The sequence below is a fragment of the Acinetobacter baylyi DSM 14961 = CIP 107474 genome (assembly GCF_000368685.1).
GTDB lineage: Bacteria > Pseudomonadota > Gammaproteobacteria > Pseudomonadales > Moraxellaceae > Acinetobacter > Acinetobacter baylyi.
Genome location: NZ_KB849626.1, coordinates 232476 through 290146, shown reverse-complemented (window position 1 = coordinate 290146; position 57671 = coordinate 232476). Strand labels below are relative to the sequence as shown.

Genomic DNA, 57671 nt, shown 5'->3' with positions numbered 1-57671 from the left:
TGCCAGATCATGCCCCAGTTGGGTGTGTTCCAGCATACTGGCATCTCCGAGCTCACCAATGTCCCCCGTCACCATCACTTTAATTCCAGTTTGCTGAGCAAGCACCCCCGCAGCAGCACGCATGGAGCCAGGATTGGCATTATAGGTATCATCAATAAATAGATGATGACCGTGCTGAATAAAGTTCAAACGCCCTTTTGCACCTTGTGCCGCTGAAAGCCCTTGCACGATATTATTCAAATCGATTCCAATCGCGAGCGCAAAAGCAGTCGCCGCGAGTGCATTTTGTACATTATGCTCACCTGCAAATGGCAAGCTGAGATGTGCCTGACCTTGAGGTGTATGTAAGTCAAATTCACTCGATTGAGCATGCAGCACGACAGAAGTCGCGTAAATCTCACCATCCTGACCAAAACTGAGCATTTTTTGAGTCTGAATCGCCTGTTTGATTTGGTCGGTAAAATCATCATCTGCAGGTAAAATTGCGGTTCCATCTACTGCAATATGTTGATAAATCTCGGATTTAGCCCGACAGATTCCATCACGCCCTCCAAACTCCCCCAAATGTGCTGTTCCGATATTTAAAATACCCGCCACATGAGGCTGAACCAGTTTTGAGGTATAGTCAATTTCTCCCTGATGACTGGCACCCAGCTCCATAACTGCATACTGATGTTCTGGCCTTAACTCAAGTAGCATCATGGGAACACCCAGATCATTATTCAGATTTCCACGTGTGACCAAAGTTGGAGCCAAACGGGACAGAATACTTCCCAGCATTTCTTTGGTTGTGGTTTTACCACTACTTCCAGTTAAGGCAATTACTTGAAGCTTTGGATATTGCTGACGACGATACGCGCCCAAAGCACCAAGTGCCAGACGTGTATCTGATACGATCAGTTGAAAAATATCTACATCTAATGGTTGTTCCACAATCGCAACCTGACAACCTTGCTGAACCACCTGAGCGACAAAATCATGCGCATCAAAACGTTCACCTTTGAGCGCCAAGAATGCATCTCCCGCCTCTGCATGACGCGAATCTGTCAAAATTCGTTTGATCGTGCCTTCAGGCTGGCGATTATTATGCCAGTAGCCTTGCGTTGCCTGTTGTAACTGAGAAGCATCCCACGGTGCTAAAGGAACCGTGCTGGTTGTAGAAGTATGCATAAAAAATCCTAATGTGCAGGATACGCAGAATGAACTGAATGAGTTTGTGTATTTATAGCGGACTGGACTTCTGTTACATCATCAAACCAGTGACGAACACCTTGGATTTCCTGATAATTTTCATGTCCTTTACCCGCAATGACCACAATGTCGCCTGCCTGTGCATGCTGAACCACATATTTGATTGCTTCTCGGCGATCGTGAATTTCATAGATTTGATGGTGTGAAAAATCGATTCCAGTCTTCATATCCGCAAAAATCTGCTTTGGGTTTTCAGTACGAGGATTATCTGAGGTCAAAATGACAGGATTTGCGCCATTCAAAGCGGCCTGCGTCATAAGCGGACGCTTGCCGCGATCGCGATCTCCACCACACCCAAACACTGCCCACAATTGCTGCTGTACATGACGACGTAATGTTTTAAGTACCTGATTCAAAGCATCGGGTGTATGCGCATAGTCCACAACAAAAAGTCGATCCTGATCCCGAATGACTTGCATACGACCTGGTGCCCCAATTAATTGCGGTACAGTTTTTACAAGCTCTTCAAGCGCAAAACCAGCTTGCTCGGCTGCAATCAGCGCGGCAATTAGATTTTCAACATTGAAATGACCCAGCAATGGACTTTCAACCAAATACTCACCTTTTGGGCCCACCAGAATAAATCGAGCACCAGACAAGCTGTATTGTAATTCTTTTACGCTATAGTCCGCAGACTGTGTAAGCGAATAAGTCAGAATCTGAGGCTGGGCTGGGTTTTGAGCTGCTACTGCTTTCATTAGTTCAGCATATGCATCATCCTGATTGATCACGGCGACCTTTAAAGATTTAAAAGCAAATAAGCGTGATTTGGCTTCTGCATAGGCCGCTAAAGTGCCATGATAATCCAGATGATCACGACTCAAATTACTGTAAACCGCAATTTCAATGTCACAGCCATTCAGTCGCCCTTGCTCTAAGCCATGAGAACTGGCTTCCAAAGATGCAAAACGTGCACCTTCTTTTACATATTGATGCAAGGCGCTTTGCAATTGCAAAGCATCCAGCGTGGTGTGTGTTGATGGATTAAGATGCGGTAAAATACCATTGCCTGTGGTTCCCATGACCGCACAACGCTGCTGCTGTAAGGTCAGTAATTCTGCAACCAAACGCGAAATGGTGGTTTTTCCATTGGTGCCCGTAACTGCGATAATTCGTGCAGCATTGACAGGCTCTGTTTTTTGCAAATAGTTTTTCTGCCATTGCCCCATTCGATGACGCACATCAGCGCAAACCCACTCACGCTCAAGCCCTAAAGGCTGCTCACTGATGATACCCAGCGCACCTTGAGCCAGTGCTGTCTCTGCAAAAATTCGGGTTTTTTCGGGTTGTGAATAACTGGTTAGCGCAATAAAAAGCTGATCTTTCTGAATATATCGACTGTCGAGGCAAAATCCCTGAAAAGGCTGATCTCGCCATTCAATCGCTGCATCAATCGCAGAGATCATTTCAAATGAGACGCTCATCACTTACCTCTTACTGGCGTTTTAAAATTGGGTTGCTTGGTGTATCTAGGGGCTTATCCAGCGGCACATTCATCAGTCTGAGAGATTCCTGCATGATACGTGTAAAGACAGGCGCAGCGACCAAACCACCGTAATAACGACCTTGCGGATTTTCCACCACAATAATCATTGCCAGACGCGGATCACTCACAGGTGCAACCCCCGCAAATAAGGCACGGTATTGATTCTGTGCATAACCCTTACCATCTGGACGTAATTTATGCGCAGTTCCTGTTTTACCACCCACACGATAACCAGGTATATTCGCTTGTGTGGCGGTTCCACCTGGCATCGTCACTTGCTCAAGCATACTAAGTACCTGATCGGCAATTTTCGGGTTTAATACTTGCTCACCTTTAGGGGGTTCATCCAGCTTACGTAAGCTGAGCGGCATTTTTACACCATGATTGGCCAACATGGCATAACCCTGCGCCAACTGAAGAATTGTGGCGTTTAAACCATAGCCATATGCCATCGTACCAATCTGAGAAGGTGTAAGCTTACTATTTGGCAGAATCAGACCACCACTCTCACCAGGAAAGTGAACCGCAGAGCGCTGTCCAAATCCAACCCGTCTATAGAAAGTCGGTAATGCGTCTTTGGGTAAAGACAGCGCAATTTTTGCCGAACCGACGTTTGAGGATTTTACAATAACGCCTGTTAAAGTAAGAGCGCCGTAGTTATGCGTATCACGAATGGTATGCCAACCAAGACGCATCGAACCTGGTGACGTGTTTACAATGGTATTGGGCGTGTACTGTCCACTTTCTAAGGCTGCGGACACTGTAAACGGCTTCATGGTTGAACCTGGCTCAAACATGTCAATGGCACCGCGGTTACGCATGGCATCCTTATTGGACAAACCATTTTTGTCATTCGGGTTATACGACGGCCAACTGGCCATGGCCAGAATTTCGCCTGTTTTAACATCCACCGCAATGGCTGAAGCAGAACGAGCATTATTGGCAACCCCTGCTGCCGTCAACTCGCGGTACATGATGTATTGCAAGCGTGAATCAATACTCAGGGTAATATTTTCGCCAGGCTCACCTTCTCGAATCACTTCCGAGATTTTCAGACGGTTTCCGCGCTTGTCACGGATAACTTTCTGCTCGCCATCCACACCCGAAAGCTGCTTATTCAACTGCATTTCCAAACCTTCGACACCAACGCCTTCACTGTTAGTCAGGCCAATAATTTGTGCATTGGGTTGTGGTTGCGGATAATATCTCTTGTAATTTTTCTCGGTATAAACACCCTGAAAATTACGTTTTAGAATCAAATCTGCCTGCTGCGGTGGGATTTCCTTTTGTAGTACAAGATAACGTGAACGCGGACGAGCATACATCTGTTTTTTCAATTCCGCACGGTCCATACCTACAGCATCTGCAAGTTCATCCAGGTTCAGATTTTTATCAGGTAATTGACGCTTAAGCTTACGATTATTTGGATCTTTGCGCAGTTCTGCCGATATATCATCATATTCTTTTTTGGTTTCAAAATAATCGCGCGGATCAATCACCACTTTCATCACAGGCGTACTAATTGCTAAAGGAACCCCGTGACGATCACTGATGACACCACGCATTGCCTTAATCTTTTCTGTTCTTAAGATATTGGCATTGGCTTTATTTTGCAGGAAATCTTTATTGATCACTTGCACATAAAAAGCACGCGCAATCAACACCACAAAACATAGAAGTACAACGCCCCACAGCAGATAGAAACGCCACATATCAAAAGCCAATGAGGGCTTTTCAGAAATAGATTGCTGTTTTTTTCTTGTTTGCTTGATTCGCTTGTCTATCATACAGCAGGCCTTAGTGTTTTTGCTCAGGGGTCATTGGCAACGAAATAACGGCAGTTTGTGCCGCAGGAGGTGAAAACATGCGTAACTGGGTGACTGCCCGTGAACCAATTTGCGCTGTTGCACCAAAGGTTTGTTGCTCAATCAGCAAACGCCCCCATTCGGCATTCAGATCATCTTTTTCACGCATGTATGTACTCAACTCACGATAATCATGTCGGTATTCGAATACCTGAAACACCACCATGATTGCACTACAAAATACCAGTAAAACCATCACTGTATACACCACAACTCTTTTTACAGGTGACGGTTCAGATATTCCAAGTTTTTCGTTCTTGTCCATGATTTGCCTTTATACTAAACGTTCAGCCACACGAAGCCATGCACTACGTGAACGAGGATTAGCTTTTACTTCTTCTTCACTGGCCCGTATACGGGAAATTTTCTTTAAACGTCTTGAGTCAACTTGTTTTTGAGGTAGTCCCCAGCCAGAATCTTCAGGTAAAGTCGATTCTTTTTGAATAAACTGCTTAATTAAACGATCTTCAAGCGAGTGGAAAGTAATTACTGCGAGACGACCTTCTGGCTTTAATAATGTGACCGCCTGAGGCAAGAAAATTTCAATATCTTCAAGCTCTTTATTAATCGCAATGCGTATCGCCTGAAATGTACGTGTTGCAGGATGTTTGTGCTTTTCCCATTTTGGATGAGCAGTTTTTACCAACTCAGCAAGTTGTGCTGTGGTTTCAAGTGCACCTGCCTGTTTGATTGCTCGGGCAATACGTCGGCTATAACGCTCTTCACCATACTGATAAATAATATTTGCTAATGCTTCTTCTTCAATACTTAATAACCATTCTGCGGCAGTTTTTCCCTGTGAATTATCCATACGCATATCGAGTGGACCATCTTGCATAAAACTAAAACCACGCTCTGCCTGATCCAACTGCGGAGAAGAGACCCCCAAATCAGCCATGACACCTTCGACCTGTGTAATACCGCGCTGTTCAAGTTCTGTTTGTATATCGGCAAAACTGGCATGAATAATTTTAAACCGTAGATCTTCTTGTTCTAATTGATGAGCAACAGCCAATGCTTGAGGGTCTTTATCAAAACCGTATACTTGCGCGTCTGATCCAAGTTTTGAAAGTAATAAGCGAGTATGTCCACCACGGCCAAAAGTGCCGTCAATATAAATTCCTGTGTCGCGGTTGGCCAATAAGGCATCTACAGTTTCGTGAAGTAAGACAGAAATATGCGACATAGGTAAGGCGTCAAAAAATGTTAAAAATTTAACTGCACATTATTACCTTGTTTTAATAAAGCTCCAAACGTCTTTTTGTAGGGAAATATTACTTTTCATCGATAAATCCATTTTATTTTTCTTTTTTGTCTAGCTTTAAATCAACCTTACTTCTAAATCTAGTTATGGTTGAGTCTGAGTTTCACTTTCTTAGTTTGAAGTTAAATCGTTTAATGCTGTAAAAGGTGATTAAAACATCTCCAGATATAAATCCTCCCCCTTAAGCTCTCTGATTTTTCAAAGTCAGCTTTAAACATATAAAGCTCATTTAGATTTCATCATGAAAGAAAAACACGAATCGCAAAGTTGTAATTCGTGTTTAATGGATTCAATTTAAATTATGGTTTTTCCGCATAAATTTGATCAAAAATCGCACCATTCACAAAATGCGTTTTTTGTGCTTTGGCCCAGCCACCAAAGACATCTCCAATGGTGAACAGTTTAAGCTTTGGAAACTTATACGCGTATTTGGCAGCCGCCTTTGCATTACGAGGTCTAAAATTGTATTTGGCAGCCAATTCTTGTCCAAGTGGCGAATACAAATAGTTTAAATAAGCTTTGGCTAGATTTCTATTTCCATCGCGGTCAACGGTTTTATCCACAATTGCAACGGAAGGTTCTGCCAAAATTGAAATCGAAGGATAAATAATTTCATATTTATCTTTGCCCGGACCTTGTGTTGCCAACAATGCTTCGTTTTCCCACGATAACAGCACATCGCCTATACCACGTTCTGCAAAGGTGGTCAGCGATCCTCTTGCACCAGAATCAAGAACTTTCACGTTATGATAAAGCTTTTTAACCAGCTCTCTGGCTTTGCTGTCGTTGCCACCTGGCTGCTTCAATGCATATCCCCATGCCGCCAAATAAATCCATCTTGGTGCTCCGCCAGTTTTCGGGTTTGGTGTAATAATTTCGACACCCGGCTTGGTCAGATCATTCCAATCTTTAATATTTTTGGGATTACCTTTTCGTACCAGAAATACAATAGTTGAAGTGTAGGGAGCCGAATTATTGGGAAAATCCTTTTGCCAGTTCTTTTTGATTAAACCTGCGTTGGCAATTTCGTCAATATCATTGGCAAGTGCTAATGTCACAACGTCCGCTTGTAAACCATCAATAACCGCACGAGCTTGCTTACCCGAGCCGCCATGAGATTGCTTAAAATCGACTTCCTGACCTGTCCGGCCTTTCCAGTAAGTGTAAAAACTCTGATTATATTCTTGATAAAATTCACGTGTCGGATCATAGGACACATTTAAAAAATCTTTCGCTGCGTTGGCAGTCCCCGCTCCAAAGCCTAGCAAGATCGCAAACGTTACACCCCATATTTTTTTCACTGATATATGCTCAAATTATGTACCCTATTTTAAATATATAAAAAATAAATAAATTTACAATCATATAGTTATATCAATAACAACATTGCAAATCTGTTTTTGTGATATCAAACTCAATCATAGAATACCGCTTAATAAAACCAGCAAATAAGAATGATTCTTCTTTTCTTCATTTTTTATTCATCTTTTTTTGTTAAATAGGATATGCTTTGTAGCAGGATGCATACATTTGGCCTACAGAATTTAGCATTTTTTATCTTTTTGTAAAAAATGTGACTTATTTCACATTTTATATTGCTAAAATACAGTGAAATTGTACAATTACTGCAATTGAACATTTTAGTAAGAAAAAATGTACTGCAATCATTTGGGGAATGGATATGCAATTCATTAAAGTTTTGGGTTTAAGTTTGGGTTTGAGTATTTTGTCGCATAGTAGTTATGCTGCTCTAGAAAACAATACAGCTTTGAAGAATGCAGCAAATACCAGTGTGCCTAATTTATTGGTTGAAAAAGCGTTGAATCAACAAAAGCGTAACGTGTCTGCTTTGGGTGAAGACAACGATCTCATTATGCTGAATAGCATTCGTGTAACACCATCACAAAACTTTTTTGCGGCTCAGCATCAGCGTTTTTCTCGGTTTGTACAATCACTATTTCAACCGCACAGCTCATAAAATAAGCTCAGACTCCCCTACCTTAGCTTCTTAAAAGCCTGATCTCTTGCCAAAATAAAAGGTCTAGATATCAGGCTTTTTCCGTTATACTAGATCTCAATTTTTATCTTCACTTTTAGGCCCTATGAAAGTCCGTACGCGTATTGCACCTTCTCCGACTGGTTTTCCTCATGTAGGTACTGCTTATATCGCTCTGTTTAATCTGTGCTTTGCCAAACAGCATGGCGGTGAGTTTATTTTACGTATTGAAGATACCGATCAGCTTCGTTCGACCCCTGAATCAGAACAAATGATTCTGGATTCATTGCGCTGGTTAGGTCTGAACTGGTCGGAAGGTCCTGATGTGGGTGGTCCACATGCACCTTACCGTCAGTCAGAGCGCATGGGTATTTATAAACAGTATGCACTTGATCTGATTGAGAAAGGCCATGCCTTTTATTGCTTTGCCACAGCCGAAGAGCTGGATCAAATGCGTGCAGAACAGCAGGCGCGTGGTGAAACACCAAAGTACGATGGCCGAGGTTTAAAACTTTCACAAGAAGAAGTTGAACGTCGTCTGGCTGCGGGTGAACCGCATGTGATTCGTATGAAAGTTCCTGAAGAAGGGATTTGTAAATTCAACGATTTACTCCGCGGTGAAGTCGAAATTCCATGGGCACAAGTCGATATGCAAGTCTTGCTTAAAACAGACGGCTTACCCACCTATCATTTGGCCAATGTGGTCGATGACCACTTAATGGAAATCACGCATGTTTTGCGTGGTGAAGAATGGTTACCCTCTGCACCAAAGCATCAATTACTGTATCAATATTTCGGCTGGGACATGCCAACGCTATGTCATATGCCATTATTGCGTAATCCAGACAAATCAAAACTGTCAAAGCGTAAAAATCCGACTTCCATCAATTATTACCGCGACATTGGTGTACTTCCAGAAGCCCTGCTGAATTACTTGGGCCGTATGGGTTGGTCAATGCCAGATGAACGTGAAGTGTTTACCTTGACTGATATGATTGAGCATTTTGATATTCAACGTGTATCGTTGGGCGGTCCAATCTTTGATGTCGACAAATTGAACTGGCTCAATGGTCAATGGATCAAATCGTTGACACCAGGTCAGTTACTTGATCGCCTACTCAGCTGGAAAAGTGACCGTCAAACACTGGAAGATATTGCCACTGCGATTCAACCTCGCATCAATCTGCTTTCAGAAGCAGTCAATTGGGCGGGATTTTATTTCAACCATATGCCAAATATTACGGCAGAAATGTTTGAAAGCAAAAAACTCAGCCCTGAACAGGTTCGTCAAAGCTTACAGTTTGCAATCTGGCGTCTGGAAAGCCAATTTACTTGGAATAACGAGACGGTGAGCCAGATTCTTATGGATCTTGCCAATCAGATGGACATCAAACTCCGTGATTTCATGCCAGCGTTCTTTATTGCGATTGCAGGTTCAACCAGCTCAACGCCTGTCATGCAATCAATGGTCACTATCGGCCCAGACTTAACCTTTGCCCGTTTGCGTCGTGCGCTTGAAATTGTGGGTGCACCAAGCAAAAAAGAGCTTAAAGTGTGGGAAAAACTCAACGAATCGTTGAAATTGCCGAAAAATGAAACAGTTGACAACACATAATTCATTTTAGTGTTGACGTGTGAGTACAATGCCCCTAATATTGCGCTCACACAGACTGGGGTCATAGCTCAGTTGGTAGAGCGCTACAATGGCATTGTAGAGGTCAGCGGTTCGATCCCGCTTGGCTCCACCAAATCTCAGATTGTGTTGCCTCATAAGTCCCTATCGTCTAGAGGCCTAGGACATCGCCCTTTCACGGCGGTAACCGGGGTTCGAATCCCCGTAGGGACGCCAAATTCTGAAAAAGCCGCTGACATACAGCGGCTTTTTTTATTTCTGATTTTGGTCACTCTTCGCTAAAATAGAAAAAAAGCTATTGGAGATCACATGCAATATCGTTGCCCCAAATGTCAAAGTGTAAAAATCATGCCAGTCAATCAAGGTACAACCACGAGCACCCGCCCTGTCGTTCCTAAAAGCCTAGTGATTTTACTGCCATCTATCTTTATCCTATTGTTATTAGTATTGATTAGCTTAAGCATGTGGATTTTTGGTCATGGTGCAGGTACCAATTTGCAGATTGCAACGGTTGTTGTGTTTGTTGTCGTTGCAGGGTCAGGATTAATGTTCTGGCGTGATTTACCTGATTTTAAATTGTCCATGCAAGCGTTCATGCAATCGCAAAAGTACTGGAAGTGCCGCGAATGTCATCATGAATGGCAAATTTAAACTTAAGGTCTCAAGAATATTTTTAAAAACCATCAGTCAGTGCTGATGGTTTTTTTCTATATGCGTATGTGAATGTGCCAAACATTCATCTTCTTCAATCTGCAAAGTAATTTCTGCAATGCCATGCTCATGTGAAAGCATTTCATAGGCCGTGCGATACAGACGATTACGATCTGCCTGTGGTGCAAACAGATGCACCGTCAGATGTACATTTTTGGATGTAATGGCCCAGACTTTAAGCTGATGAATACTTTCAACGCCTTCAAGAGCCAACAAATCATCTCTAAGCTTCTCAATGTCAACTTCTTCAGGAACACCTTCCAGTAAAATATTAATACTTTGTTTCAGCAGAATCCATGTTCGTGGAAGCACCCAAAATCCAATCAAGACCGCAACCAGTGTATCGACCCAGTACCACTGGGTAAAATAGATAACCAATGCACCCAGAATCACACCAACCGAGCCCAGCGCATCACTTAAAACTTCAAGGTAAGCCCCTTTTACATTCAGACTATCCTGAGCACTGGAGACCAGAATTTTCATTGAGATTAGATTGATGATCAGTCCAATGACTGCAACCAGTAACATGCCCAAACTCTGAATTTCAGGCGGATGAGTAAAACGCTGATACGCCTCATACAAAATATAGATTGCAACCATAAAGAGCATAGATGCATTAAATAAGGCAGCTAGAATTTCAAAGCGCTGATAGCCAAAAGTCCGTTTGTCATCTGCTGGACGTTTGGCCACTTGAATTGCGGCTAATGCGATTGCCAGAGCAGCGGCATCAGTGAACATATGTGCGGCATCCGACAACAATGCCAGACTTTGCGTGATAAACCCTGCGACCACTTCAACAATCAGAAAAGTCACGGTGAGTGACAATGCGATCGTAAGCTTTTTGGCATTTCCTTGTGTAACAACCGCATGGCTATGATCATGCCCGTGCTGTCCACTCATAGTAGACTCCTTACAACAGAAATTTAAATCGAAAGTTGCGCTGGATAACGCTTTTTATTTTAAAGCCTTCATGACACACGATATATCATGAAGACTCATACTCAAACTGTATTAATTGCTTGAACCAGTCACTGACTGTTGTTTTTCATTCATCCAGCGATAGATCACTGGAAGTAAAATCAGTGTAAGCAGCGTTGATGAAATGATGCCTCCAATCACCACAGTCGCTAAAGGTCGCTGCACTTCCGCTCCTGTGCCTGTGGCTAGAGCCATTGGAATAAAACCAAATGATGCGACACATGCGGTCATCAGCACTGGACGCAAACGCATTACAGCACCACGCCATGTGGCCGTATAAATATCATATTGCAAACGAAGCTCTTTGATAAACGTCAGCATGACCAGACCATTCAACACCGCAACACCCGACAGAGCAATAAATCCGACACCTGCCGACATCGACAAGGGAATATCTCGAAACCAAAGCGCCACAATACCGCCGGACAATGCAAATGGCACACCACTAAAAACCAGCAAGCTTTCGCGTAGGTCATGAAACACCGCGACGAGCAAAATAAAAATCATCAGCAAGGCCAGCGGAATCACGATTTGCATGCGTGCGGCGGCTGAAGCCAGATTTTCAAATTGCCCACCATAACCCAGCCAGTAACCACTCGGCAATTTTTGCTGGGCCAAGCTTTGCTGCATCTCGGCCACAAAAGAGCCTAAATCTCGATCACGTACGTTGGCGGTCACAATGACACGGCGTTTGCCATTTTCACGGCTCACCTGTGAAAAGCCCAAAATCGTTTCTACTATGGCCACATCTTGTAATTGAATCAGGCCACCATTGGGCAATTGCAACGGCAGCATCGCCAGTTGCTGCGGGGTACGCAATTGATCATCTAGTCGAATTACAAAGTCGAAGCGTCGGTCTCCTTGTAAAATTTGCCCCACACTCGCGCCCCCGATACTGGTTGCCACCAGATCCTGAATGGCTTTGATCGAGAGGCCATATTGCGCGGCCAAAGCATGATCAATCTTCACATTGAGCAACGGCAAGCCATCGGTTTGCTCGACTTTGACCTCACTGGCGCCTGAAATGGTTTTAAGCTGCTGAGCGATTTTTTCTGCTTCACGATTCAGAACTTCTAGATCATCTCCAAACACCTTGACTCCGATATCACTACGTACGCCCGAGATTAGTTCGTTGAAACGTAATTCGATGGGCTGGGAAAACTCGCTGTTATTGCCCGGTAGCTGTGCCACGGCATCCAACATACGAGCACGCAGTTCATCTATGGTTTCGGTTGAGTCTGGCCATTCTTTACGTGGTTTAAGCAAAATGACGGCATCTGAAATATTTGGCGGCATCACATCGGTGGCGACCTCTGCCGTGCCTGTTCGTGCAAAAATCGCTTTGATTTCTGGAAATTGCTTTAAAAGCTGTTGTTCAACCTGCGCCTGAATTTTTAGTGATTCCTCAATTCCTGTGCTGGGTGCGCGCATCAGTTGCAAGGCAAAATCCCCTTCACTGAGCTGTGGTGCAAATTCACTCCCCACTCGGGTCGATATCGTGGCTGTAATGAGTAAAATACCAACGACACTGGTAAGCACCACACGGCGCCATGCATACGCCCAATCTAGCAACGCTGCATAAGCTCTTTTCAGTGCCAGCATCCAACGGCTTTCGGTTTCCTTCACTTCTCCAGTCACCCAAAGGGCAACAGCCGCGGGTACAAAGGTAATCGATAAAATCATGGCGCCTAAAAGTGCCAAGACGACCGCAATCGCCATGGGATGAAACATTTTTGCCTCAACACCAGACAATGCAAAAATGGGCAAGTACACCACCATAATAATGAATTGACCAAAAAGCAGCGGCCGACGAGCCTGTTTTGCTGCCAAAAAGACTTCTTTAAAACGCTCCTGACGGGTGAGTAAACGGCCTTGAAGCTGCTGTGCTTCGGCCAGTCGACGGATACAGTTTTCCACAATGACCACTGCACCATCGACAATGATGCCGAAATCAAGTGCGCCCAGACTCATCAGGTTGGCACTGATGTGCTGCTGTGCCATACCCGTTAGCGTAAATAGCATCGACAGCGGGATCACACACGCGGTAATCAATGCCGCCCGAAAATTACCCAGAAAAATAAACAGCACCACAATCACCAAAATGGCGCCTTCAATCAGGTTTTTGGCCACGGTCTGAATGGCCCGATCCACCAAGGTACTGCGGTTATAGACGGTTTCCAGCACCACACCCGCGGGTAGAGAGGTCTGGATTTGTGCCACTTTGGCATCGAGTGCCTGCGCCACGGTTTTGCTGTTTTCGCCCATCATCATCATGGCGATGCCGAGCACGGTTTCTTCGCCATTGTAGGTGGCGCCACCCGTACGCAGATCATGTCCGATCGAGACCTTTGCAACATCCGAGACACGTATTGGCAAGCCACTTTTGGTCTCTAGCGTAACATTTTCGATGTCTTGAATACTGCTTAACATGCCCGGCACACGGACGGTGAGTTGCTGACCATTGTCCTCGATAAATCCTGCACCACGGTTCTCGTTATTGTCGGTCAGGGCTTGTTGCAGTGTCGTAAGGGAAAGATTAAGCTGCTGCAACCGATTTAAATCTGGCGATACAATGTAGGTTTTATTGTATCCACCAATGCTATTAATTTCGGCGACTCCCGGCACACGCTGCAATTGCGGACGTACAATCCAGTCTTGAATTTCCCTAAGATCCATTGCTGTGTAGGATGAGCCATCGGGCTTTTTGGCCTGAGGTTCAGCCTTGATCACCCACTGGTAAATTTCCCCCAACCCTGTCGAAATTGGCGACATTTGCGGATCGACGCTCGCTGGAAGTGCACTTTTTGCTTCCTGTAAACGCTGATTAATCAGCTGACGTGCCCAATAAATATCGGTTCCATCTTTAAAAATAATCGTGACTTGCGACAAACCATAGCGGGAAATCGAACGGGTTTGCTCCATGCTGGGCAATCCAGCCATGGCATTTTCAATGGGATAGGTAATCCGCTGCTCCACTTCGGTTGCAGTAAAACCATTGGCTTGTGAATTGATTTGAACTTGTACATTGGTGATATCGGGAACAGCGTCAATCGCCAGATTTTTGTAGCTGTAAATGCCGATACCGATCCATGCGACCATAAACAGCAACACCCAGATGGCATTCTGGATGGCGAACTGGATCAAACGATCGAAAAGCCCTTGTGCAGGCGGCAAGCTATTTGTGTGCTTAGTGTCCATGCTCAGCCTCGCCTTTTTCCAGTTCAGATTTCAAAACGAAGCTTCCCTCACGCACATAATGCTGCTGTTGGGTCAGCCCAGAGACAATTTCAACCCATGCACCATCGCTCGAGTAGCGACCGGTTTGTACAGGCTTTGGCTCAAAGCGCAGCCCTTTTTTGTCTTGAGAGACCACAAACACCACCGACTGGCCTTCTCGTTGCTGAATCGCACGCTTGTCTACACGCAGAACAGGCACAGGATTAGGTGTTTCGAGCAGTACATTAACCATCAAATTCGGACGCAGTTCTTTGGCCGCAGTCAGCACCTTGCCACGTACTTGCAGACGACCAGTGTCTTGATCGGCCTGTGCGGTTAAGCTCTGAATTTGTGCCTCAAACTCATGTTGGGTTTGCAAGGAAACAAATTTTATTTTTTGACCTGGTTGCATGGCGACTGTGCTGCTATTGGGCAAAATAAACTCCAGCCATAACTGATCGAGCTGATCAATGACAAACAAAGGTTTACCTGTCGCGACTTGCTCGCCCACCACAATATCTTTGCTGCTGATGGTGCCACTCAGCGGCGCACGCACAGCATATCGGCCCTGACTTCCTGCGCTGGCCCCGTAGGCCAAAAGCCGCTGTGTCGCCGCCTGAACCTGAATTTGTGCCTGACGATAGGCATTGTATGCACGCTGATAGTCCTGACGTGCAGACACGCCTTGATTCATCAGTTGCTTCTCACGTTGATAGTCTTGCGCTGCAAGATTGAGTGCTTCACGTGCCAGACTTAAATTGGCCTGTTGATCAATCAACTCGGGAACAAATAGCGTCGCCAAGACTTGCCCTTTTTTAACCGACTGTCCAAGACTGACATTCACTTGCTCGACTTGCGCCATAAAAGATGCTCCCACATGCGCCTGCGCATCGGTATTGACCACCAGTTTCGCCGGATGCCGGGTCTGTTGCTGAATTTCGCCCAAACGCACACGATCAGTCACAATGCCAAATTGCTGAAGCTGCTGGGCTGTAAAGATCAGTTCTGGCTGCTCTTCTTGATGCGCCTCTGTGGCTTTTTCTTGATGTGCTTCATGACCGGATTCTTTAGTCTTAGCCTCTTGCGCCTCTGCATGTGCATGCTCAGCTTCACCGCCATTCATAGCACTCGATTTTTTGCCGGAGAATAGCAATATGCCTGCCACGACCAGACTGATGATCAATACCAGCACCACCCAAAACCACTGCGATTTTTTTGTTAACATTAGTTTGCTCCATTACCAGTATTGAGGCTTTGCGTGTCTTGCCAGAGGGTGTACTGGAGTTGTTCCAAGGCATCGGCCGACATAATCGTATCGGGTGAAATCCCGAGTGTGCGTGCTTCAAGTTGCAGCGTGCTTTGCCATGCCTGTTTCAAGAGTTGATTTTTTTTAAGCTGCTGCTCATGCAATTGCAAAGCAGCTTGCTGTACATCGGTTATGCTGAATTTTCCCGCTTGAAAACCAAGTAGCATTTTGTCGAGTACCTCTACTGAGAGCGGGATCTGCTGTTTTTGCATCAACTGATATTGCGTATTTAACCCTGTTAACTCGATTTGAAGTCGCTTGAGCTGATTGAGGTTTTGCTGTGCATAAAAACGCTGCTGCTGATCTAACAGTTGCTGCTTGGCGGCATAGCCCTGCAAGGCATACTGCTGCCGGTCAATCAGGTTCAGTGGAATTTCAACAGCGGCACGGATTTGATTATCACGTCCGCTCATGCCTGCCTGCTTGCTCTGTACCACTCCAAGCGTGACGGTCGGATTGGGCCGACGCTGTGCTTTTAAATAATCTATTTCTAAACGTTGCTGCTCGGCCTGCAACTGCATGGCTCGTGTATATAGGTTAGGTTTCGCATCGAAAGAAGTACTTGTAGCGGGCCAGATCGCTGCGGTGTCATCTGCCACCTGATAGTTCGTGATTGACTCCCCCCAAAGTGCCGCCATTTTTTGTTTGGCCAGATTTAAGCCAAGTTCACTTTCTTGAAAGGCACGTTGATTTTCAACATGATTCATCAGACTCCGATCAAAATCGACCTGTGCGATACTGCCCGCTTTATAGCGTAAATGCGCAGCATTCAGAATTTTTTGGCTACTGCTGAGTTGCTTGAGCAAAATGGCATGCTGCTGCTCAGCCACCACCACCTCGGCATAGGCAGCTCTAACAATCAGTTTTAGCTGCGCATCGAATAAGATTTGTCGATGATTAACCTGTTGCACCTGTATCTGTGCCAATCGCGTTGCGGCACGGCGTTCACCAAATAGATCCAGTTTTTGGCTAATTCCAAACTCAAGCTCTTGATCATCGCCAGATTGAAAACCAGTCTGTTGCACAGTCACACTTGGATTTGACCAGAGTTGGCTTTGCCGCACACTAGCATTGGCTATTTTTTGCTGGGTCTCCCAGACGGGAACATGCGCCTGATAGCGTTGAACTTTTGCTAAAATCTCGGCGTAATGAAGAGCAGACGATGTGGCTTGAACAGCTCTAGAATGATCTGGCGATGTGTATTGTGCTGCATGTAATGGAGGTGAAACCCATAATGCGCCCAGCAATATCCCGCCGAGCATTAATGAAGCACCATGCGTATCCACGCGCAATACGCGCGGTAAAGAAAGAAAAATAAGCATAAAATAACCCTATGAAATAGTTAATATTTCTGGTGGGTTGTTTTGGCTACCCCACCAATAGCGGGGTTAAAATAGGCGGCGGGTTTGGGTGAAATAAATGCGGCGACTGATACGCGTTTGCCCAACTATAATGCTGCTGAATGAGCTGACCCAAGCGTAATGGCTCTGTGGCAGATTGCTGCTCAGCAATAGACAGGACGTGTAAACAGGTCGGTAAGTGATCGTGATGATCTTGAAAAACCGCAGGATTTAACGATGTCGATACGCTCGGTGAATGTGATGCATGTGATTGATTCACCGCGACATGATGACCAAAATGATACGCCACCGTTGCAGTGGTCGATTCATGTGCACAGAACGCAGCCGCCACATTCCAAAAGGTTTGGAACATGAATAAGCTCATCAAGAAGGTTATCCAAACAACCGAGCGTTTCATACAAAGACATCATTTAAAATCATACCCAGTATAGCAACTTGGCCCTATGTAATAAAATTACTTTTACCCACACACGCTTATGGCATAAAAAACCAGCTCGAAAGCTGGTTTTGTTCATTTTTAGAAAATTAACCTGTAATTTTTTTGTATTTGCTGCGCTTTTGCACTGCATCGTCACCTAAACGCGACTGACGGTACGCTTCATATTCAGCATAGTTACCTTCGTAGAACTCAGGCTGTTCATTTTCAAATGATAAGATATGTGTCGCAATACGGTCTAAGAACCAACGGTCATGCGATACAACCATTACCGTACCTGGGAATACAAGAATTGCATCCTCAAGCGCACGTAAAGTTTCAATATCCAAGTCGTTTGATGGTTCATCCAGTAAGATCACGTTTGCACCTAACTGTAAGATCTTCGCAAGTTGTAAACGGTTACGTTCACCACCTGACAATTCGCCAACACGTTTTTGCTGATCTTGACCTTTAAAGTTAAAGCGACCGATATAAGCACGTGATGCAATTTCATAATCACCGATTCTTAAGATATCTAAACCACCAGAAACTTCTTCCCAAACGGTTTTATTGTTATCCAAGGTATCACGAATCTGACCAACATAAGCCACTTTAACCGATTCGCCTAAAGTCACCGTACCAGTATCGGGTTGCTGTTCGCCTGTCATCATACGGAATAACGTGGTTTTACCCGCACCGTTTGGACCTACGATACCGACAATCGCTGTTGGCGGTACAGTAAAGGTTAAGTCTTTATACAGCAGACGGCCATCAAATGATTTACTGATACCTTCAACTTCTACGACCTTATTACCTAAACGTGGGCCAGGTGGAATGTAGATTTCAGACGTTTCATTACGTTGCTGGAATTCTTTCGAGTTCAGCTCTTCAAAACGCTCCATACGCGCTTTGTTTTTCTTTTGCTGACCTTTGGCATTTGAACGAACCCATTCAAGTTCTTTTTTCAATGCTTTCGCGAAAGATTCTTCTTGTTTCTGTTCCTGCTCTAAACGCGCATTCTTTTGTTCCAACCAAGAAGAGTAGTTACCTTGATAAGGAATACCCATGCCACGGTCAAGTTCAAGAATCCACTCAGCCACGTTATCCAAGAAATAACGGTCATGCGTAATCGCTACGATGGTGCCAGGGAAATCTTTCAAGAAACGCTCTAACCAAGATACAGATTCTGCATCCAAATGGTTCGTCGGTTCGTCCAGAAGCAACATGTCTGGCTTAGACAACAGCAGACGGCACAATGCAACACGGCGACGTTCACCACCAGAAAGCAAAGAAACATCTGAATCCCACGCAGGCAGGTTCAAGGCATTTGCTGCAATTTCCAACTGGTTATTGAGATTGTGCGCATCCCAAGTCTGAATAATCGCTTCCAGTTTCTCTTGTTCTTTGGCTAACTTGTCAAAGTCGGCATCTGGATCTGCATATTCTGCAAAAACCTGATCTAAACGCTCTAGTGCATCCAAAGCTTCACGCACGCCATCTTCAACGTTGCCACGCACGTCTTTATTTGGATCAAGTGGTGGTTCTTGCTCAAGGTAACCAATTTTGATGCCTGGCTGCGCACGAGCTTCACCTGAGAAATCTTTGTCCACGCCCGCCATAATACGGAGCAAAGTCGATTTACCTGCACCGTTTAAGCCGAGCACACCAATTTTAGCACCCGGAAAAAATGATAAAGAGATATCCTTGAGGATTTCGCGCTTCGGCGGAACCATCTTGGATACTCGGTTCATCGTATAAATATATTGGGCCACTTAGGACTCCTCAATAGAAAAACCAATACATCGCAATGAGCGAAAAATAGCATCTATTATATGCTGAATACCGTAAAAAAATAAGGCGTGATTGAGTTTAATCGGTTTTTATGACTGATAAATGTTGTCAAAATTGTTTCCTGATATAAAAAATGCATGACGCTAGATCATGCATTTTTAACTTATAGTTGTGCCCTAAGATGACTTGTGTTCATTAAATTTATTTAATGAAATTATTGACCAACAAATTTTTAACGTCATCTACTCGACCCGACATCAAGGCCTTAATTGCATAAAGTGAAGTGGACGAGACTTGATTCAGATTCGGATCTGGCGGCATCACCAGTTCCATCGGATTGGTATGCACATTGAGTAATGCTGGACCATCATGCTTTAAGAAGTTTTCAACTGCCTGCTCCAAGCCATCGCCATGCGTCACAGTCTGCCCATGTAGCCCGATCACACTGGCAAGCTTGCCAAAATCAGGATTGAGCAAGTCGGTATAATGATCAAGCAAGCCTTCGACTTTTTGTTCAAGCTCAACAAAATTAAGCGAGCTGTTGTTAAATACCACAATTTTAATCGGTAATTTTTCCTGAATCGTAGTGAGTAAATCACCAAGTAACATGGCTAATCCACCATCGCCACACAGCGCAATAATCTGGCGATTCGGAAAAGCTTTTTGTGCGCCAAGCGCCTGGGGCATGGCATTGGCCATCGTGCCATGCAACAAACTGGTAAAGGTTCGACGTTTGCCATTCACATCGATATGTCTGAGTACCCACACCATCGGTGAGCCCCCATCACCAAAGAAAATTGCATCCTGATCGGCATAACGGTTAAGCAACGACACCAGATACTGTGGATGAATCAGCCCGTCTTTTCCGACACGTTCTTCTTTATGCCGTGTTTCATCACTGTGATGTTTCAGTTCAAGACAATGATCTAAAAATGCGCGTTCTTGACGCGTTTCAAGCAATGGTAATAAGGCATCGAGCGTCGATGAGATTTTACCTACCGCACCCAGTGTAATTGGGTGACGTCGCCCTAAATGTGTCGGATCAATATCAATCTGCAAGATTTTGGCATGACTTGGATAGTACTGTGCCCATGCAAAATCGGCACCCAGCAAAATCAGTAAATCACAATCCATGAGCGTGTGATAACCTGCTTTATTGCCAAAAATACCCGTCATGCCCATGTTGTATGGGTTATCGTACTCCACAAAATCTTTGGCACGTGAGGTATGCGCCACAGGGGCTTTTAACTTTTCAGCAAACGCAATTAACTGATCATGTGCGCCTTCACACCCCGCACCTGCATAAATTCCAATTTTTTGATGCTGGGAAATCAGCTCAACCATTTGATGCAGTTCAGCTTTGTTTGGCAAAATATCAGGTTCAACATGACGTGGCACGAAAGGTAGACCCGCTTCAGCCGATGCTTCACTGATATTGGCTGGCACGATGACCACAGCGACACCGCGTTTATTGAGTGCTGCCTGACAGGCCATGCTCATGATATGTCTAGCTTGTGAGGGTTGAGTAATTTCTTCACAGAAGACCGAATTTTTCGCATAAACCGATTTAAAATCGACGTATTGCGGAAAGTCGATAAATCCTGCCATTTCGGTCGAAATCTGGCTCGCAATCAAAATAACGGGCGCACGATTTCGGTGTGATTCATACAAGCCATTAATAAAGTGCAGACTGCCCGGCCCGCAAGAACCAGCACATGCGGTTAAGTGACCACTGAGTAATGCATCTGTACCTGCTGCAAAGCCACCAACTTCTTCATGGCGCACATGAATCCATTCAATCTTGCTTTTTGACATGGAGTCGGTGACATGGTTTAAGGTGTCACCCACAATACCGTAACAGCGCTGAACGCCTGCTTGCTCAAGCACTTCGATGATAATATCGGATACTTTTTGATTACTCATTAGGTCAATTCTCCAGCTTTTTTATCATGATTTGAATTACTTTTGTTTTTTATAGTGGTCTTGCTAGCCCCAGACTGCCAGTAAGTTTTTGTGGCGTTCTCTCAACATCATGTAAATTGAAATCAAGCATTAGAAATGAAGTAAATTTTTAATCTGTTATTCTTAAAAAAGCTGAACTCCTCATAAAAATAGATAAATTAAGCATAAAGAATATGTTAAAAAATGAGCTTGCTGATTTTTTATACATCAATGGATAAAACAATGACTCATCGCTACAAAGATGAAACCCTTGCTATTCATGCAGGTTATTCACCAGAACCAACCACGAAAGCTGTTGCTGTACCTATTTATCAAACCACTTCCTATGCTTTTGACAATACACAACATGGTGCAGATTTATTTGATCTGAAAGTACAGGGTAATATTTATACTCGAATCATGAATCCAACCACGGCCGTGCTCGAGCAGCGACTTGCCGCATTGGAAGGCGGAATTGGTGCTTTGGCGCTGGCATCAGGTATGGCCGCCATTACCTATGCGATTCAGACGATAACCGAAGCAGGCGACAATATTGCATCTGTTTCTACACTCTATGGGGGTACATATAATTTATTTGCGCATACCCTCCCCAAACAGGGCATTGAGGTACGTTTCTTCGATGATCAGCAGCCCGAGCAATTACGCAGTTTAATTGATGACAAAACCAAACTGGTTTTTGTGGAATCGATTGGCAATCCATTAGGTAATATTATCGACTTGGAAACGATTGCCAAGATTGCCCATGAATATGGCGTCCCTGTGGTAGTCGACAATACTGTAGCCACCCCTGTACTGCAAAAATCATTTGATTTTGGTGCGGATATTATTGTTCATTCACTGACCAAATATATTGGCGGTCATGGCAACAGTATTGGTGGCATCATTGTCGATAGTGGCAAGTTTCCATGGGGCAAATATCCAGAACGCTTTAAGGTATTGAATACCCCCGATCCAAGTTATCATGGTGTCAATTATGTCGAGGCCTTAGGTGAAGCTGCCTTCATAGGCCGTGCGCGTGTCGTTCCATTACGCAATACAGGCGCAGCCATCAGTCCACTCAGTGTATTCCTAATTTTACAGGGACTCGAAACGCTATCCTTACGTATAGAGCGTCATACCGAAAATGCACTTCAAGTTGCTGAATACTTAAAGCAACACCCGAAGGTGAAATGGGTCAATTATGCTGGTTTAAAAGATCATCCTCAGCATGATTTGGCGCAAAAGTATGTCAAAGGAAAACCCTCTGCAATTCTTACTTTTGGCGTGCAAGATGGTCGCGAAGGTGGCACTCGGTTTATTGATGCCTTACAACTGTTTACCCGTCTGGTCAATATTGGGGATGCCAAGAGTCTGGCCTGTCATCCTGCCACGACCACGCATCGTCAGCTCAATGCAGAAGAACTTAAAGCAGCAGGCGTTTCAGAAGATATGGTTCGGTTATCGGTTGGGATTGAACATATTGATGATTTGATTGCAGATCTGGAACAAGCATTGGCCACAGTTTGAGCGTAAATTTTATAAAAAACCTCTGCAATTTCAGAGGTTTTTTTATATTTGCTTTATTATCGTATGATGTTCATAATTGATCTAGCAAATAATAAAAATTAGAGCAATTACTCTAAAAACATTTGTAATTTCAGATACTTAACACTAGATTTTTTAACCAAATCACTTTAGATTAACTTTAGTTCTGGAAATTTTATTTCCCTTTAACCGTCTTCAATCCAAATACAATAATGACAGCCTTTACAGTTTGATATCAATCAGGGAAAAACGCGTGAACAAAAAACTTGAAGCTCTCTTCCGAGAGAATGTAAAAGGTAAAGTGGCTTTGATCACTGGTGCATCTAGTGGAATCGGTTTGACGATTGCAAAAAGAATTGCTGCGGCAGGTGCTCATGTATTATTGGTTGCCCGAACCCAAGAAACACTGGAAGAAGTGAAAGCTGCAATTGAACAGCAAGGGGGACAGGCCTCTATTTTTCCTTGTGACCTGACTGACATGAATGCGATTGACCAGTTATCACAACAAATTATGGCCAGTGTCGATCATGTCGATTTCCTGATCAATAATGCAGGGCGTTCGATTCGCCGTGCCGTACACGAGTCGTTTGATCGCTTCCATGATTTTGAACGCACCATGCAGCTGAATTACTTTGGTGCGGTACGTTTAGTGTTAAATTTACTGCCACATATGATTAAGCGTAAAAATGGCCAGATCATCAATATCAGCTCTATTGGTGTATTGGCCAATGCGACCCGTTTTTCTGCTTATGTCGCGTCTAAAGCTGCGCTGGATGCCTTCAGTCGCTGTCTTTCAGCCGAGGTACTCAAGCATAAAATCTCAATTACCTCGATTTATATGCCATTGGTGCGTACCCCAATGATCGCACCCACCAAAATTTATAAATACGTGCCCACGCTTTCCCCAGAAGAAGCCGCAGATCTCATTGTCTACGCCATTGTGAAACGTCCAAAACGTATTGCGACGCACTTGGGTCGTCTGGCGTCAATTACCTATGCCATCGCACCAGACATCAATAATATTCTGATGTCGATTGGATTTAACCTATTCCCAAGCTCAACGGCTGCACTGGGTGAACAGGAAAAATTGAATCTGCTACAACGTGCCTATGCCCGCTTGTTCCCAGGCGAACACTGGTAAAATTTATAAAAGAAGCCTCTCATACCGAGAGGCTTTTTTATGGTTACGACCATCAGCCAGATTTAGAGGAAATTGACTTTTCCTGTTTTTACATCATAAATCGCACCAACAATATCAATTTCTTTGCGATCCAGCATATCTTTAAGTACAGAACTATGCTGAATAATGTATTGAATATTATAGTGAACATTCATAGCAGTCACCTGATCAATAAATGCTTTGCTTAATTCACGCGGTTGCATAATATCAAATACACTGCCAACCGAATGCATGAGTGGCCCAAGCACGTATTGGATGTGTGGCATTTCCTGAATATCGGAAATCTGCTTATGTTGCAATCTTAACTGGCATGCGCTGGTGACCGCACCACAGTCGGTATGTCCCAAAACCAGAATCACTTTGGAACCTTTGGCTTGACAGGCAAACTCCAATGATCCAAGGACTTTCTGCCCCGCAATATTCCCCGCGATTCTCAAACTAAATAAGTCACCAATGCCCACATCAAACAGCATTTCTGTTGGTGCACGTGAATCCATACAGCCCAATACCGCCGCAATCGGATGCTGGCCTTCATCTGCCGTCACCCGAATTTGACGATAAATATCACGTTGCAGGCGTTCATTTTTTACAAAGCGCTCATTGCCCTCTTTTAACAATCTCAGCACATCTGCTGGGCTTAACTGACATTGTAAGTCTCGGGTACTGATGTCAATATCCAGTATCGCATCATCCAGTTCAGCATAATGCTGTTTAAATCCAATCAGTTTGACATCAATACCGCGTTTAATTGCAGTTTCAGTTTGATAATCCTGTATCACCTGATAAATATCAGAATCAATGCTATCTGACTGGGTGGCATCAATCACCAGCTTTTCATTGCGATGAACTCGGTCTAGCGCAGAAATAAGCGCCGCACGATTTAGAAAAGTTACTTGAGACGGCAACTCAATACGTGTAATGACACCATGCAAATGTTTTTCCTTGTACACGCGCACGCCCTTATGCAAATTTCCGTACAGAATAAAAGCGATACTGGTGGCTAGCCCAATCAAAATTCCGATGAGAAGGTCGGTGAGCAAAATTGCAACTAGCGTAATGATAAATGGAATAAACTGCTTCCAGCCTTGTTGATACAGCTTTTTAAACATCTTGGGATGAGTAAGTTTAAAACCTGTAAGAATCAGGATCGCAGCCAGTGCGGATAATGGAATCATATTCATTAATGGCACAAAAAATAAAACTGCCAGTAACAGTAATACGCCATGAATAATCGTTGAACATTTGCTACGCGCACCAGTATTGGCATTGACCGAACTACGCACAATGACCGAAGTGATTGGCATTCCACCAATGAAGCCTGACACGATATTGCCTGTACCTTGCGCCCATAATTCACGATTGGGTGGTGAAGAACGTTTTTGAGGGTCAAGCTTGTCTGCTGCTTCAAGATTTAATAACGTTTCTAAAGAAGCAACAACTGCCAGCGTAATAGCACCTGTGTAAATGAGTGGATTACTGAGCGCACTGAAATCTGGATAGATCATCACACTTTCAGGTGCGTCTAGGATTTTGGGTAACTGAATCAGATTATTAGGCTGAATCGCCCAGGGTGACTGAAAATAAACCAGTAGATAATTGAGCAGCGCAGCAGCCACGACTGCAATTAAAGCAGAAGGCAATACCCATTTTTTGAGTGGACTACTGTCCCAAGCCAGAATTAATAGCAAACTCAGGAAACCAATTAGCATGGCACCCAAGTCGATTTGACTCATGACCTGATCTAACTGTCCAGACCAGAGCTGAGACCAGGAAAAATCAGATAACCCCATTAAATAGGGGATCTGAGTCATCATGAGAATGACACCAATTGCAGCCAATAGCCCTAAAATGACGTTGTTTGGAATAAAATTGGCAAAGAAACCCAACTTAAACAAACCAAATAAAATTTGTAAAAAGCCTGCCAAAATAATACACAATAAAAAGGCGGCATAATTGCCGCCAAGTTGCTCTAACTGAACCAGAATAACAGCCGTCAGTCCAGCAGCTGGCCCAGCAACACTGATGTGTGAGCCACTGAGTATGCCAACAACAATCCCTCCCACAATACCAGCAATAATTCCTGAAAGAATCGGAGCACCCGATGCCAGTGCGATACCCAAGCACAACGGTAAAGCCACCAGAAATACCACCAGCCCTGAAAGAGCATCCTTGATATGAAACTTGTTTCTGACCTGGAAAATTGTCATAAAATAACCATTCAATAAAAAAGTTGACGCATTCCTTGAGTTTCTTATATCGAAAACCCGATGTTTTTGATCTCAAGCGTTGTTGATCTTGTCTGACATTTTTTATGGCTCATAGTTGAGTTATGCTGTGCTGTTGTGACGATACCGAATGTTTTCACTTTTTTTTGTTGATCTTCAGATTCGCCTCATCTTTATTCTCATGACAATAAATTTAATTTAAAGCAGCGTAATGCACATAAGAAAAAACCACCCGAAGGTGGTTTTTTCTTTTTAAACAGGATTAAAATTATTTAGAACCTTTAATTCCAGCTTGTAGCAATAATGCGCCCAAACCACCAATTTTTTGCTCTTGTGGTTTTTCTTGCTTGGCACGTTGTGGCTTTTTAGCCTGATCATTTGAACGTGCAGCCTGTGGACGTTTTGGCTGCGGCTTACGTTCACCGCGCTGTTCTTGTTGCTCACGACGTGGTGGTCGTTGTGTCTTCGCTGGAGCTTCTGCACCTTCTGGACGCATACTCAAATTGACACGCTTACGCTCTGCATCGACTTGAATCACACGAACCTGCACAATCTGACCTGGTTTCACCACTTTATGTGGATCTGACACAAACTCGTTAGCTAGCTCAGAAATGTGTACCAGACCGTCCTGATGCACACCAATATCCACAAACGCGCCAAAGTTAGTCACATTAGTCACAACACCTTCGAGCTGCATGCCTTCGGTCAGTTGAGCAATTTCAGTGATATCTTCACGAAATTTTGCGGTACGGAACTCAGGACGTGGGTCACGACCTGGTTTTTCAAGCTCGGCCAAAACATCCTGAATGGTCGGCAAACCAAATTTTTCATCGACAAAATCATCAGCCTTGATCTGGCGGATAATTTCAGAATTTCCAATGATATCTTTTACAGTTGTGGCTTTGGCTTCAACCATTTTTTCAACCAAACTATAACTTTCTGGATGCACAGCAGAAGCATCGAGTGGTTCTGATCCATTCTGGATACGCAAGAAACCAGCCGCCTGTTCAAAAGTACGTTCGCCTAAACGTGGCACTTTTTTCAATGATTGACGGGTATCAAAACGACCATTTTCTTTACGATATTCTACAATTTGCTGTGCAATGGCTTTGTTTAAGCCTGCGATATAACCCAAGATCGCAGAAGATGCGGTATTCACATCGACACCCACTGCATTCACACAGTCTTCAACCACTGCATCAAGGGTTTTTGCCAATCCTGTCTGGTTTACATCATGCTGGTACTGACCCACACCAATCGATTTTGGATCGATTTTGACCAGCTCTGCCAACGGATCCTGTAAACGGCGTGCAATAGATACTGCACCACGAATGGATACATCCAGCTCAGGAAGTTCAGCCGCGGCAAGTTCACTCGCCGAATAAACTGATGCGCCCGCCTCACTGACCGTTACACGCGTCAAATTAAGATCTGTATTCGCGGCCATCATGTCAGCAATAACAGCTTCCGTTTCACGGCTCGCAGTCCCATTTCCAATCGCAACCAGATCAACATTGTACTCACGGCACAAACGTGCAAGTTCGGCAATCGAACCTTCTTTATCTTCTTTCGGCGCAAATGGATAAATCGTGCTATGTGCCAACACATCACCCGCATCGCTCACTACTGCCAGCTTAACGCCTGTACGAATACCAGGATCGACACCCAACGTGGTACGTCCACCCGCAGGTGCAGACAATAATAAATGACGTAAATTTTCGGCAAATACCTGCATGGCTTCTGCTTCGGCAGCAAGGCGCTTTTCTGTCAGCAATGAATGTTCAATTTGCGGACGAATTTTGCCCAACCAGAATAATTTAGCAGTTTGCTTTAAAAAATCCTGACGTGCTTGTGGTTGTACCTGATCCAGATTATATTCAGTTTCAATTCGAGCGATGGGTGCATCATCTTCACCATCAACTTTCAAACCCAGTACATTTTCCTGACGGCCACGCAACATTGCAAGTAAACGGTGCGATGGAACTTTATTTAAGTTTTCTGAAAATTCAAAATAATCACGGAATTTTTTACCAACTTCTTTTTTCTCATCAGATGCAACAGCACTTTTTAAAGTCGCTGTTTTGGCAAACAATGCTTTTAACTCTGTGGTTAGTGCAATATTTTGTGCCCAGTCATCAATGATGATGTGCTGGATCGCATCTAACTGGCTTTCGCTATCAGAATAATCTTCATGGCTAAATCCTGCCAAAGCTTCAGTTGGCTCAATCTGCTCATTCAGGATTTGCTCTGCAATAGGGCCAAGTCCCGCTTCTCTTGCTTTGAATGATTTACTGGTACGCTTCGGGCGATACGGTGCATAAATCTCTTCAAGAGAGTTCTTAGTTTCTGCTGCATTGACGCGCGCCAATAAATCATCGGAAAGTTTATTCTGTTCTTTAAGCGACTCAATGACTTTTTCACGACGTTCATATAAATCACGCAGATAAGACAAACGTGTGTCGAGTTGGCGTAATTGCGTATCGTCTAAGCCTTGGGTTACTTCTTTACGGTAACGGGCAATAAAAGGAACACTGGCACCTTCATCAATTAAACGGATGGCAGCTTCTACTTGGTTTGGACGTACGGCAAGCTCACTTGCCAACTGCTGAACTAAGTCAGTCATCGTGTTCGATTCCACAAGGATTAGGTTTAAAAGCAATGATTATAAAGACCGAGACTATAAAATCCACACTTGTTTTACTTATTCAAAACGTTTTTTTGAATCAAAGTACCTTTTTGAGCAGAATATTGAAAATATTAACAACGTAAAATCCAATTTATAGCCCCCAATAAATCAACATATAGAAAGACTTATCTTCATATTGCTCGGATTTTAATAAAGCAGAAACAAGCATGGGGGTAATTGCAAAGAATTTGTCATACAGCTCTGCCATGATGTTTCAAGCACGCTAAAATGTTAAATTTCATTAAAATAAACTACAGATTCTGAAAATTATTTGCTTTTTAAGGTTCAACCGTACAAATTTCGCCACATAGTCACTTGTATAAACAGAGACTTAGAGGCATAAATAATAGCATGAGGTCATGCATCAGATATAGCCTGCAACAGATGTGACAAAGATGATGCCAAGTGCATTTAAGATGTTGTTTTTTGGTTTCAAATCTCGTTGAAAATTGTAATTTTGAGCAATTTGATACATAGTCTAAACAAGACTATCAGCATTATACTGCAGTGATCCAATAATCTATAAATATTGACTTAATAAAGGGAGTACATCATGAGTTTAGTTGTACCTGCTGAACATACTGAAACTGTACATAACGAAACCGATCGTGTCGAACGTATTTTGGTCGTCGATGACGATGTGCGTTTACGCACCCTTTTACAACGCTTTTTAGAAGACAAAGGTTTTGTTGTAAAAACAGCGCATGATGCAACTCAAATGGATCGTTTGCTTCAGCGTGAATTATTTTCTTTGATTGTTTTAGATTTTATGCTTCCAGTGGAAGACGGTTTAAGTATTTGTCGACGTCTACGTCAGTCGAATATCGACACGCCAATTATCATGCTGACTGCACGTGGCAGTGATTCAGACCGTATTGCAGGACTTGAAGCAGGTGCCGATGATTACCTGCCAAAACCTTTCAATCCAAACGAATTACTAGCACGTATCCGCGCGGTATTGCGTCGTCAGGTTCGTGAAGTACCAGGAGCGCCAAGCCAACAGGTCGAAGTGGTCAGCTTTGGATCGTGGGCACTTGATTTATCTACACGTACCTTGACACGTGAAGGTCAAGTTGTGACGCTTACAACAGGTGAGTTTGCTGTCTTAAAAGCACTGGTTCAGCATCCACGCGAGCCCCTGACCCGCGACAAGCTCATGAATCTGGCACGTGGTCGTGAATGGGGTGCCATGGAACGATCTATTGATGTACAGGTTTCACGTTTACGCCGCCTGATTGAAGATAATCCAGCACGTGCTCGTTATATTCAAACTGTGTGGGGAATTGGCTACGTGTTTGTTCCAGATGGTGCAGAATAATAAGTGCCCTAGGATAATCGTGTGAAGTTAGATCCCGTCGATTTACAGGCGTATACCGATTTTGTCGCTTACTCAGAACGTAAGCGAACACGTTGGGAACGTTTTCTAGATAAAATCAAGCCCCGCTCAGCAGCCATGCGTACTACGGTGCTGGTGGGTTTTGTGGTTTTATTTAGCTTATCGATGTCGTTATGGTTTTTCTGGCGCACACTTTACCTCCCTGAAATTCAACAACATGCGCGTTATTTGGCGGTCGAATTAGAGCTGGTCAATAACCCTGATATTCGGATTTTTCATCGCGATAAAGAAGTCGATGTAGACACATGGCTGAAAAATCGCGTCGGAATCGAATACGTCACCAATCCGAAAGAATATCCCAATGTTCGTGACAAAGTGATTGCGGATTTTTTTACTGATCATGTCCAAGCCAAACTGGCCAATGAGCTGAAAGTAGAAGATGTGACCGTCTATTTTCAGTTTAAGCCAAGCCCTCGAATCTGGATTCAAACCCCAGAAATGCATGGCAATTGGGTGCGTGAGCCGCTCAAAACTTATGCCAACTATAGCCCTGAACTGGTTTTCGGCTGGTTGCTTGGGGTGCCGATCATTGCATCCATTATTATTTTAACGCTGGTGCGCCAGTTGAATCGCCCACTTCGTCGTCTTCAAAATGCAGCCAATGCTTATAGTAAAACAGGCAAAGCACCATATTTGGGAACAAATCACGGCCCGCTTGAAATCCGTCAGGTCAATCAAGCGTTTAATCACATGATTTATACGCTTGAGCAAACCGAACGTGATCGTCAGATCATGCTGGCGGGTATTTCGCACGATTTGCGCACGCCGCTTACACGTATCCGTCTTACCGCAGAGATGTTACCCGACGAATTTTTACGTGAAGGACTGGTTTATGATGTGGATGATATGGATGCCATATTGAATCAGTTTATTTCGTATATGCGCGATGGCTCCGACGAAGAACTGCGCGACACCAATATTAATATTTTGCTGCAAGAATTGGTGGTTCAGTTTAAACCACTCGAGATTCACTTCGAAGCACAAGATGTTCCGATTATTCCAGCACGCAGCTTGTCGCTTAAGCGCCTGATTGCCAATCTGATTAACAATGCCAAACGCTACGGTGCAGAGCCAATTGAGCTGACCGCACAGGTTGAAGGAGATCATATTCTGATTATTGTCGCCGACCACGGCGAAGGTATTCCAGAAGATCAGATCGAAGAATTGATGCAGCCCTTTGTCCGCGGTAATTCAGCGCGAACGATTCAAGGAAGTGGACTGGGTCTTGCGATTGTCAAACGTATTGTTGATATTCACCAAGGTGAATTACTCATCCATAATCGTGAAGGTGGTGGGCTTGAGGCCAGAATTTTATTACCGTTACCTAAACATATGACGCCAGATGCGCCACATCCAAACCCAATTGAAAAAATAAAACAAAGTTTAACCGAACGTTTTTAATTACAAACGATCAAAATTTAAACATTTAATTCATGGTAAAAATCATTTCATTTAAATTTATACCTTTAATTTCAAAGCGATAATTATCATCAATAAATTTTATATCTGCATTTTTTAAAAAAATTAGACCTTAGCCTAACACCCCGTCAAAACCCCAGTAACAGGCGTACAATCGCCGATGTGAACTAAAACAGATTGAGAGTAAACCCATGTCTTTAGATCGTATTCGATTAGCCTCATTACATGACAAAGTGATCAGCGCAGATGCTGCTGCTGCATTTATCCAAGACGGTATGACAGTCGGTATGAGCGGTTTTACTCGTGCGGGAGAAGCAAAAGCTGTCCCACAAGCTTTAGTTGAACGTGCAAAACAAAACCCGTTAAAAATTACATTAATTACGGGTGCGAGCTTAGGGAATGATCTCGACAAACAGTTAACAGAAGCAGGTGTGCTCGCACGCCGCCTTCCTTTCCAAGTTGACAATACTTTACGTCGCGCTATCAACAACGGCGAAGTCATGTTTATTGACCAGCACTTGTCTGAAACAGTTGAACAAATGCGTAATTTACAGCTTAAACGCCCAGACGTTGCTGTAATCGAAGCGATTGCAATTACTGAAGATGGCGGCATTATTCCAACCACATCTGTAGGTAACTCAGCCAGTTTTGCCATCTTTGCAGAAAAAGTAATTGTTGAAATCAATACTTCTTTGAGCGAAGCATTCGAAGGCTTACACGATATTTATATTCCGTCTTACCGTCCAACGCGCCAGCCAATTCCATTAACTAAAGTGGACGAGCGCATTGGAACAACCGCTATTCAGATTGATCCTGCAAAAATTGTCGGGATTGTGTTTAACGACACCGCAGATTCACCATCGACCGTCACGCTTCCAGATGATGAAACACAAGGTATTGCCAATCACCTGATCGCGTTCTTTGAAAAAGAAGTTGCAGAAGGTCGTTTGCCTCAAAATCTTGGACCTTTACAGGCGGGCATTGGCTCTATTGCCAATGCAGTACTCACAGGTCTTAAAGATTCAAATTTTGAAGATTTAGTGATGTATTCCGAAGTACTTCAAGACTGTACTTTTGAATTGATTGATGCAGGTAAAATGAAATTTGCATCGGGCAGCTCAATTACACTTTCTGCAAAATGCGGTGAAAAAGTATTTGGCAATATTGAAGCCTACAAAGACAAGTTGGTACTTCGTCCGCAAGAAATCTCAAACCACCCTGAGCTGGTGCGTCGTTTAGGGATTATTGGTATCAACACTGCACTTGAGTTTGATATTTACGGAAACGTTAACTCAACGCATGTGTGTGGAACCAAAATGATGAACGGCATTGGTGGTTCTGGTGACTTTGCACGTAATGCACACCTCGCCATCTTTGTCACCAAGTCGATTGCAAAAGGTGGTGATATTTCATCGATCGTACCAATGGTTTCTCACGTTGACCATTCTGAGCACGATGTTGATATTCTGGTGACAGAACAAGGTCTTGCAGATCTTCGTGGTCTTGCACCTCGTGAACGTGCTCGTGCAGTCATCGATCACTGTGTACATCCATTGTATAAAGATGCTTTAAACGATTACTTCTCACGTGCGAGTGCGAAAGGTGGGCACACCCCTCACCTGCTACGTGAGGCATTGTCTTGGCATGTAAATTTTGAAGAAAATGGCCACATGCTTGCCATTGAGCCTGAAGCTAAATCTGCTTAAAAGTATTTTGCCTTTCACAATCAGCACTCTAAATTAGGGTGCTTTTTTGTACCTGAACGAAAAACACTTATCAAACCCCGTGTTTTATTTTATCTTTAAAAAAGCCAAGCTCACGACAAGAAGAATATCCATGTTTATCATCCGTCAGTTCAGTCACACCGATCTTGAAGATATCATCAGCTTATGGGAACTTTGTGGATTAACTCGTCCATGGAATAATCCAGAAATTGATATTTTTCGTAAAGCCGAGCAGCAAGATGGGCTGTTTTTAATTGCAACCCGTGATGACAAACTCGTGGCTACCCTGATGGGGGGATATGATGGACATCGCGGCTGGATCAGTTATCTGGCGGTACATCCCCAGTATCAGCGTCAAGGCATTGCCACTGCACTGGTTCAACAACTCGAAAAGCGTCTGATTGCACGTGGCTGCCCCAAAGTACAACTGTTGATCCGTAAAGACAACCTCGACATTCAAAGCTTTTACGATGAGCTTGGCTATGAAGAGGTCGATGCAATTTGCCTGGGTAAACGACTCATCTCAGATTAACCATCAGTTAAAACTTAAGACCATAAGAAAAACCTAAAATGTGCTGGTCCATTTCCAAATTTGTATTGCCACCACCAAATGCGGCTGGAATCGACTGATCTCCTTTTAGCTTATGTTTAACACCATAGGTATAGGCAAAACTAAGTTCTTGTTTTGGATCGATTTGCCATGTCGCCCCCACACTGACGTGATGCTGAATCACACCTGGCGCAAGGATATTTAAAAATGTCTGATCTTTTGAGATGGGCTGGTCATTATAACTATAACCAGCCCTGACAGTGAGCTGAGGCGCTAACTGATAACTTGCCCCTATCTTATAGATATTGATGTCATCCCAGCCAAATCCTGGACCCAGCTCCGAACCAAACAAATGCCCCGCCTGAAGGGCAGCTACGCTAAAATCATGACCTATGGCATCGACATCAGAATAATTGATCCGCTGCACATCTGCGGCAATATTTAATTTTGGTGTTGCCTGTATATTGACACCCAATCCATAGCTTTCTGGCACATCAAAATCACCCCCCTGTGCAAACAAGCCGCGATACTTGTCAAAACGGTCTGCATTAATTTTGGATGAATAATTTAAGCCTAGCGTAATCTGATCATTAAGATGCCCACTCCATCCAACACGAAAACCAACACCTTTGGATGAGTCTCCCCCTTGATCACTTAAATGCTGTGGATCAATGGAGAATGGCGCAAATCCTTGAATCCCTTTTGCTTCAAAGCGCTGATACAAAAAATTTGCCGCCACACCAATAGACTGGCTGTCCGTATACCGCCATGCGACTGCAGGTGAGATAAAGATTTGTGAAAGATTGACCCCTGCGGTACCCGTATTGCCAAAGGCAGCAAATGGATTTTGTTTATAGCTGGTATTCATTCCACCATTGCCATAAATCGCAAGCCCCAATGCAACCTGATCATTCACTTTTTTATTAATCGCCAACTCGGGAAGCACAAAATACTCGCGCCCATTGCCATCATAATCACCATTGGCACCAAACTGATTATCCTGAATAGTTGCACGACGCTCAGGCTTAAATACAGTTGCTCCCAGATCGATACGACTGTCCAGCCAAACCAATCCAGAGGGGTTATTTGCAATCGTAAGCGCATCATTGAACTGGGCAATCGCAGTACCTGCCTGACCTTGTACTTTGACCCCATAACCATGCATAAAATAGCCTGTGGTTGCATGAGCAGATGACAATACACTTAATCCACCCAACCCCAATGAAATAACAGTCCAGATATTTCTCATCACAATTAATCTACTTATAAATAATATATTTTTAAGTATATTGTTTTATCTCTGGTCTGTATTCTGATAAAAATTGCGATCGTTATTCAAATTTAAGCTAAAACGTGATCTTTTGACGCCAAGGGCCTTAGCTACAACGCCCCACTCGCAGTAATACAGGAAACTGAATACTCACCTGATCCTGAAGATCGCGCCCTTTACTCAATAGTTGCTGCACAGGATCTAAATTTTTTTCGAGAATATAATGCTGTACCGCAGACCAGGTATTTAAATACTGAAGCAATTGTTGCAAGGTCCACTGTGCTTCTATTTGAAATGCAGGCATCTCAATTTCATCAAAAGGAAATGGAATGGTTTGATAAAGCTCATCTACATAATGTCGTTCAGCATCCCAAAAACCATTGAGCGTTTGATGATATAAATGCTGAACCTTCGCATTAATCTCAAGATCATCAACATGAATCAAACCATAGCCCACGACAGCCAAAATACCTGAAGGTTTAATGGTACGTCGCACTTCTGCATAAAAGGCCTCAAAATCGAACCAGTGAATCGCTTGAGCCACCGTGATCAAGTCAAAGCAGTGATCGGGAAACGTGGTATTTTCGGCAGGCTGAAGCTGATAACTAATATTGTCATAATACTCGGCATGTGAGAGCTGGGTTTGACTGATATCGGTACCCACCACCTGATCAAAATAAGAAGCCAGCATATGCGTCAATTGACCTGAACCCGCGCCGCAATCCCATGCCAGCTCTCTTTCAGGTATATATTGCAATAAGCTTTGCAACAACGATGGTGGATAGGTTGGTCTGGCCTGTTGATAACGTTGACTGTCTGTAGAAAATAAATCTTTCATTTGTGGTTATGTCCTTTTTTATTCTTCCTTATAAAAATCAATATAAGATATAACGCATATTTTTGATGAAAAATTGTCAGACAAAAAAAAGCCCCTGACTGAGTCAGGGGCTTTTTTGAATATGGTGGCGTGAGGCAGGATCGAACTGCCGACACACGGATTTTCAATCCGTTGCTCTACCGACTGAGCTATCGCGCCGATGGCGTGTATTAAGCCGTATCTGACATGATTAGTCAATAAGAAAACTGGATATTTTATTCGAACGAACATTTTTCGCCCAAAAAAAATCCCTGATGGGATCAGGGATTAGAAACTTTCAAAATATGGTGGCGTGAGGCAGGATCGAACTGCCGACACACGGATTTTCAATCCGTTGCTCTACCGACTGAGCTATCGCGCCGATGGGGCGTATTAAACAATGTTCACTATAAAACGTCAAGCCGCTTCCGCATTTTTTTGTACAACAGTCTAATTTTAAATCAATATTGCAAAAAATGATGGAAAATTAGACTGAAAGCTTGCCAATATGTGCCAGACAGCGATGGATTGCCCCGCAACCTGGTTCAAACATGGTTACTCCTTTGGCCTCTTCCATGCGGCATACCTCGCTGACCAGTCGTTCTGCAATCCCACGCCCACGATTGGCAGGATGAACAACGATATATTCAAGAATCTTGCTTTCACCTTGTCCTGTACACCAGATTGCACCTATAATCTTGGTGTTAAATTCGGCTGTATAGACCGTGGTATACTGCGCCAGATTTTGTTCTAACTGCTCAATCGCATCTTGCCCATCGCCAAATTCAGGACTTGTATCATACAGTCGCTCAAGCTGGGTGCGTATTTCTTCGTTGTCTAATGAAGTGTAAGCATGTACGGTTATAGGCATTGATTAACCCTCCTGAGCAATCTATGATGCTGTCACTTTTTCGTCACAGCGAATTGATCTTTATATTCATCATTTTTGACGTTTTTTGAGGAACGTGTCCATGACAGAACGTATCATTGAAGTGGTAAGAAATACCAATGAGACCAAGATTCGAGTTCGTTTAAACCTCGATGGGTCTGGTCAGGGTACACTGAACACTGGAGTTCCATTTTTAGACCATATGATTGATCAAATCAAGCGACATGGCCTATTTGATATCGATATTCACTGTGATGGTGATTTGGAAATTGACGATCACCATACCGTGGAAGACTGTGGCATCACCCTCGGACAAGCTTTTGCGCAGGCACTGGGTGATAAAAAAGGGTTACGCCGTTATGGACATTTTTATGCACCATTGGATGAATCACTATCGCGCGTAGTCGTAGATCTGTCTGGTCGTCCAGGTTTATTTATGGATATTCCATTTACTCGCGCGCGTATCGGCAGCTTTGATGTGGATCTGTTCTCTGAATTTTTTCAGGGTTTTGTCAATCACGCATTGATGACGTTGCATATCGATAATCTTAAAGGCAAAAACAGCCATCACCAAATTGAAAGCGTGTTTAAAGCATTTGCACGTGCCTTACGTATGGCGTGTGAAATTGATCCTCGCGCGGCTGGCAGCATTGCTTCAACCAAAGGGAGCCTGTAATAATGACCCGCATTGCCCTTCTTGATTATGGTATGGGAAATTTACACTCTGCTGCTAAAGCACTTGAGCATGTCGGGGCAACCGTAGATGTCACCAATGATCCAAAGCTGATTGCTAAAGCTGATAAAATCGTATTTCCAGGTGTGGGTGCAATGCGCGACTGTATGCAGGGCATGCACGAAGCAGGCATTGATGAAGTGGTACGTCAGGCTGTATTTAACAAGCCTGTATTGGCCATCTGTGTTGGCATGCAGGCACTGCTTGAAAGCTCTGAAGAAAATGGCGGTGTTCCTGCATTAGGTATTTTTGAAGGTGCAGTTAAACATTTTCCTGACCTTGGTCACTTAAAAGTTCCACATATGGGTTGGAATCAGGTATATCAGAACGATCCTGCTCACCCGATGTGGAACAATATCGATCAAGACAGCCGCTTTTACTTTGTACATAGTTATTATGTAGAACCCAAACAGTCTGATCTGATTGCAGCAACCTGCGATTACGGTCTGCAATTTTGCACCGCAATTCATAAAGACAATTTGTTTGCCACCCAGTTTCATCCAGAGAAAAGTCACACTGCTGGCTTACAACTGTTAAAAAACTTTGTGGAATGGAATATTTGATCAATACATCAGATCAAGCTGTCGAATGCAGCTTGATCTTTTCAAAAAAAATCAGGCACAATCGTAAAGCTTCTTCAGATTTATTCCAAATTTAAAACTGCATTCAGCGACATAACAATAGACTTTAATTTATCTTTGAAGGCAAATAACAATGAATACTCCACATGGCCCTCTTGAATACTCCCTAAATAGCCCATTTAAAGCAAAAGGTCGCTTTGGTCGTCTCTCTTTTGCGGCATGGTCCTTTGTGAGCACCCTTGCAATTATTGGTATGCTCCTTGTGATCTCTGTTGTATTTGGTGCTCTAGCGTCAGATTCCAATGCCATACAAATATTTGGTTCCTTGCTTCTGATCGCCATATATGTGACGTTTCTAGTTTTTAGCGTGATTTTTATTATTCGTAGATTACATGACCGCAACCATAATGGCTGGTTTGCCATTCTGTTTTTCATTCCCATTATTAATTTAATTTTTATCATCTATCTGTTATGCGCCAAAGGTGATATCGAAACCAACCGATTTGGTGCACCTCGTGCTACTCCCTCTTGGGAACGGGTGATGGGCTGGATTTATATTGTGCTGATGCCGATTGTCGTTATTTTAGGGGTCAGTTCAGATGCCATGATGGCCTATCAGCGATACACCCTGCACAGTAAGCAGGTTTCAGATGTTTCACAGATGATTCAACCTGTTTCAACGCATAATAATAGACTGTCATAAGCGACTCCTCTATTTCGGTCAAATCGGCGCGTTGTTTGCTTAGTGATTTTAAAATAGTTTGTTAAGATGAGACAATTTTTTTAGTTTAAAGATGAAGCAAGGAGCGAAAGCATGCTGATCATCCCTGCAATTGACCTGAAAGATGGTAAATGTGTCCGCCTCAAGCAAGGTCGTATGGAAGACGATACCGTTTTCTCTGACGATCCAGTTGCAACCGCACAGCATTGGGTCAATGAAGGTGCACGTCGTTTACATTTGGTCGATTTGAATGGTGCCTTCGCAGGAACCCCCATTCATAAACCAGTGGTTGAAGCAATTGCCAAAGCACAACCTGAGCTTCCCATCCAGATTGGCGGTGGTATTCGCTCCCTTGAAACCATTGAGCATTATTTAGATGCAGGCGTATCCTTTGTCATTATTGGTACCAAAGCCGTACAAGATCCTGAGTTTGTCGAGCAGGCATGCAAACAGTTTGCTGGTCATATCATTGTAGGCATCGATGCCAAAGATGGCATGGTGGCAACCGATGGCTGGGCCAATGTGACAGATGTAAAAGCAACTGATTTGGCCAAACGTTTTGCCGATGCAGGTGTTTCAAGCATTGTATATACCGATATTGCACGTGATGGCATGATGCAAGGTGTAAATGTCGAGCAGACTGTCAATCTGGCGCAGTATTCTGGCTTACCCGTGATTGCTTCTGGCGGTGTTACCAATCTGGATGATGTACGCTTACTCAAAGGCAAGCCTGGTATTTTAGGAGCCATTACTGGTCGTGCCATTTATGAAGGTACGCTCAGCCTTCGTGAAGCACAGTTATTGCTTGATCAAAATACGCTTTAATACATTTAAGCTAAAAAAAAGATGCCTCACGAGGCATCTTTTTTTTATCTCTTATCGTTTATCCATTTGTCCATGGCTGGGCTGGTGAACCAATCCATGCAGACTGCGCAGGAATTTTTTCGCCTTTCATCACAAGAGTGAGTGGGCCAAGCAAAGTCTGATTTGCCACTTCTGCGTTATATAAAACGATACTACGACAATGAATAGTCACATGGCTTCCAATTTCAACCTGACCAATTTTCATAATCCGATCTTCAAACAAATGGGTTTGTGGACCACTAAAGCTGTTCAGCTCGCTATAATCACCAATAGATACACAATCAAACTCGGTCATATCAGCAGTATCTAGATAAACATTCTTACCAATTTTTACCCCGAGTAAACGTAGCAATGATGGTAAAAATGGTGTCCCACGGACATAGTTCAGACAGTTTGGAATCGCAATTGATTCATATAGACTGGTAAGCCCTTCACTCAACCAGACAAACATGGTCCACATTGGGATTGAACGGGGTTGATAACGACCAATCATCACCCATTTCAACAGGACGATAATCAAGAAGCTGGCAATACCATAGCCAATCCCTGCGACAGCTAAAGTAAGGAGTCCAGACCACCATCCCTGATTCACCACGTGCGCAATCACGGAAAGGACAATCATATAGCCCATACCAATCGAGAAAGCCAGCGGCAACACAATACGCAAGCCTTCAATCAGACCACGCATCATACGACGGCCAATGCTTGGTTTAAATGTTAGGTGCTCTGGATATTCACCCACAGATTCACGTGCAGGCAAACGTAGTGCTGGCGAACCAAACCAGGTTTCACCACTTTGTAACTGATCATGCTCTGGAATTTTAGACTGTACACCAATTAATACACCATCAGGTAATACGGTACCATCTGCAATATAAGCACTATTGCCCACGAAACTACGGCAACCTATCACTGTTGGCTGTAAAATCATCCAGCCACGTGTAGTTTCTTCATCACCAAGCATCACCGCATCTGCAATAAAGCTTTCATCGCCCAACGTCAGTAACTCTGGTACGACTCCTGTAGCCGTTGATACTTCACTGTCACGGCCTACTTTTGCACCCATCAATCTAAACCATGCAGGCGCGTACACTGTCGCAAATAAACCATGTAATGTTTGTAAACTGGTTTCAAAGATTTGGGTCGCAAACCATTTACGATAGTAAGTTCCACTGTGTAAAGAGTAAGTTCCAGGTTTTAAATTTGGCAGAATAATTTTACGCAACAACGCAGCAAACAGCGCAGTCAAAATCACCATAATGGCACTGGCTGGAATTGCAAAGAGGAAATAGCGGAATGCTGTCGATACAATATTCGATGCCTGCAACACGTTATTGAGGTAATTGACATCAAACCAATCCACCAAAATAAAGCTTGGAAAAATAGGAACAAAGAATAGGCAGCTAATGAGAATAACACTCAGCGCATAATAGACCACTTCTAGTGTTTTACGTGTTTTAGACACCTGCTCTCTTGGCAGCAAATGTGCAACATCGACCTGTTTGCTATACTGTGCTGGTGCACCATCCCACATTTCAAAGGCAGGAATGGTTTTACCATTTGGCAATGCAGACAGTGCTTTAAGATGTGCATATTCCTCTAGACAGCTATTTTCCTCAATGACGCTATACGAGCCGACATAGCTTTCTTTTTTCAGCTCGATTTTGCCCAAAACCAGTTGGCCTTGCTCAACTTTGGCATTTTCAAGATTGACATGCGAACCAATACTCACACCATCACCAACGGTCAGTAAGTTTGGCATACGTACATGAATTGAACCCATGTGTACATCGTGACCAATTTTGGCACCCAGTGCTTTTAAATAGAGATTATTCAGTGTAGAACCCGCCAACAGATAGGTTGGTGCAACACCTGTTAAGCGATCTGCCAACCACCATCTAAAATAGGTTTTACCCCATAACGGATACTGGCCAGGCTGAATACCCTTAAGCAGCAAACGATTACCAATCACTGAAATCGCAAAGCTAAGTATCACACTCACAATATACACGCCTAGTGAGATTCCCATTGCTCGAACAGTACTGTCTCCTGGACTACCTGTGAAATAGTGATAACTAAAGAATGGCGCCAACCATTGCAAAATGGTCAATCCAATTAAAATTGGAATCACCATAAACTGAGCAATACCACAACGAATACGATTTGTACTGTTGATCTCGTAAGTGGTGACTTCACGCATCTGCTGTTGCTTGGCCTGCTGCAACATAAACTGACTAATTGCACCGACCTTACGAAGCTGATAAATATTCTGAATGGTGATCTGTGCATATTGCGGATATTCACGCAATTGTGAGGTCAAAACAGCTGCCAAAAGTGAATGTCCACCCAGATCATCAAAGAAGTCTGCATTGAGTTGAATCGGTTGATTCGGAAAAATCTTGTTGAGCGTGTCAAATAAAATCTGTTCTGCTTCATTCTGAGGTTCATCGGATACCGCAGCTTCTACAGATGTCTGTAATTCAATTTTACGTAATGCATTACGGTCAATTTTGCCAGACAACAAGCGTGGCACTTGCTCCACAATCTCAAAGCGATTTGGAATCATGTAAGCTGGTAAGCGCGATTTAAGATACGCACGAATCTCCTTGACCTGAATCAGATTTTTTTGTTCTTGATCCAGTACAATAAACGCTACCAGTTGATCCATCTCATCGTCACGGCGTAAGACCACAGCCGCTGTTCCAATGCCATTTAAATCACAGAGTGCCGCTTCAATCTCACCCAATTCGACGCGAAAGCCACGTACTTTGACCTGATCATCGGCACGGCCCAAACACTGAATCTGACCATTTTCATCCAGACGCGCCAAGTCACCTGTACGGTAAAGCTTGAGCTCATTGTCATTATTGGCCCAAGTGTTATGAATGAATTTTTCAGCCGTAAGTTCAGGACGTCCAAGATATTCACGTCCGACGCTTGGCCCAAAAACGCACAACTCACCAACTTCACCCTGAGGCAATAACTCAAACTGGTCATTGAGTACCAACATGCCGTAGTTGGGGAGTGGTACACCAATAGTGACTGGTTCATCGGCATAAACACGCGCTAGACTTGAAGTAACCGTAGTTTCAGTTGGACCATAGGTATTAAAAATCTGGTGATGTGGTAAGTCCCAACGTGCCACCAGTGCTTCGGGGCACATTTCCCCTCCCAAGTTGATAATTCTCAGGTTGGGCACATCTTCTGGAAATAAGGCCAGTAGCGTTGGAACCGCATGTAGTACCGTGATATTTTGTTGTTGTAAGGCTTTACATAAACGTTCTGGGTCGGTCACCAGATCTTTAGGTGCAATCCAGATGGTCGCACCCACCAGATATGAAATCCAGACTTCCTCAAACGACATATCAAATGCCACCGAGAAACCTTGATAAACCTTGTCTTCATGACGCACGCCCAATACCGAATTTTCAGAACGTAAGAAATGGCAAATATTGCGCTGCTCAATCACGATGCCTTTGGGTTTACCTGTAGAACCTGAGGTATAGATGATATAAGCAGGATCTGCCAAATCAGCACGCTGTGCTATGCTTGGCTGCCCTGTCGGTTGATTCAGCGTATTGACTGGCCAGACAGGCTGACTTAACTGTTGCAGGCTATCAGCCCAGTCCAGACTGGTGATGATTCCCGCTGCCTGCGCGTCATCCAGACACACCTGAATACGGTCTACAGGCACATCCATATCAAATGGTAGCCATGCTGCACCTGCCTTACAGATACCCGCCTGCGCAATTAAAAGGTCTGCACCACGTGGCAGCCATAATCCGATGATATCCCCAGCCTTGATCCCACGTTGAATGAGTTGCTGAGCAATATCGTTTGCCTGTTTGCACAATTGTGCATAAGTAACATTGCGCTCCTGATCAATCAGTGCAACATGCTCAGGATACTGGGCAGCGGTTGCATCCAAAATGTCTGAAAGCACTTCGTTACGAATAAATTCTGGTCGTTGTTCACCACGAATCACTGAGGGAACATGAATAATTGCGTTCATATAGAGTCCGAATGTTCGCCATCGTTTTATTTATCTGTCATTTTTGCCAAACAAAAACTCGGGATAAAACGCCTGTATTTATATGTAATTGAGCTCGCGACATATAAAGTTAAAACAACCACCTAAAATCAGTTTTTTTATTCAGGTTTATTGTTTAGAAGTTATGCTAATTAGAATTACTTAAATCACGATTAAAAAATGGATTAATACGATTATTGGTATGAAACAAAGTAAAAAATGAAATTTTTCCAAGATCTTGTTCTGCAATATTTTTTCTAAATATATAATAAAAAATGGAGAATCACTTACAAAATCATGCGGATTATTTACGTGTATTGACGTGTTTATTTTTAAGCAGAATGAATCGCTGCATTAAGCATAATCTGATCCAGATCAATCAGCTCATCGGCCATTGCAATACAGTCTTTGGCATGTGTCACCATAATCACACTGGGTACCTGTTGCACAATCAGCAGCATGATCTGTGTGGCGGTATCGGCATCTAAAGCAGAGGTAGGCTCATCTAAAATTAAGACTTGAGGCTTCGCTAAAATAGCGCGTAACAGACTGATTCTCTGTTTTTCTCCTCCAGAGAAGTTTTTATAAACATCTCCGAGCTCATCATTAAGTTTAAGCTGATTTTTTTCTAAAATGGATTGCAGTTTAAACCGTTCCAGCCATAGCATTAATTCAGCGTCTGTATAGGAATAACCACTGTTGTAAATCAAGTTATCCCTTAAACTGCCCGAAAAAACCACAGACTGTTGTGCAACAAAGCTGACTTGTTGAAATATCTCGACTGAAAATGCTTTGGAAATCTCCAGATTTTTATAATATAAATGCCCAGACTCAATTTTAGAAATTCCCATTAAATAATGCAGCAGTGATGTTTTACCCCGTCCTGTCTGGCCCACAATGGCATAACAAGTGTTAGAACGGATATTGAGATTAAAATGAGAAATCTTGTTTTTGCCAAGGTTTAAAGTTGCATCTTTGAACTGATATAACATGGGTAAAATTTTGTTGCTTACAGATTGAGTCTGATATTGCTCATGTGGCAGATTAAAATACTGACGGTAAATTTTTAATGCCACCATATTACCATTTACACGCATCAGACTTTGCGAAATCATCAAAAATGGCATGGTTAACTGAATAATATAAGTGCTGATCAAAACAAAATCACCCGAGGTGATTTGCTGAGTTTGAGAAATATAAACGGTATATAACATAAACCCAAGCAAGAACAAGAAAATTAAAAATACCTGTACCATCATCAATATACCAATACGAATATTGGTACTTTTAATCACTGTCCGGTATTCATCCAAAGTCTGCTCAAGACGATTTTGTTCATATTGCTGAGCATGTTTAATTTTAATTTCATAACTATGCGAAACTTTTTCTAAAATGGTCTGATTAATCTTGTTTCTTTGTGCATACATCTGATCAAAAAAATGGCTACTTTTTTGACTAATCCAGAATGAAGCAATAAATGCCATCAAAATTGCGATTACGAAAAATAGACCAAACACACCACTAATAATTTTAAATAACACCACAAAAATAAAAAATAGTTGCAATACAATTGGCCCGAGCAGAATAAAAAGTGAAAATGTCATTTCACTTAATGCCGACCCACCGCGTTGTATATCTGTGATGAATGCGGCTGCTTCAATCTCATCCTGCTTTTGTTTCGGTAACGCTAAAAAATTTTGAATACCTTTCGCCATTAAGGATGTTTCAAAATTGACAGACATGACCATGCTGTACAAATTTTTACACCAGATCAGTAACTGGGACATCAGCCATGCTGTGGCATATGCAATCACCAACAAATACAGCAGTTTAATTTCAAACAGTGAACGAAGCTGCAACGTTCGGTTTTGTTCAACCTGATCAATCAGCAGTTTCATTAAATAAGGAAATAACGTCTCAAAAAAAGCCGCCAGCAACACCAGCATGAACATGCCAATAAAATTCCATTTAAGACGTGGGTGCTGTTGCATCGAAAGTTTACATGCAAAAATATAGCTCTGTAATGGTTCGATTTTATTTAGAAATTTCAGCATTGTTGTATTTTAATTTCGTCGTAATATAATCAGGCCACATTGCCCCATCCATCAACCCAGCTTTGTGGCCGTTCCACTATATCGAGTATTTATTCTTCTTTTCATCAGAATAAAGAGTGCAAACCCACACGCTTTATTCTCTTAAAAACCGCATCTATCACTGATACATGGCCTTATTATCATTCAGTGCAATCAGACCACGTATAGCGCGATAGACAATCCAGACCCATGCCAAACCAATCACAACGACACAGAAAGTACTGGCCGAAAGCGCGATTCCTGCAAACAGATTGTCATTGTCACCTGTAAAAAATAAAAAGAAGAATGGAACAAAGGCGATGACATTCCAGAACAGGTACCACCAGAATGTGCGGATTTGCCATGTAAAGTGACTGGCAAGCCATGTTCCTTGAACATCATTACGTTTCACATAATTAATAATCAGCGCCACAATCGCTAATAAGCCTGCACTAAAAATCGCAGCAATATAAAGAATATATAAGACCAGCGTTAAAGTTTTATTGGATTGAATTTGTTCTGAAGGAAGATTCATAAGGACACCTTTTTGATTTTTCTATTTCATGCTCCCTTTAATGCAATATGACATTTAAAGGAGAAATGAACCACAACAATAAAAGTATGTTTAAAACTATGGTACAGAAATAAATCTTTCTAAAGGGTTGTTTTTGTGTTTTATGTCGCAATTTCTGTTGCGCCAGCCAAGCCGCTGGCCAACCTCCCAAAAATGCAACAATGTGCAAGCTTTGCTCAGGCACGCGCCGATTTCCCAGTTGCGCCGCTTCTTTATCTTGGGCATAGAGCCAATAGCTGAGTGCATTCATCAGAGCAATAAAAATAAAGCTATAGCTAGGCAAAACATGCATCCAACTCAATACAGCAATCGCTAAAATATAAAGCACACACGCAATTTGCATCGGTGCCAATGTACTCGGCTGATTAGGTTTATTTACATTGTTTTTGGGTTGAGTCGGGCGTGCTTGCTGGGCTTTTAAATACACCACCTGAATGGCCCGATGCCGTCCTTGTTCATCCAGAATCACAAGATATTCAAGCGCACAGCCAACAATCGGACGCGGCCCCTTACGTGCAAAATCACGGATATGCAGAAATACACGGCCCTTTTGAGAATCATTGGGCTGAATAAAGCCATAGCCCTTGTCATCAAACCACTCGACCAAACGTCCCTGATCTCGCATATCCGTATATCCTTATTTCGCCATTGCCTGTAAACGGTCTACCAGCATATTGCGCATTTCGAGTGGATTTTTCTGCATAATATCATCACCTATACGGCCTTCCTGCGCGTTACGCTGTGCTACCTGTAAACGCATCAGCCAGAAACGACAGGCTGCCATCGCCAGATAAATGGGCAAACATGTGTGTTCATCCTGCGTCAAGCTACGTACAGATTGGTAAGCATCTACAAATGCCTGTAGCTTGTCATGGTCTAAATATGCTTCTGGATATTCTGTACAAAAATCATTGATGCTAATCGCAATATCAAATAAAAAATCATCCTGATTTAATTCAGAAAAATCCAAGATACCTTCCAGTTCATCCCCCACAAACAAGGTATTGTCGCGGAACATATCCGAATGAATCCAGCCACACGGCAAATCTGGATGTTGCTCACGAAGCTGATTAAACTGTACATACACCTGATTTAAAAGATTCAGATCTTCTGTAGACATCACGGGTTTTAAGCTTTCACCTACGGCTGTCCAGAACTGATGGTTACGGCTGTTTGAGCGCGCTAAAGAATAATTCTGCAAAGCCAGATGTAAACTTGCCTGTGCAGCGGCAATACTTTTGACTTGTGCAATATTCGATGGAATCGGATGTTCACCCGCAATACGTGGTGCAATTTGTGCAGGTTTTTGCGCAATACGATGGATAAACTTGCCTTCATAATTTAAAGGCACAGCAACAGGCACATGCGCCTGCCCCAAATGCTGTAATACAGGCGGCAACTCACTTGCTCCCTGCTCATCTAGCTCTTCAAAAACCGTTAAAACATACTGTTGCTGATTGTTTGCGACCAAAAAGTAATTGGTGTTTTCAATACCTCCCTGAATTGGAATCAAGTCAATCACCTCTAATCCATAAGGCAATGCAAATGCTTGAACTTCCTGTAAACTCAACGGGGTATAAACCGACATATAAAACCTGCGTGAAACAAATATAAGTTTGATAGAATACCCAAGCAGTTTACCAAGATTCTCTGCAATCTCGGAAAATTTATTTATTTAGACTCATACTGTTGGATGCCACAATGCTTGCAAAACGTATTATTCCCTGCCTTGATGTCGATAATGGCCGTGTGGTCAAGGGCGTGCAATTTTTAGATATTCGTGATGCAGGTGATCCTGTTGAAGTTGCACGTCGCTACAATGAGCAAGGTGCAGATGAAATTACTTTTCTGGATATTACTGCAACGCATCATGGTCGTGATACCACCTATCGTACAGTTGAACGTATGGCAGAAAGCGTATTTGTCCCTCTGACTGTCGGGGGTGGTGTGCGTAAGGTGGAAGACATTCGTTTATTGCTGAATGCAGGTGCAGATAAAGTGAGCATTAACTCGGCAGCCGTGTTTAATCCTGAGTTTGTACAAGAAGCATCACAACGCTTTGGGGCCCAATGTATTGTGGTTGCAATTGATGCTAAAAAAACAGGCGACAACACATGGGAAATTTTTACCCACGGTGGTCGTAAGCCTACGGGCATTGATGCACTGGAGTGGTCGGTGAAGATGGCAGAATACGGCGCAGGCGAACTGCTGGTGACCAGTATGGATGCCGATGGTACCAAAGCAGGTTATGACATTGCCTTGATGCGTGAAATTAACAACCGTGTTTCAATTCCCACCATTGCCTCTGGCGGCGTAGGGAATTTACAGCATATGGCAGATGGGATTTTAAAAGGTGGTGCAGATGCGGTACTGGCAGCCAGTATTTTCCACTTTGGTCAGCATACCATTCCTGAAGCAAAACAGTTTTTGGCTGCACAAGGCATCGAAATGCGTCTCTAAGGACTTAGTTTATACAATTTGTATGCCCTCACTGTAGACTCATTTCGATAGTGGATCGCGAGATAAATTTAAGCGATCCTTTTTATTGATGATCAACAAACAAAAATATTTTAAGCAACAGCATTAATTTTTTGAACCTGTGCTGAAGCCACGATGCAAGGCTTGTTACGCTCGACCCATTTGGCAGGAAAAAACTGTTCGATCACTGCACTTAATTGTTTCGACATCGGTGCAGGTAAAGGTAACCCTAACGGATTGGCTTCTTTTAAATCTGCCGATGACACCATTCGGGTTCCCAGAATATAATCAAACCAAGGACGCGTCACACACCAATTGGCATCCTGATTTGAGTTCATATGATGATCATAATGCCATGGAATACGGCGCTTTGCCCATTCTGGTTCGAGGTGTGAGCGACGATGCACATAATAATAATTGCCTGCGCTATAGCAAAATGCCAGCGCCATACCCTTAGACAAAGGATACGCCATAGCACTGGACAGCCCGCCTACTACAGCCAGTGACAGTAATTCATTGCGTGTGCGCCAGCTTTTTATACCTTGCACATAGCACTCGTCCTCAAATGACGTTGTACGGACTTCGCGATGGTGTGCCCAATGAGACTGCATTTGTTTAGGGGTTGGACTAAAACGCGATTTTCCTTTGCGATGTACACCATGTAGCAAATACTTGTGTGCCACCCATTCAAAGCCATTGGCCAAAATCAGTCCTGCGACAAAACCTTTTATCATGTTGATGATCCTCCCTTTGACTTGAATATAAGAATTTTTCTATGGTATGTATTGACTGATTATTTATAGTTCATTGACATAACACGACAAAGAGCATGCGAAGGATGGCCGCAGTAAAAAATTATGCAGGATCGGTGTATGGTGGACTCGGGCACCTTTTAAAATTGTATTGCGAGTCACAGCAGTTTGATGTGCCAGATGATCTATTGGCTGTACAAAATCTTGAGCGTTTCGACTATGTGATCTGGCGTGATCTACTGGAACGTCTTTACGCACGCCACCCGCAAATCGGTTTGGGCTTAAGAATTGCAGAATACGTGCAACCCAAACATTTGGGCATTCTGGCCTACATCGCGCTTTCCTGTGAAAGCCTGGGCGAAGCGCTTAGGCGCTATGAAGATTTGCATCGTCTCATCTACGATGGCAGTCCACTTAAAGTTGAGTTAGTTTCGGGCTATTTTTCAATTCACTGGGAAGAGCCTGAGTTACACCCAACCCAACTGACCGATGAAATTGCGATTGCACTGATGGTGCAGTTTTTGCAGCAGTTTCTATGTCAAGATGCCATTCAGCTACACGAAGTACATTTTATCAATTCTGCACCTAAAGATACTCAGGTGTATGAGCGTTATTTTCGCTGTCGTGTACGATTTTCTCAAGCCAAAACCCAGATCCTGATTCCACTTCATGAGCGAAATAAACTGGTTGGCAATGCCGATCACACGCTACAACAGTTACTTATGCAGCAAGCACATGCTTTATTGCAGCAGCTTCCACAGTCTTCTCAGCTTGATCAACGTTTACAACAAGCCATTTTAAAGGGGCTGCAAAAAAATGACTATCAAATTGATCAGATTGCGACACAACTGGGATTATCAGTCCGACAATTACAACGTCATCTTCAGCAGCAGAATATGACTTTTCAGCAAAGAATACAGCAGGTACGGTTTATGCTCGCTACCGAGTATTTAAAGGATCCACATCTAAGCCTACGTGACATCGCGTTATTACTGTGCTACTCCGAACAAAGTGCCTTTCAACGCGCTTTCAAACTGTGGAGCGGTACAACGCCACAACAGTGGCGTGAACAGCATGATAACCATTAAAAACCAAATATAAATTAGCTAAATGGATTATCAGTCTCACCTTCTGGAGTTCGCTGTATTTTTTCAGGCAAAGCAGGATCGGCTTCCAGTTCTGCAATAATGGCATTTAACAAGGCCTGTAATTCTTTGGCGATTTGTAGCCCATGCTGATCGCGTGTGATCTGTAAATCACCATACAGGTTGATACAGTCCGTCTGATTTTCTAAGGTTAAGTCTTCTATTGCAGTCGATTCTGTATCATTTTCATAAGGTTTAAACATATTCATCCTGTACTTATCGTTGTTTTAGTGCTTTCAGCTTGAACAGCTTTGCACGTTTATGCAACTGGTGAACGGGCTGTATTTATCTCAAAATTTGTAAGAAATAATGCATGAGCGCTTCGACCAATTGTTTAATCAGGGCTTGCTTGGTTTCCTCATCAATCCCTGTACTTGATGTCGAGCTGCCCGATTCAGTGGTTTGTTGTTTAAATGCTTTCTGTGTCGCCTCAATACCTTCAGGCTTAATATCTTCTGCACACTGGCTCTCTCCATCCCAATGCGCATAGCTCAATGGCTGTGCTGGCTTGACCTGCCCCGCAGTGAGCGGCAAGCGGTAAACATTGCGCTTCTGCTGTTCGGTCAGTTGTGGAAACAGATTAATTCCCAGTTTCTCTTCCAGATAACATACACTCACCACACGTACCTCAAGTGAGTTATTATTAGGCGCATAATAAGCACCTATCGCACCTGTTTTAGGTAAGTACACTGCTTTATAAACGGCCGTTGGGACAATCACACCACGACCAATCGTTTTAAGACGTTTACCTTCAAACACAGGTCCAGTAACCACAAACACATCTTGCTTTTGCTTAACCACAAGGGCACGCGTTGCTTCTTCCAGTTCACGCCAGATATGCTGATTATTTTTAGGCGCTTGCGGCACCATATTGGCGAGCGAAAAACTGTCCTGCTGTGCTTTGGTATCACTCATATCACCATTTGGTGACATATGCCCCCGGTCATAACCAGAACCACGATAGTCACTCAGTAGCGCACGATGCGATGCATTAGAAATTCGGGTTTCTTCATGAAAACTGTCTTCACGCTTGATCTTGGTACTCAGACGTTGCGGCGTTAAATGCTCTGCCGACCAGAGCGGTGTTTTGGAGACACCCGAATACATGACATTAAAACCATTAAAGCATAACGCATAGCTGTTGCTTTGCAGACTGCCTTTGACCAGAACAGGCGGAACCTCCCGATAAAACTGGTTCAAACAGCCCGAATTTTCTTTAAACGGACTGATCCACTGTGAAATTTTACCCTCACCAAATGCAATGGCAAAACTTCCAACGGCAACAATCGCCAGTATGAATTTACCCATATAGCGATTCCACCAAGATGAATTTGACTGTGTCTGACTTCGTTTACGTGCCACGCTGCTTCATATCAAAACCAAAAGAAAAAGCTTAACAAGCCTGGTTTGGGCTGTATATCAAGCTCCGCGTCGATCGGTTAAAGCAGCAACACAATTTGCTCAAAAAACAAACGACATGCGTAACAGTTTGTCGTTTTAGTTTTATGATTGTCTTTAAGAATCGTCTCAATTCGTATATTTGATTGAAAATTCTATAGTGGCTATGACATGGTAACTGCCATATCAAATCAAAATGATGATTAAAACAGGAAGGTCTTATGTACGCTAAATTACTTTGTGCTGCTGTACTCGCTTCAGGAACATTAAGTATGGCTGCTTTCGCAGAAGCGCCTGTACAAGCAGGTGAAACACTTGAAAGTTTGTCTCAAGTTAAAGTAACTACGACTATTAATGGTCAGCCAGGTTCACTGGCAGAACTGGTCAATAGTGGCAAAGTGCAACTGATTCCAGACCAGCAAACTGCCCCACAAACGGCAGGACAGACACCGATGGCTCCTGCGGATGCACCTTTGGCGCCACCAGCACCAGCGGCACATGATGCACCACAGCCTCCACATGATCCTGTACAGCAAGCTGCACCTGCGCAGCCTCAAGATCAAAACTTAAATGCAGTACCTACACCAGAGGCACCTATGCCACCTGCTGCCGAATAAAATCTAATATACCCATAAAAAACCAAGGCCTTTTGCCTTGGTTTTTTACTGAGCTAACTTGCGTCGTCATAGCGTCTAGATTTCGATTTGGCTGCCCATCTCAACCACGCGGTTTGGTGGAATTTGATAAAAGTCGCTTACAGGGCTGGTATTGCGCTGCATCGAAATAAACAGCTTTTCTCGCCAAGGCGACATGCCATCACCCACAGTATGAATCAAACGATCCCGTGAAATAAAGAAGCTGATCTGCATCATGTCAAACTCAAGATCAAGCGCTTGATAAGCCTGCTCCAATGCTTGTGGAATGTTTGGCTGATCCTTGAAACCGTAATACATCGAGATTCGGTAAAAATGCTCATCCATTTTTTCTAACTGAACACGCTGCTCTTTGGCCACATAAGGAATATCTTCGGTATAAACCGTCACCATAATATTACGGCTATGCAATACCTTATTGTGTTTAATGTTATGCAGCATCGCATGCGGAACAATATTTGGATTACCGGTTAAGAAAACTGCATCCCCTGGCACAAAATGTGTTTCAGCGCTTGAGCCGATACTCTTGATAAACAGGCTAATAGGCAATGCATCTGTTTCAAGGCGATTAAAGACTATCTCGCGACCACGCTTCCAAGTCATCAAAATGGTAAACACCACCACACCAATCACAAATGGTACCCAGCCACCAGATAAAATCTTAAGCGATGTTGACGCCACAAAAATTCCATCTAACGCCAGAAAAGGAACTGCAAACAAAGTCACTTTCCACCACGGCCATCCCCAGGCCCCATAGGCCAATACAGAAATTAAAATGGTGACACATAACATGGTCATGGTGACAGCCACACCATAGGCACTGGCCAGATTACTACTACTTTCAAACAGAATAATCAGGAAAAATACCGAGATATACAGTACCCAGTTAATAAACGGTACATAGATCTGCCCCTGCTCAACATCAGACGTATGAATGACGGTTAAACGTGGTAAATAACGTAACTGGATGGCCTGATTGACCATTGAGAATACACCTGTAATTACAGCTTGCGATGCAATCACGGCCGCAGCAGTTGCCAGCCCAATCATGGGAAACAGTGCCCATTCTGGTACCAGCAAATAAAATGGATTAGAAACAGCCTGTGGATCACGCAGTAGCAAAGCGCCCTGACCTGCATAATTCAGCATCAAGCTTGGACACACCACAATGAACCACGCCAGACGGATAGGCATGCGCCCAAAGTGCCCCATATCTGCATATAGTGCTTCACCGCCCGTCATGGTCAGTACTACTGAGCCCATGGCAACGAAAGCAACAAACGGCTGATGGATCGCAAACTCAATTGCCCAAATCGGATTGATAAACCATAGGATATGTGGTGTCTGGATAATACTGTACAGCCCAAGTGCACCAATCGAGATAAACCAGAGCATCGTAATTGGGCCAAAGAACTTACCCATGGTGGCCGTCCCGTGGCGCTGCACCATAAATAGCGCAGTCAAGATACCCAAGCCAATTGGAATGAGCCAACGGTCAAAGGCTGGTGTGGCAATACTCAGACCTTCAATAGCAGAAAGCACTGAAATTGCGGGTGTAATAATGCCATCACCAAAGAAAAGTGATGCTCCCACAAAACCCAGCGCAATCAGATAAATTTTCTTGTTGGAATCGAGTTGCTTGATCCGCAGTAATAATGCCAAAAGCGACATGATACCGCCTTCGCCATTATTATCTGCACGCATCACAATGCTCACATACTTAAAGCTGATGGAAAGTGTGATACACCAGAAAATTAAAGATAAAATTCCAAAAACTGTCGCTTCAGAGATATTCACATGCGCACTGGTGAATGTCTGAGCAAAGGCATATAGGGGACTTGTCCCAATATCCCCAAATACAACCCCTAACGCGGCTAAAGTCATCGCGGGTAGCGCAACTTTTTTTGCAGAACTTTGCATATATTGTCTTCAATTTGGAACAGTATTTTTCCGCAATATTAACATCAAGCAAAATCTTTTTGTTCAAATCAATTGTTTCCTGCTTGGCAGAATACAAAATATTCGCTATTATCGCTCGCCTTGGTGAGGTGTCCGAGTGGCTTAAGGAGCACGCCTGGAAAGTGTGTATACGTTTTCGCGTATCGAGGGTTCGAATCCCTCTCTCACCGCCAAATTCGATTTTTACGGTCGTGCACCGTAGTTCAAAAAGCTTGATCTTAAAAAGATTGAGCTTTTTTTATGTCTGATACATTACGGCGCAAAACGGTAGCATACCAACAACTATGTTGGTATCAAACCGAAAAATTAAAATTTCTGCTCATTTTTCTTTTTTGCTGGAAAAAGTACCAACAACTGAGGTCATTACTATGGCTAAAGAATCAAATAAATTAGATGCAAAAACAATTAAAAACCTGACTGCCGATCCAGAACAAGATAAAAAATATTCTGATGGTGGCGGTTTATATTTACTGGTCAAAAAGAACGGCTCTAAATATTGGCGAATGAACTATCGCCACCCAATCAGTAAAAAACAAAATACTTTAACTGATGTCCTTACAAGGTTACCAGCGCATAAAATGAAAGAAATCGAAGAATTACTGCCACATAGATAGAACCCTGCTTAGTGTCAAGTAGAGGGCAGCGGATGCTTAAGCATTTTGTTATTGAATCCGCCAAATAAAAAACCAATTACTTACGAATGAATAATTGGTTTAAAATCAATGAAAATAAATTTTGTCTCTTAGCCAAAATTTAAATGGCTGAGCATTCCACCGCATAGCGTTGGAATAAAGCAATTTAATTAATTATCAATAATTTCTATATTTTTTCCTTCAATTTCTATTATATCTCCAGATTGCATATGTATATAAAAACTGTAACAGGATTCATTAATTTTATTTGGTCCATTGACTTCATAAACAGAGATACTCCGCTCCCACTCATTTAACTTAGGAACGACTATTTTCGTAAATCCATTAACATATAAAATTTTATGGTTTGAACAACTATCATAAAATAAAATTTTAATACTATCTTCCTTCCACAATATATTTATGGAAACCAGTGTCCAATCATGCATAAATTTTTCCTATCTTTTTCGGAATCCTAATGGTGAATGTGCTGCTAGAAATTATGCTGGTACAGAATTTCCATTAATAGAGTTAGAACGTATTGGGTTTACTGTTAAGTATGATGGACTAAAGGATAGGATGCATGCGATTGTTGTTAATAAACATTAATATGATGGATACTTCGACCTTTTGGTAGGGCAAACTTGGTAAATTCATTGAGGATTCTACAGACCAAATCGTTTGTTTGGATATAGAAGGTGAACTCTCAATCGTTAATCAGTATTCGACGCCTTTTAAAAACTCCAATCCTAAGATTCTAAAATTTTTACAATTTTATCTTATGAGTTATCAATTTTTTTAGTGTTTTATAAACATGACTTCATGGAAAGCCAACCAACCATATAATAATTTATCTATTTTTCCACCTTCTCAAGATGTGGAGAGTAAAATCTTTTTAAAAGCTTGCATTGGGGCACGTGTTGCACTTGCTGAATTAAAGCAGGCAGGTGAGCTAATTCCCAACCCGACCATTTTAATTAACATTATTCCCTTACTTGAAGCAAAAGATAGTTCGGAAATTGAAAATATTGTCACGACAACAGATAAGCTCTTTCAGCATGCTCAAGACAATGAAGCCCATAAAATTGTATTATATAATTGCCATCAATGATTTTTAATCCAATTTATATTTAGTAAATATTTTTACTCTTCAAAACTATTAAGGTAACAGAATGCGCTTATTCTTTATTCCATTACTGACTATTCCCTTCTTACATGGATGTATTGCAATGGAAGGAGTCCATAATGTCATAGTGAACTCAAAACATAAATATATTGAACCCTCAACTGGTGAAATTGCCAATCTTAGAGCTTTTTTTGATGATAGCGGATCAATAAGCATCTACCCTAATGCCTCAACTTTCATTGAAGCTAAGAGTGATAAAAATGCTGGATCTTTATCAACGGACCGAAAAATTACTGGTTTGAACTCTGTCGATTACGAACGTAAAAGCATTGGAATGCCCTTTCCTCCCACAAATGATACTACCTATGCTGAATATAAAGTTCCTGCTGGAAAACCTTTTGTCGTGAGTCTTTCGTTCAAAACAGTTCAGTCATATGGAAGTAATAATGTGTACTTCACCTGTAAAAGAAGGTTTTTTAAAGTGAGCTTAGAGTCAAACAAAAATTACGGTGTACGTCCTACAATTATGAATAAAAGATGTTCTTACCAGTTCTTTGAGTATGAAGACAATGGACGTGAAACTCCTGTTAAAAGTTTTCAGATGTTGCGTTAACTATCCTATTTGACTGATAAAACTACTGATCCTATAGATACAGTTCCTTTAAATGAAGTTATTGCACAAGTCAATGTAGTTAAGACAACTCAACATGACTAAAAATTAATTTACAACATTTAATGAAGCCTAAACTAATTTAAAAAGCATAGTGTTTTATAATTTAGAGAGGCTTCTCATGTTTACGCTATCCACATATCATGGTGATCGTGTCAATATTTCAACATAAAGACCACACATTCTTAAGTTCATAATAACTAAAATCAATATTCCACCTAGCACATAGAATCACAAAAATCTTGACATTTTCTTTGACACTTTTTCACTAAATCACTAAATCACTAAATCACTAAATCACTAAATCACTAAATCACTAAATCACTAAA

Annotated in this window: 46 protein-coding genes, 5 tRNA genes and 1 pseudogene (1 of these 52 only partly in view); 22 read left to right on the top strand and 30 right to left on the bottom strand. The window is 42.9% G+C overall.

Translation table 11 applies throughout. From position 1 onward, the window contains the following. The 6 genes from F952_RS05555 to F952_RS05530 form a co-directional block, all read right to left on the bottom strand. Positions 1-1170 carry the 5' portion of a UDP-N-acetylmuramoyl-tripeptide--D-alanyl-D-alanine ligase gene (locus F952_RS05555; RefSeq protein ID WP_004923703.1) on the bottom strand. The gene continues 237 nt to the left of window position 1, outside the view, so only the first 1170 of its 1407 coding nucleotides appear in the window; it begins with the start codon at positions 1168-1170; the stop codon falls past the left edge of the window. 8 nt (positions 1171-1178) lie between these two features. Beyond that, on the bottom strand, positions 1179-2675 hold the full coding sequence (locus F952_RS05550) for a UDP-N-acetylmuramoyl-L-alanyl-D-glutamate--2,6-diaminopimelate ligase (RefSeq protein ID WP_004923700.1): 1497 nt from the start codon (positions 2673-2675) through the stop codon (positions 1179-1181). Positions 2676-2685: 10 nt separating this feature from the next. Further along, on the bottom strand, positions 2686-4524 hold the full coding sequence (gene ftsI, locus F952_RS05545; protein ID WP_004923697.1) for a penicillin-binding protein PBP3: 1839 nt from the start codon (positions 4522-4524) through the stop codon (positions 2686-2688). Positions 4525-4534: 10 nt separating this feature from the next. Then, positions 4535-4867 carry a cell division protein FtsL gene (gene ftsL, locus F952_RS05540; protein WP_004923691.1) on the bottom strand — a complete coding sequence of 111 codons (333 nt, stop codon included), beginning with the start codon at positions 4865-4867 and terminating at the stop codon, positions 4535-4537. 9 nt (positions 4868-4876) lie between these two features. Then, positions 4877-5788, bottom strand: coding sequence for a 16S rRNA (cytosine(1402)-N(4))-methyltransferase RsmH (rsmH, locus tag F952_RS05535; RefSeq protein ID WP_004923689.1), 912 nt, complete (start codon positions 5786-5788; stop codon positions 4877-4879). Positions 5789-6165: 377 nt separating this feature from the next. Continuing rightward, entirely contained in the window at positions 6166-7158 is a 993-nt protein-coding gene (locus F952_RS05530; protein ID WP_370458625.1) for a sulfate ABC transporter substrate-binding protein, read from the bottom strand. A gap of 383 nt (positions 7159-7541) precedes the next feature. Between F952_RS05530 and F952_RS05525 the strand changes: the two genes are divergently transcribed. The 5 genes from F952_RS05525 to F952_RS05505 all read left to right on the top strand — a co-directional run bounded on the left by F952_RS05525 (position 7542) and on the right by F952_RS05505 (position 10146). Next, the gene (locus tag F952_RS05525) at positions 7542-7844 is read left to right on the top strand and encodes a hypothetical protein (RefSeq protein WP_011182770.1); all 303 of its coding nucleotides are present in this window, start codon (positions 7542-7544) and stop codon (positions 7842-7844) included. A 124-nt stretch (positions 7845-7968) separates the two neighbouring features. Next, positions 7969-9477 carry a glutamate--tRNA ligase gene (gene gltX / locus F952_RS05520; protein ID WP_004923679.1) on the top strand — a complete coding sequence of 503 codons (1509 nt, stop codon included), beginning with the start codon at positions 7969-7971 and terminating at the stop codon, positions 9475-9477. 57 nt (positions 9478-9534) lie between these two features. After that, positions 9535-9610: transfer RNA gene (locus tag F952_RS05515), tRNA-Ala, on the top strand. A gap of 25 nt (positions 9611-9635) precedes the next feature. Continuing rightward, positions 9636-9711, top strand: a tRNA-Glu gene (locus F952_RS05510). A 93-nt stretch (positions 9712-9804) separates the two neighbouring features. Continuing rightward, complete coding sequence (locus tag F952_RS05505; protein WP_004923677.1) at positions 9805-10146, top strand: zinc-ribbon domain-containing protein; 342 nt, start codon at positions 9805-9807, stop codon at positions 10144-10146. 36 nt (positions 10147-10182) lie between these two features. Here the strand turns inward: F952_RS05505 and F952_RS05500 are convergent, their stop codons facing one another. The 7 genes from F952_RS05500 to F952_RS05470 all read right to left on the bottom strand — a co-directional run bounded on the left by F952_RS05500 (position 10183) and on the right by F952_RS05470 (position 21196). Then, positions 10183-11106, bottom strand: coding sequence for a cation diffusion facilitator family transporter (locus F952_RS05500; RefSeq protein WP_004923674.1), 924 nt, complete (start codon positions 11104-11106; stop codon positions 10183-10185). 111 nt (positions 11107-11217) lie between these two features. Further along, positions 11218-14382 (bottom strand): efflux RND transporter permease subunit, encoded by a 3165-nt coding sequence (locus F952_RS05495; RefSeq protein ID WP_004923671.1) that lies wholly within the window; start codon positions 14380-14382, stop codon positions 11218-11220. Beyond that, a complete protein-coding gene (locus F952_RS05490) occupies positions 14372-15625 on the bottom strand; it encodes an efflux RND transporter periplasmic adaptor subunit (protein WP_004923668.1) in 1254 nt (417 codons plus the stop codon). The genes F952_RS05495 and F952_RS05490 overlap by 11 nt, the downstream gene beginning before the upstream one ends. After that, positions 15625-17028, bottom strand: a complete 1404-nt coding sequence (locus F952_RS05485; RefSeq protein ID WP_004923666.1) for a TolC family protein — start codon at positions 17026-17028, stop codon at positions 15625-15627. Before F952_RS05485 ends, F952_RS05490 begins: the two co-directional genes overlap by 1 nt. 46 nt (positions 17029-17074) lie before the next feature. Next, a complete protein-coding gene (locus tag F952_RS05480; protein WP_011182772.1) occupies positions 17075-17464 on the bottom strand; it encodes a cation efflux protein, CzcI-like in 390 nt (129 codons plus the stop codon). Between the two features lie 128 nt (positions 17465-17592). Beyond that, positions 17593-19254: an energy-dependent translational throttle protein EttA gene (gene ettA, locus F952_RS05475; RefSeq protein WP_004923661.1), complete on the bottom strand. Its 1662-nt coding sequence runs from the start codon at positions 19252-19254 to the stop codon at positions 17593-17595. Positions 19255-19474: 220 nt separating this feature from the next. After that, entirely contained in the window at positions 19475-21196 is a 1722-nt protein-coding gene (locus F952_RS05470) for a ubiquinone-dependent pyruvate dehydrogenase (RefSeq protein WP_004923657.1), read from the bottom strand. Between the two features lie 261 nt (positions 21197-21457). Between F952_RS05470 and F952_RS05465 the strand changes: the two genes are divergently transcribed. Together F952_RS05465 and F952_RS05460 are read left to right on the top strand one after the other, a co-directional pair. Beyond that, a complete protein-coding gene (locus tag F952_RS05465; RefSeq protein WP_004923654.1) occupies positions 21458-22741 on the top strand; it encodes an O-acetylhomoserine aminocarboxypropyltransferase/cysteine synthase family protein in 1284 nt (427 codons plus the stop codon). Between the two features lie 271 nt (positions 22742-23012). Beyond that, positions 23013-23900 carry an SDR family NAD(P)-dependent oxidoreductase gene (locus tag F952_RS05460; RefSeq protein ID WP_004923651.1) on the top strand — a complete coding sequence of 296 codons (888 nt, stop codon included), beginning with the start codon at positions 23013-23015 and terminating at the stop codon, positions 23898-23900. A 62-nt stretch (positions 23901-23962) separates the two neighbouring features. On the opposite strand, the gene F952_RS05455 is transcribed toward F952_RS05460, so the two are convergent. Both F952_RS05455 and F952_RS05450 read right to left on the bottom strand, forming a co-directional pair. Next, entirely contained in the window at positions 23963-26146 is a 2184-nt protein-coding gene (locus F952_RS05455) for a SulP family inorganic anion transporter (protein ID WP_004923647.1), read from the bottom strand. Between the two features lie 286 nt (positions 26147-26432). Continuing rightward, the gene (locus F952_RS05450) at positions 26433-28787 is read right to left on the bottom strand and encodes a Tex family protein (protein WP_004923645.1); all 2355 of its coding nucleotides are present in this window, start codon (positions 28785-28787) and stop codon (positions 26433-26435) included. A 616-nt stretch (positions 28788-29403) separates the two neighbouring features. Between F952_RS05450 and ompR the strand changes: the two genes are divergently transcribed. The 4 genes from ompR to F952_RS05430 all read left to right on the top strand — a co-directional run bounded on the left by ompR (position 29404) and on the right by F952_RS05430 (position 33921). Then, positions 29404-30168 carry an osmolarity response regulator transcription factor OmpR gene (gene ompR / locus F952_RS05445; RefSeq protein WP_004923643.1) on the top strand — a complete coding sequence of 255 codons (765 nt, stop codon included), beginning with the start codon at positions 29404-29406 and terminating at the stop codon, positions 30166-30168. 21 nt (positions 30169-30189) lie between these two features. Continuing rightward, entirely contained in the window at positions 30190-31647 is a 1458-nt protein-coding gene (locus F952_RS05440) for an ATP-binding protein (RefSeq protein WP_004923640.1), read from the top strand. A gap of 209 nt (positions 31648-31856) precedes the next feature. Beyond that, positions 31857-33371: an acetyl-CoA hydrolase/transferase family protein gene (locus F952_RS05435; protein ID WP_004923637.1), complete on the top strand. Its 1515-nt coding sequence runs from the start codon at positions 31857-31859 to the stop codon at positions 33369-33371. A gap of 130 nt (positions 33372-33501) precedes the next feature. Next, positions 33502-33921 carry a GNAT family acetyltransferase gene (locus F952_RS05430; RefSeq protein ID WP_004923636.1) on the top strand — a complete coding sequence of 140 codons (420 nt, stop codon included), beginning with the start codon at positions 33502-33504 and terminating at the stop codon, positions 33919-33921. Between the two features lie 7 nt (positions 33922-33928). Here F952_RS05430 and F952_RS05425 read toward each other — a convergent pair whose 3' ends face one another. The 5 genes from F952_RS05425 to F952_RS05405 all read right to left on the bottom strand — a co-directional run bounded on the left by F952_RS05425 (position 33929) and on the right by F952_RS05405 (position 36936). Further along, positions 33929-35188 (bottom strand): OmpP1/FadL family transporter, encoded by a 1260-nt coding sequence (locus F952_RS05425; RefSeq protein WP_004923632.1) that lies wholly within the window; start codon positions 35186-35188, stop codon positions 33929-33931. Positions 35189-35315: 127 nt separating this feature from the next. Continuing rightward, positions 35316-36047, bottom strand: coding sequence for a class I SAM-dependent methyltransferase (locus tag F952_RS05420; RefSeq protein ID WP_004923630.1), 732 nt, complete (start codon positions 36045-36047; stop codon positions 35316-35318). 122 nt (positions 36048-36169) lie between these two features. Then, positions 36170-36245 (bottom strand) — tRNA-Phe (locus F952_RS05415). A 126-nt stretch (positions 36246-36371) separates the two neighbouring features. Next, positions 36372-36447, bottom strand: a tRNA-Phe gene (locus tag F952_RS05410). 105 nt (positions 36448-36552) lie between these two features. Next, positions 36553-36936 carry a GNAT family N-acetyltransferase gene (locus tag F952_RS05405; protein WP_004923627.1) on the bottom strand — a complete coding sequence of 128 codons (384 nt, stop codon included), beginning with the start codon at positions 36934-36936 and terminating at the stop codon, positions 36553-36555. Between the two features lie 100 nt (positions 36937-37036). On the opposite strand from F952_RS05405, the gene hisB reads away from it, so the two are divergent. From hisB to hisA, 4 genes are all read left to right on the top strand, one after another. Then, positions 37037-37630: an imidazoleglycerol-phosphate dehydratase HisB gene (gene hisB, locus F952_RS05400; RefSeq protein WP_004923625.1), complete on the top strand. Its 594-nt coding sequence runs from the start codon at positions 37037-37039 to the stop codon at positions 37628-37630. A 2-nt stretch (positions 37631-37632) separates the two neighbouring features. Beyond that, positions 37633-38250, top strand: a complete 618-nt coding sequence (hisH, locus tag F952_RS05395) for an imidazole glycerol phosphate synthase subunit HisH (RefSeq protein WP_004923622.1) — start codon at positions 37633-37635, stop codon at positions 38248-38250. 151 nt (positions 38251-38401) lie between these two features. After that, the gene (locus F952_RS05390) at positions 38402-38971 is read left to right on the top strand and encodes a DUF805 domain-containing protein (protein WP_004923618.1); all 570 of its coding nucleotides are present in this window, start codon (positions 38402-38404) and stop codon (positions 38969-38971) included. A 111-nt stretch (positions 38972-39082) separates the two neighbouring features. Continuing rightward, positions 39083-39814 (top strand): 1-(5-phosphoribosyl)-5-[(5-phosphoribosylamino)methylideneamino]imidazole-4-carboxamide isomerase, encoded by a 732-nt coding sequence (gene hisA / locus F952_RS05385; protein ID WP_004923616.1) that lies wholly within the window; start codon positions 39083-39085, stop codon positions 39812-39814. A gap of 58 nt (positions 39815-39872) precedes the next feature. Here hisA and F952_RS05380 read toward each other — a convergent pair whose 3' ends face one another. The 5 genes from F952_RS05380 to F952_RS05360 all read right to left on the bottom strand — a co-directional run bounded on the left by F952_RS05380 (position 39873) and on the right by F952_RS05360 (position 48117). Continuing rightward, on the bottom strand, positions 39873-43865 hold the full coding sequence (locus F952_RS05380) for a Pls/PosA family non-ribosomal peptide synthetase (protein WP_004923614.1): 3993 nt from the start codon (positions 43863-43865) through the stop codon (positions 39873-39875). Positions 43866-44215: 350 nt separating this feature from the next. Then, positions 44216-45874: an ATP-binding cassette domain-containing protein gene (locus tag F952_RS05375; RefSeq protein WP_370458624.1), complete on the bottom strand. Its 1659-nt coding sequence runs from the start codon at positions 45872-45874 to the stop codon at positions 44216-44218. Positions 45875-46094: 220 nt separating this feature from the next. Then, positions 46095-46490 carry a DUF4870 family protein gene (locus tag F952_RS05370; RefSeq protein ID WP_004923607.1) on the bottom strand — a complete coding sequence of 132 codons (396 nt, stop codon included), beginning with the start codon at positions 46488-46490 and terminating at the stop codon, positions 46095-46097. A 37-nt stretch (positions 46491-46527) separates the two neighbouring features. After that, positions 46528-47154 carry a DUF1294 domain-containing protein gene (locus F952_RS05365; RefSeq protein WP_004923606.1) on the bottom strand — a complete coding sequence of 209 codons (627 nt, stop codon included), beginning with the start codon at positions 47152-47154 and terminating at the stop codon, positions 46528-46530. 12 nt (positions 47155-47166) lie between these two features. Next, positions 47167-48117 (bottom strand): homoserine kinase, encoded by a 951-nt coding sequence (locus tag F952_RS05360; protein WP_004923602.1) that lies wholly within the window; start codon positions 48115-48117, stop codon positions 47167-47169. Positions 48118-48230: 113 nt separating this feature from the next. Between F952_RS05360 and hisF the strand changes: the two genes are divergently transcribed. After that, positions 48231-48989: an imidazole glycerol phosphate synthase subunit HisF gene (gene hisF, locus F952_RS05355; protein ID WP_004923599.1), complete on the top strand. Its 759-nt coding sequence runs from the start codon at positions 48231-48233 to the stop codon at positions 48987-48989. A gap of 110 nt (positions 48990-49099) precedes the next feature. Here hisF and F952_RS05350 read toward each other — a convergent pair whose 3' ends face one another. Beyond that, the gene (locus F952_RS05350; protein ID WP_004923597.1) at positions 49100-49741 is read right to left on the bottom strand and encodes a sterol desaturase family protein; all 642 of its coding nucleotides are present in this window, start codon (positions 49739-49741) and stop codon (positions 49100-49102) included. Between the two features lie 104 nt (positions 49742-49845). On the opposite strand from F952_RS05350, the gene F952_RS05345 reads away from it, so the two are divergent. Beyond that, positions 49846-50847, top strand: coding sequence for an AraC family transcriptional regulator (locus F952_RS05345; RefSeq protein WP_004923593.1), 1002 nt, complete (start codon positions 49846-49848; stop codon positions 50845-50847). Between the two features lie 14 nt (positions 50848-50861). Here the strand turns inward: F952_RS05345 and F952_RS05340 are convergent, their stop codons facing one another. Both F952_RS05340 and F952_RS05335 read right to left on the bottom strand, forming a co-directional pair. Beyond that, positions 50862-51107 (bottom strand): hypothetical protein, encoded by a 246-nt coding sequence (locus F952_RS05340; protein WP_004923589.1) that lies wholly within the window; start codon positions 51105-51107, stop codon positions 50862-50864. A gap of 82 nt (positions 51108-51189) precedes the next feature. After that, a complete protein-coding gene (locus F952_RS05335; protein WP_004923587.1) occupies positions 51190-52212 on the bottom strand; it encodes a DNA/RNA non-specific endonuclease in 1023 nt (340 codons plus the stop codon). Between the two features lie 311 nt (positions 52213-52523). Here F952_RS05335 and F952_RS05330 point away from each other — a divergent pair, with 311 nt between their 5' ends. Continuing rightward, positions 52524-52919 carry a hypothetical protein gene (locus F952_RS05330; RefSeq protein ID WP_004923585.1) on the top strand — a complete coding sequence of 132 codons (396 nt, stop codon included), beginning with the start codon at positions 52524-52526 and terminating at the stop codon, positions 52917-52919. A 75-nt stretch (positions 52920-52994) separates the two neighbouring features. On the opposite strand, the gene F952_RS05325 is transcribed toward F952_RS05330, so the two are convergent. Then, a complete protein-coding gene (locus tag F952_RS05325; RefSeq protein ID WP_004923580.1) occupies positions 52995-54875 on the bottom strand; it encodes a potassium transporter Kup in 1881 nt (626 codons plus the stop codon). A gap of 122 nt (positions 54876-54997) precedes the next feature. On the opposite strand from F952_RS05325, the gene F952_RS05320 reads away from it, so the two are divergent. Continuing rightward, positions 54998-55087: transfer RNA gene (locus tag F952_RS05320), tRNA-Ser, on the top strand. A gap of 111 nt (positions 55088-55198) precedes the next feature. Further along, a complete protein-coding gene (locus F952_RS05315) occupies positions 55199-55528 on the top strand; it encodes an integrase arm-type DNA-binding domain-containing protein (protein ID WP_011182782.1) in 330 nt (109 codons plus the stop codon). Between the two features lie 188 nt (positions 55529-55716). Here the strand turns inward: F952_RS05315 and F952_RS05310 are convergent, their stop codons facing one another. Then, positions 55717-55995, bottom strand: coding sequence for a hypothetical protein (locus F952_RS05310; RefSeq protein ID WP_004923576.1), 279 nt, complete (start codon positions 55993-55995; stop codon positions 55717-55719). 365 nt (positions 55996-56360) lie between these two features. On the opposite strand from F952_RS05310, the pseudogene F952_RS05305 reads away from it, so the two are divergent. Together F952_RS05305 and F952_RS05300 are read left to right on the top strand one after the other, a co-directional pair. Next, a pseudogene (locus F952_RS05305) lies at positions 56361-56627 on the top strand (Fic/DOC family N-terminal domain-containing protein); the annotation flags it as partial. Positions 56628-56718: 91 nt separating this feature from the next. After that, positions 56719-57285, top strand: coding sequence for a hypothetical protein (locus F952_RS05300; RefSeq protein WP_004923570.1), 567 nt, complete (start codon positions 56719-56721; stop codon positions 57283-57285). The last annotated feature ends 386 nt before the right edge of the window (positions 57286-57671 follow it).

What these genes read in the sequence shown, in the direction of transcription:
- F952_RS05435 (WP_004923637.1), top strand. Translation starts at nt 31,857, where the DNA reads ATGTCTTTAGATCGTATTCGATTAGCCTCATTACATGACAAAGTGATC.
- F952_RS05470 (WP_004923657.1), bottom strand. Translation starts at nt 21,196, where the DNA reads ATGAGTAATCAAAAAGTATCCGATATTATCATCGAAGTGCTTGAGCAA.
- F952_RS05375 (WP_370458624.1), bottom strand. Translation starts at nt 45,874, where the DNA reads ATGCAACAGCACCCACGTCTTAAATGGAATTTTATTGGCATGTTCATG.
- F952_RS05335 (WP_004923587.1), bottom strand. Translation starts at nt 52,212, where the DNA reads ATGGGTAAATTCATACTGGCGATTGTTGCCGTTGGAAGTTTTGCCATT.
- F952_RS05420 (WP_004923630.1), bottom strand. Translation starts at nt 36,047, where the DNA reads ATGAAAGATTTATTTTCTACAGACAGTCAACGTTATCAACAGGCCAGA.
- F952_RS05340 (WP_004923589.1), bottom strand. Translation starts at nt 51,107, where the DNA reads ATGTTTAAACCTTATGAAAATGATACAGAATCGACTGCAATAGAAGAC.
- F952_RS05325 (WP_004923580.1), bottom strand. Translation starts at nt 54,875, where the DNA reads ATGCAAAGTTCTGCAAAAAAAGTTGCGCTACCCGCGATGACTTTAGCC.
- F952_RS05450 (WP_004923645.1), bottom strand. Translation starts at nt 28,787, where the DNA reads ATGACTGACTTAGTTCAGCAGTTGGCAAGTGAGCTTGCCGTACGTCCA.
- F952_RS05310 (WP_004923576.1), bottom strand. Translation starts at nt 55,995, where the DNA reads ATGCATGATTGGACACTGGTTTCCATAAATATATTGTGGAAGGAAGAT.
- F952_RS05500 (WP_004923674.1), bottom strand. Translation starts at nt 11,106, where the DNA reads ATGAGTGGACAGCACGGGCATGATCATAGCCATGCGGTTGTTACACAA.
- F952_RS05360 (WP_004923602.1), bottom strand. Translation starts at nt 48,117, where the DNA reads ATGTCGGTTTATACCCCGTTGAGTTTACAGGAAGTTCAAGCATTTGCA.
- ompR (WP_004923643.1), top strand. Translation starts at nt 29,404, where the DNA reads ATGAGTTTAGTTGTACCTGCTGAACATACTGAAACTGTACATAACGAA.
- F952_RS05490 (WP_004923668.1), bottom strand. Translation starts at nt 15,625, where the DNA reads ATGTTAACAAAAAAATCGCAGTGGTTTTGGGTGGTGCTGGTATTGATC.
- hisA (WP_004923616.1), top strand. Translation starts at nt 39,083, where the DNA reads ATGCTGATCATCCCTGCAATTGACCTGAAAGATGGTAAATGTGTCCGC.
- gltX (WP_004923679.1), top strand. Translation starts at nt 7,969, where the DNA reads ATGAAAGTCCGTACGCGTATTGCACCTTCTCCGACTGGTTTTCCTCAT.
- F952_RS05365 (WP_004923606.1), bottom strand. Translation starts at nt 47,154, where the DNA reads ATGCGAGATCAGGGACGTTTGGTCGAGTGGTTTGATGACAAGGGCTAT.
- F952_RS05425 (WP_004923632.1), bottom strand. Translation starts at nt 35,188, where the DNA reads ATGAGAAATATCTGGACTGTTATTTCATTGGGGTTGGGTGGATTAAGT.
- F952_RS05525 (WP_011182770.1), top strand. Translation starts at nt 7,542, where the DNA reads ATGGATATGCAATTCATTAAAGTTTTGGGTTTAAGTTTGGGTTTGAGT.
- F952_RS05315 (WP_011182782.1), top strand. Translation starts at nt 55,199, where the DNA reads ATGTTGGTATCAAACCGAAAAATTAAAATTTCTGCTCATTTTTCTTTT.
- ftsL (WP_004923691.1), bottom strand. Translation starts at nt 4,867, where the DNA reads ATGGACAAGAACGAAAAACTTGGAATATCTGAACCGTCACCTGTAAAA.
- F952_RS05380 (WP_004923614.1), bottom strand. Translation starts at nt 43,865, where the DNA reads ATGAACGCAATTATTCATGTTCCCTCAGTGATTCGTGGTGAACAACGA.
- F952_RS05550 (WP_004923700.1), bottom strand. Translation starts at nt 2,675, where the DNA reads ATGAGCGTCTCATTTGAAATGATCTCTGCGATTGATGCAGCGATTGAA.
- F952_RS05485 (WP_004923666.1), bottom strand. Translation starts at nt 17,028, where the DNA reads ATGCTTATTTTTCTTTCTTTACCGCGCGTATTGCGCGTGGATACGCAT.
- F952_RS05350 (WP_004923597.1), bottom strand. Translation starts at nt 49,741, where the DNA reads ATGATAAAAGGTTTTGTCGCAGGACTGATTTTGGCCAATGGCTTTGAA.
- F952_RS05345 (WP_004923593.1), top strand. Translation starts at nt 49,846, where the DNA reads ATGGCCGCAGTAAAAAATTATGCAGGATCGGTGTATGGTGGACTCGGG.
- F952_RS05300 (WP_004923570.1), top strand. Translation starts at nt 56,719, where the DNA reads ATGCGCTTATTCTTTATTCCATTACTGACTATTCCCTTCTTACATGGA.
- ftsI (WP_004923697.1), bottom strand. Translation starts at nt 4,524, where the DNA reads ATGATAGACAAGCGAATCAAGCAAACAAGAAAAAAACAGCAATCTATT.
- hisF (WP_004923599.1), top strand. Translation starts at nt 48,231, where the DNA reads ATGCTTGCAAAACGTATTATTCCCTGCCTTGATGTCGATAATGGCCGT.
- hisH (WP_004923622.1), top strand. Translation starts at nt 37,633, where the DNA reads ATGACCCGCATTGCCCTTCTTGATTATGGTATGGGAAATTTACACTCT.
- rsmH (WP_004923689.1), bottom strand. Translation starts at nt 5,788, where the DNA reads ATGTCGCATATTTCTGTCTTACTTCACGAAACTGTAGATGCCTTATTG.
- F952_RS05390 (WP_004923618.1), top strand. Translation starts at nt 38,402, where the DNA reads ATGAATACTCCACATGGCCCTCTTGAATACTCCCTAAATAGCCCATTT.
- F952_RS05505 (WP_004923677.1), top strand. Translation starts at nt 9,805, where the DNA reads ATGCAATATCGTTGCCCCAAATGTCAAAGTGTAAAAATCATGCCAGTC.
- hisB (WP_004923625.1), top strand. Translation starts at nt 37,037, where the DNA reads ATGACAGAACGTATCATTGAAGTGGTAAGAAATACCAATGAGACCAAG.
- F952_RS05455 (WP_004923647.1), bottom strand. Translation starts at nt 26,146, where the DNA reads ATGACAATTTTCCAGGTCAGAAACAAGTTTCATATCAAGGATGCTCTT.
- F952_RS05480 (WP_011182772.1), bottom strand. Translation starts at nt 17,464, where the DNA reads ATGAAACGCTCGGTTGTTTGGATAACCTTCTTGATGAGCTTATTCATG.
- F952_RS05465 (WP_004923654.1), top strand. Translation starts at nt 21,458, where the DNA reads ATGACTCATCGCTACAAAGATGAAACCCTTGCTATTCATGCAGGTTAT.
- F952_RS05495 (WP_004923671.1), bottom strand. Translation starts at nt 14,382, where the DNA reads ATGGACACTAAGCACACAAATAGCTTGCCGCCTGCACAAGGGCTTTTC.
- F952_RS05405 (WP_004923627.1), bottom strand. Translation starts at nt 36,936, where the DNA reads ATGCCTATAACCGTACATGCTTACACTTCATTAGACAACGAAGAAATA.
- F952_RS05370 (WP_004923607.1), bottom strand. Translation starts at nt 46,490, where the DNA reads ATGAATCTTCCTTCAGAACAAATTCAATCCAATAAAACTTTAACGCTG.
- F952_RS05330 (WP_004923585.1), top strand. Translation starts at nt 52,524, where the DNA reads ATGTACGCTAAATTACTTTGTGCTGCTGTACTCGCTTCAGGAACATTA.
- F952_RS05430 (WP_004923636.1), top strand. Translation starts at nt 33,502, where the DNA reads ATGTTTATCATCCGTCAGTTCAGTCACACCGATCTTGAAGATATCATC.